Origin of the sequence: Mycobacterium sp. 852002-40037_SCH5390672, from assembly GCF_001665875.1 — a bacterium.
GTDB lineage: Bacteria > Actinomycetota > Actinomycetes > Mycobacteriales > Mycobacteriaceae > Mycobacterium.
In genome coordinates, this window is record NZ_LZTA01000045.1 from 1 (window position 1) to 56,408 (window position 56,408).

The 56,408-nt window shown below is 67.7% G+C and carries 48 protein-coding genes and 3 pseudogenes; 18 read left to right on the plus strand and 33 right to left on the minus strand.

Translation table 11 applies throughout. From position 1 onward, the window contains the following. Window positions 1–66: 66 nt before the first annotated feature. From A5782_RS07960 to pgsA, 4 genes are all read right to left on the minus strand, one after another. Entirely contained in the window at window positions 67–876 is an 810-nt protein-coding gene (locus A5782_RS07960) for a hypothetical protein (protein ID WP_067097579.1), read from the minus strand. A 10-nt stretch (window positions 877–886) separates the two neighbouring features. Continuing rightward, window positions 887–1,714, minus strand: coding sequence for a phage shock protein PspA (pspA, locus tag A5782_RS07965; protein ID WP_067097580.1), 828 nt, complete (start codon window positions 1,712–1,714; stop codon window positions 887–889). 133 nt (window positions 1,715–1,847) lie between these two features. Further along, window positions 1,848–2,174, minus strand: coding sequence for a transcriptional regulator ClgR (gene clgR, locus A5782_RS07970; RefSeq protein WP_067097583.1), 327 nt, complete (start codon window positions 2,172–2,174; stop codon window positions 1,848–1,850). Window positions 2,175–2,290: 116 nt separating this feature from the next. Then, window positions 2,291–2,890, minus strand: a complete 600-nt coding sequence (gene pgsA / locus A5782_RS07975; protein ID WP_067097677.1) for a CDP-diacylglycerol--glycerol-3-phosphate 3-phosphatidyltransferase — start codon at window positions 2,888–2,890, stop codon at window positions 2,291–2,293. A 38-nt stretch (window positions 2,891–2,928) separates the two neighbouring features. Here pgsA and A5782_RS07980 point away from each other — a divergent pair, with 38 nt between their 5' ends. Then, window positions 2,929–3,462, plus strand: coding sequence for an amino-acid N-acetyltransferase (locus tag A5782_RS07980; RefSeq protein WP_067097586.1), 534 nt, complete (start codon window positions 2,929–2,931; stop codon window positions 3,460–3,462). Window positions 3,463–3,492: 30 nt separating this feature from the next. On the opposite strand, the gene A5782_RS07985 is transcribed toward A5782_RS07980, so the two are convergent. Next, window positions 3,493–6,012: a DNA translocase FtsK gene (locus A5782_RS07985; protein ID WP_197694152.1), complete on the minus strand. Its 2,520-nt coding sequence runs from the start codon at window positions 6,010–6,012 to the stop codon at window positions 3,493–3,495. Window positions 6,013–6,182: 170 nt separating this feature from the next. Between A5782_RS07985 and A5782_RS07990 the strand changes: the two genes are divergently transcribed. Genes A5782_RS07990 through A5782_RS08000 form a run of 3 tightly spaced genes read left to right on the plus strand, consistent with a single transcriptional unit; the run spans window position 6,183 to window position 8,205 of the window. Then, on the plus strand, window positions 6,183–6,497 hold the full coding sequence (locus A5782_RS07990) for a putative quinol monooxygenase (protein ID WP_067097589.1): 315 nt from the start codon (window positions 6,183–6,185) through the stop codon (window positions 6,495–6,497). Beyond that, entirely contained in the window at window positions 6,497–7,327 is an 831-nt protein-coding gene (locus A5782_RS07995; protein ID WP_067097591.1) for a mycofactocin-coupled SDR family oxidoreductase, read from the plus strand. Before A5782_RS07990 ends, A5782_RS07995 begins: the two co-directional genes overlap by 1 nt. Before the next feature lie 5 nt (window positions 7,328–7,332). Continuing rightward, on the plus strand, window positions 7,333–8,205 hold the full coding sequence (locus tag A5782_RS08000) for an SAM-dependent methyltransferase (protein ID WP_082942840.1): 873 nt from the start codon (window positions 7,333–7,335) through the stop codon (window positions 8,203–8,205). A gap of 4 nt (window positions 8,206–8,209) precedes the next feature. On the opposite strand, the gene A5782_RS08005 is transcribed toward A5782_RS08000, so the two are convergent. From A5782_RS08005 to A5782_RS08045, 9 genes and pseudogenes are all read right to left on the minus strand, one after another. Further along, window positions 8,210–9,886 (minus strand): ribonuclease J, encoded by a 1,677-nt coding sequence (locus tag A5782_RS08005; RefSeq protein ID WP_067097597.1) that lies wholly within the window; start codon window positions 9,884–9,886, stop codon window positions 8,210–8,212. Window positions 9,887–9,905: 19 nt separating this feature from the next. Further along, window positions 9,906–10,808, minus strand: coding sequence for a 4-hydroxy-tetrahydrodipicolinate synthase (gene dapA, locus A5782_RS08010; RefSeq protein WP_067097682.1), 903 nt, complete (start codon window positions 10,806–10,808; stop codon window positions 9,906–9,908). Between the two features lie 70 nt (window positions 10,809–10,878). Then, window positions 10,879–11,643 (minus strand): FAD-dependent thymidylate synthase, encoded by a 765-nt coding sequence (gene thyX, locus A5782_RS08015; RefSeq protein ID WP_067097684.1) that lies wholly within the window; start codon window positions 11,641–11,643, stop codon window positions 10,879–10,881. A gap of 69 nt (window positions 11,644–11,712) precedes the next feature. Beyond that, a pseudogene (locus A5782_RS08020) lies at window positions 11,713–12,747 on the minus strand (restriction endonuclease subunit S); the annotation flags it as partial. Next, window positions 12,744–14,150 carry a type I restriction-modification system subunit M gene (locus tag A5782_RS08025; protein WP_067097600.1) on the minus strand — a complete coding sequence of 469 codons (1,407 nt, stop codon included), beginning with the start codon at window positions 14,148–14,150 and terminating at the stop codon, window positions 12,744–12,746. The pseudogene A5782_RS08020 and the gene A5782_RS08025, both read right to left, overlap by 4 nt. After that, a complete protein-coding gene (locus A5782_RS08030) occupies window positions 14,150–15,370 on the minus strand; it encodes a winged helix-turn-helix domain-containing protein (protein ID WP_067097603.1) in 1,221 nt (406 codons plus the stop codon). Before A5782_RS08030 ends, A5782_RS08025 begins: the two co-directional genes overlap by 1 nt. 54 nt (window positions 15,371–15,424) lie before the next feature. Continuing rightward, a complete protein-coding gene (locus A5782_RS08035) occupies window positions 15,425–16,171 on the minus strand; it encodes a cell division protein DivIVA (RefSeq protein WP_067097606.1) in 747 nt (248 codons plus the stop codon). Between the two features lie 77 nt (window positions 16,172–16,248). Further along, window positions 16,249–16,773: a dihydrofolate reductase gene (locus A5782_RS08040; RefSeq protein ID WP_067097609.1), complete on the minus strand. Its 525-nt coding sequence runs from the start codon at window positions 16,771–16,773 to the stop codon at window positions 16,249–16,251. 61 nt (window positions 16,774–16,834) lie between these two features. Further along, window positions 16,835–17,635 (minus strand): thymidylate synthase, encoded by an 801-nt coding sequence (locus A5782_RS08045; protein WP_067097611.1) that lies wholly within the window; start codon window positions 17,633–17,635, stop codon window positions 16,835–16,837. Window positions 17,636–17,733: 98 nt separating this feature from the next. Here A5782_RS08045 and A5782_RS08050 point away from each other — a divergent pair, with 98 nt between their 5' ends. Further along, a complete protein-coding gene (locus tag A5782_RS08050) occupies window positions 17,734–18,483 on the plus strand; it encodes a dienelactone hydrolase family protein (RefSeq protein ID WP_067097614.1) in 750 nt (249 codons plus the stop codon). Here A5782_RS08050 and A5782_RS08055 read toward each other — a convergent pair. From A5782_RS08055 to A5782_RS08070, 4 genes and pseudogenes are all read right to left on the minus strand, one after another. Then, complete coding sequence (locus tag A5782_RS08055; RefSeq protein ID WP_067097617.1) at window positions 18,472–19,689, minus strand: glycosyltransferase; 1,218 nt, start codon at window positions 19,687–19,689, stop codon at window positions 18,472–18,474. The two genes, A5782_RS08050 and A5782_RS08055, sit on opposite strands and share 12 nt — an antisense overlap. A 199-nt stretch (window positions 19,690–19,888) precedes the next feature. Beyond that, entirely contained in the window at window positions 19,889–20,992 is a 1,104-nt protein-coding gene (locus A5782_RS08060; protein ID WP_067097620.1) for an acyl-CoA dehydrogenase family protein, read from the minus strand. After that, window positions 20,989–22,179 (minus strand): annotated as a pseudogene (locus A5782_RS08065) (acyl-CoA dehydrogenase family protein). Before A5782_RS08065 ends, A5782_RS08060 begins: the two are co-directional and overlap by 4 nt. Beyond that, complete coding sequence (locus A5782_RS08070; protein WP_067097623.1) at window positions 22,179–22,958, minus strand: SDR family oxidoreductase; 780 nt, start codon at window positions 22,956–22,958, stop codon at window positions 22,179–22,181. The pseudogene A5782_RS08065 and the gene A5782_RS08070 overlap by 1 nt, the downstream one beginning before the upstream one ends. A gap of 132 nt (window positions 22,959–23,090) precedes the next feature. On the opposite strand from A5782_RS08070, the gene A5782_RS08075 reads away from it, so the two are divergent. Next, window positions 23,091–23,420, plus strand: a complete 330-nt coding sequence (locus tag A5782_RS08075) for a hypothetical protein (RefSeq protein WP_007775027.1) — start codon at window positions 23,091–23,093, stop codon at window positions 23,418–23,420. 12 nt (window positions 23,421–23,432) lie between these two features. Here A5782_RS08075 and A5782_RS08080 read toward each other — a convergent pair whose 3' ends face one another. Together A5782_RS08080 and A5782_RS08085 are read right to left on the minus strand one after the other, a co-directional pair. After that, window positions 23,433–26,660 (minus strand): carboxyl transferase domain-containing protein, encoded by a 3,228-nt coding sequence (locus A5782_RS08080; RefSeq protein WP_067097624.1) that lies wholly within the window; start codon window positions 26,658–26,660, stop codon window positions 23,433–23,435. Then, window positions 26,657–28,189, minus strand: a complete 1,533-nt coding sequence (locus A5782_RS08085) for a class I adenylate-forming enzyme family protein (RefSeq protein WP_197694153.1) — start codon at window positions 28,187–28,189, stop codon at window positions 26,657–26,659. The genes A5782_RS08080 and A5782_RS08085 overlap by 4 nt, the downstream gene beginning before the upstream one ends. A 39-nt stretch (window positions 28,190–28,228) precedes the next feature. Here A5782_RS08085 and A5782_RS08090 point away from each other — a divergent pair, with 39 nt between their 5' ends. From A5782_RS08090 to A5782_RS08130, 9 genes and pseudogenes are all read left to right on the plus strand, one after another. Next, on the plus strand, window positions 28,229–29,062 hold the full coding sequence (locus A5782_RS08090) for a thioesterase family protein (protein WP_082942841.1): 834 nt from the start codon (window positions 28,229–28,231) through the stop codon (window positions 29,060–29,062). A 238-nt stretch (window positions 29,063–29,300) separates the two neighbouring features. Then, entirely contained in the window at window positions 29,301–33,605 is a 4,305-nt protein-coding gene (locus A5782_RS08095; protein WP_156623853.1) for an AAA family ATPase, read from the plus strand. A 102-nt stretch (window positions 33,606–33,707) separates the two neighbouring features. Continuing rightward, window positions 33,708–34,505: a hypothetical protein gene (locus A5782_RS08100; protein WP_067097629.1), complete on the plus strand. Its 798-nt coding sequence runs from the start codon at window positions 33,708–33,710 to the stop codon at window positions 34,503–34,505. Further along, window positions 34,502–35,689, plus strand: coding sequence for a polyprenyl synthetase family protein (locus tag A5782_RS08105; RefSeq protein ID WP_197694155.1), 1,188 nt, complete (start codon window positions 34,502–34,504; stop codon window positions 35,687–35,689). The genes A5782_RS08100 and A5782_RS08105 overlap by 4 nt, the downstream gene beginning before the upstream one ends. After that, a complete protein-coding gene (locus tag A5782_RS08110; RefSeq protein WP_067097635.1) occupies window positions 35,686–36,144 on the plus strand; it encodes a hypothetical protein in 459 nt (152 codons plus the stop codon). The genes A5782_RS08105 and A5782_RS08110 overlap by 4 nt, the downstream gene beginning before the upstream one ends. Continuing rightward, complete coding sequence (locus A5782_RS08115; RefSeq protein WP_067097638.1) at window positions 36,141–36,410, plus strand: hypothetical protein; 270 nt, start codon at window positions 36,141–36,143, stop codon at window positions 36,408–36,410. The genes A5782_RS08110 and A5782_RS08115 overlap by 4 nt, the downstream gene beginning before the upstream one ends. Next, complete coding sequence (locus A5782_RS08120) at window positions 36,407–37,429, plus strand: hypothetical protein (RefSeq protein ID WP_067097640.1); 1,023 nt, start codon at window positions 36,407–36,409, stop codon at window positions 37,427–37,429. The genes A5782_RS08115 and A5782_RS08120 overlap by 4 nt, the downstream gene beginning before the upstream one ends. After that, on the plus strand, window positions 37,422–37,838 hold the full coding sequence (locus A5782_RS08125; RefSeq protein WP_067097643.1) for an SCP-2 sterol transfer family protein: 417 nt from the start codon (window positions 37,422–37,424) through the stop codon (window positions 37,836–37,838). Before A5782_RS08120 ends, A5782_RS08125 begins: the two co-directional genes overlap by 8 nt. Next, window positions 37,823–40,626 (plus strand): annotated as a pseudogene (locus tag A5782_RS08130) (FAD-dependent oxidoreductase); the annotation flags it as partial. The gene A5782_RS08125 and the pseudogene A5782_RS08130, both read left to right, overlap by 16 nt. A 274-nt stretch (window positions 40,627–40,900) precedes the next feature. On the opposite strand, the gene A5782_RS08135 reads toward A5782_RS08130, so the two are convergent. From A5782_RS08135 to A5782_RS08150, 4 genes are all read right to left on the minus strand, one after another. Further along, window positions 40,901–41,356: a flavodoxin family protein gene (locus A5782_RS08135; RefSeq protein ID WP_067097644.1), complete on the minus strand. Its 456-nt coding sequence runs from the start codon at window positions 41,354–41,356 to the stop codon at window positions 40,901–40,903. After that, window positions 41,353–41,817, minus strand: a complete 465-nt coding sequence (locus A5782_RS08140) for a hypothetical protein (protein WP_067097646.1) — start codon at window positions 41,815–41,817, stop codon at window positions 41,353–41,355. The genes A5782_RS08135 and A5782_RS08140 overlap by 4 nt, the downstream gene beginning before the upstream one ends. After that, window positions 41,814–42,551 carry a 4-hydroxy-tetrahydrodipicolinate reductase gene (gene dapB, locus A5782_RS08145; RefSeq protein WP_067097693.1) on the minus strand — a complete coding sequence of 246 codons (738 nt, stop codon included), beginning with the start codon at window positions 42,549–42,551 and terminating at the stop codon, window positions 41,814–41,816. Before dapB ends, A5782_RS08140 begins: the two co-directional genes overlap by 4 nt. A gap of 87 nt (window positions 42,552–42,638) precedes the next feature. Further along, a complete protein-coding gene (locus tag A5782_RS08150) occupies window positions 42,639–43,199 on the minus strand; it encodes a hypothetical protein (protein ID WP_067097695.1) in 561 nt (186 codons plus the stop codon). A gap of 358 nt (window positions 43,200–43,557) precedes the next feature. Between A5782_RS08150 and A5782_RS08155 the strand changes: the two genes are divergently transcribed. Then, the gene (locus A5782_RS08155) at window positions 43,558–44,916 is read left to right on the plus strand and encodes an HNH endonuclease signature motif containing protein (protein ID WP_067097649.1); all 1,359 of its coding nucleotides are present in this window, start codon (window positions 43,558–43,560) and stop codon (window positions 44,914–44,916) included. Window positions 44,917–44,921: 5 nt separating this feature from the next. Here A5782_RS08155 and A5782_RS08160 read toward each other — a convergent pair whose 3' ends face one another. Continuing rightward, complete coding sequence (locus A5782_RS08160) at window positions 44,922–46,004, minus strand: dihydrodipicolinate reductase (protein ID WP_067097652.1); 1,083 nt, start codon at window positions 46,002–46,004, stop codon at window positions 44,922–44,924. Continuing rightward, window positions 46,001–47,008: a Rieske 2Fe-2S domain-containing protein gene (locus A5782_RS08165; protein WP_067097655.1), complete on the minus strand. Its 1,008-nt coding sequence runs from the start codon at window positions 47,006–47,008 to the stop codon at window positions 46,001–46,003. Before A5782_RS08165 ends, A5782_RS08160 begins: the two co-directional genes overlap by 4 nt. 198 nt (window positions 47,009–47,206) lie before the next feature. Here A5782_RS08165 and A5782_RS08170 point away from each other — a divergent pair, with 198 nt between their 5' ends. Continuing rightward, window positions 47,207–47,773 (plus strand): TetR/AcrR family transcriptional regulator, encoded by a 567-nt coding sequence (locus A5782_RS08170; protein WP_156623854.1) that lies wholly within the window; start codon window positions 47,207–47,209, stop codon window positions 47,771–47,773. A 17-nt stretch (window positions 47,774–47,790) separates the two neighbouring features. Here the strand turns inward: A5782_RS08170 and A5782_RS08175 are convergent, their stop codons facing one another. The 5 genes from A5782_RS08175 to A5782_RS08195 all read right to left on the minus strand — a co-directional run bounded on the left by A5782_RS08175 (window position 47,791) and on the right by A5782_RS08195 (window position 53,624). Continuing rightward, the gene (locus A5782_RS08175) at window positions 47,791–48,867 is read right to left on the minus strand and encodes a PDR/VanB family oxidoreductase (RefSeq protein ID WP_067097698.1); all 1,077 of its coding nucleotides are present in this window, start codon (window positions 48,865–48,867) and stop codon (window positions 47,791–47,793) included. Between the two features lie 12 nt (window positions 48,868–48,879). Then, window positions 48,880–50,637, minus strand: a complete 1,758-nt coding sequence (locus A5782_RS08180; protein WP_067097660.1) for an SDR family oxidoreductase — start codon at window positions 50,635–50,637, stop codon at window positions 48,880–48,882. A 4-nt stretch (window positions 50,638–50,641) separates the two neighbouring features. Further along, window positions 50,642–51,550 (minus strand): metal-dependent hydrolase, encoded by a 909-nt coding sequence (locus A5782_RS08185; protein WP_067097663.1) that lies wholly within the window; start codon window positions 51,548–51,550, stop codon window positions 50,642–50,644. A gap of 124 nt (window positions 51,551–51,674) precedes the next feature. After that, entirely contained in the window at window positions 51,675–53,138 is a 1,464-nt protein-coding gene (locus A5782_RS08190) for an NAD(P)/FAD-dependent oxidoreductase (protein WP_067097666.1), read from the minus strand. 24 nt (window positions 53,139–53,162) lie between these two features. Beyond that, complete coding sequence (locus tag A5782_RS08195; RefSeq protein ID WP_067097668.1) at window positions 53,163–53,624, minus strand: SRPBCC family protein; 462 nt, start codon at window positions 53,622–53,624, stop codon at window positions 53,163–53,165. Window positions 53,625–53,714: 90 nt separating this feature from the next. Here A5782_RS08195 and ald point away from each other — a divergent pair, with 90 nt between their 5' ends. Further along, window positions 53,715–54,830, plus strand: a complete 1,116-nt coding sequence (gene ald / locus A5782_RS08200; protein WP_067097671.1) for an alanine dehydrogenase — start codon at window positions 53,715–53,717, stop codon at window positions 54,828–54,830. 15 nt (window positions 54,831–54,845) lie between these two features. On the opposite strand, the gene A5782_RS08205 is transcribed toward ald, so the two are convergent. Continuing rightward, the gene (locus A5782_RS08205; RefSeq protein WP_067097674.1) at window positions 54,846–55,871 is read right to left on the minus strand and encodes a nitronate monooxygenase; all 1,026 of its coding nucleotides are present in this window, start codon (window positions 55,869–55,871) and stop codon (window positions 54,846–54,848) included. Between the two features lie 4 nt (window positions 55,872–55,875). Then, window positions 55,876–56,408 (minus strand): pitrilysin family protein (locus A5782_RS08210; protein ID WP_197694154.1); only part of this gene is annotated, 533 nt, incomplete at its 5' end.

Here is a 56,408-nt window from a genome sequence, read left to right on the forward strand (position 1 = left end):
CCACTAAGCCCGGAGGTCCTCCCAAGCACAAGCCCAGACAGTCATTAACGTGCCCGCCCGGTACAGCTAGCCGGTGCCGCGCAATCCGCCGAGTTCGTCGAACGCCTGCGCCCAACCGACCAGCCGATCCGTCGCCCCGGCCAGCTCGGCGCGGTAGTGCTGCGACGCTGCCAGTCCGTCGCCGTTCGCCGAGGACACCAATTGCGCTGCCGCGGTGACCATTTCGTTGTATTGACGAACGCCGGCGCTGAGCTGCGCGGTGAACGCGTTGATGGTGGGCACCAGATACGACCGCGATTGGGCGCTGGCCTGCGCCGCCCGCTCCATCGACACCACCTGCGCGGCGGTGGACGCCATGGCCGCCGAGGTCCTGGTGGCGGCCGCGGTCAAGTCGCGGATCTCGCCGGTCGGCAACATCGCGCCCCGCTCGATCACCGCCACCAGTGAAGAAAACCCGCGCTCCGAGGCGCCCAGCGCGTACATCGCGGGGCGGGCCGCCGAGCCCGGCGGCGGCAGCCGGCGCACATTCGTGATCCGGGGCACCGGCAGCGGCTCGGACCGCAGCCAGCGGTAGCGAAGCAGTAACAACGTCGCCGGGACGGCCATCAAAACCGCGACGCCGCCGGTGATTTCCAGCAGCAACGCGAACCATCCCCACGCCGCGAGCAACATCGTCACCGCGGCCCAGAACACACACCCGGCGCTGAAGATCAGGCCCCAGCGCAGTGCGCGGCGACGGCGACGCAGCTGGCGTGCGCGCGGATCCGCGGCCGCGCTGATCTTGCGGGCCACCAGGTCGGAAACGTCGGCCGCGGTGGCCAGTCCGCGGTGCAGCAACGCGCGCCAAGGACCGGGCTGCGTTGCTTTCACCGCCATGACACTTCGACTACTGACCAAGCGGCTTCTCGGTGACCGAGCCGCCGGCGCTCTCCGCGGGCGCGGGAGTGGCGGGAGTGGTCCCCGCGGCCGGCGTCCCACCGGTCGGCAGGGCCTCACCGCGCATCGAGGCGCGAATCTGCTCCAGCCGGGAATGACCGGCCATCTGCACCCCGGCCTGTTCGACCTCGAGCATCCTGCCCTGCACCGAACCCTGCGCGAGCTCGGCGGCCCCGATCGCGTTGGCGTACCGTCGCTCGATCTTGTCGCGCACCTCGTCGAGGCTGGGGACGTTGCCGGGGGCGGCGAGATCGCTCATCGATCGCAGCGAGGCGCTCACCTGCTCCTGCATCTTGGCCTGCTCGAGCTGGCTGAGCAGCTTGGTGCGCTCGGAGATCTTCTGCTGCAGCATCATGGCGTTCTGTTCGACGGCCTTCTTGGCCTGTGCGGCCGCGTTCAATGCCTGGTCGTGCAGCGTTTTCAGGTCTTCGACGCTTTGCTCGGCGGTCACCAGCTGGGCGGCGAACGCCTCGGCGGCGTTGTTGTACTCGGTCGCCTTGGCGGCGTCACCGGACGCGGTGGCCTGGTCGGCCAGCGTCAGGGCCTGACGCACGTTGACCTGCAGCTTCTCCACGTCGGCCAGCTGACGGTTGAGCCGCATCTCGAGTTGCCGCTGGTTGCCGATGACCTGCGCGGCCTGCTGGGTCAGCGCCTGATGTGTGCGCTGCGCTTCCTCGATGGCCTGCTGGATCTGCACTTTGGGGTCTGCGTGCTCGTCGATCTTGGCGTTGAACAGCGCCGCGAGGTACTTCCACGCCTTGACGAACGGATTGGCCATGAGTTAGCTCCACCTTCGCTTCTTGAGGATCCGGAGGGTCCCCGGATGGCCCGAACGGGCTCTGCGCCTGCCGCTCAATTTAATGGGTCGGCGCCGATCGCCCCACCCCTTACGCGGGATCCATCCCCGGCGCTCAGGCCAGCGCCAGCGACGCCACCGGCGGGATGACGACCTTGATGCTGGTGCCGCCGGCCCCGTCCGCGGGCGCGCCGACGGCCGTCCGCTCCCCGCTGGCCATCCGCTCGCCGGCGTGGATGAGAACCGACGACAACGGGACATCCAGCGCATCGCAGATGGCATTCAGCAGCTCGCTGGACGGCTCCTTACGGCCACGTTCCACCTCGGACAGGTATCCGAGGCTCACCCGCGCCGAATCGGACACCTCGCGCAGCGTCCGGCCCTGTGTCGTGCGGGCCTCGCGCAGCACGTCGCCGATGACCTCGCGCACCAATGGCGGCATCCCGCCCTCCTTCGTCCAGTCAGCCCCGCGCGGCACGTCCTCAGCTTGCCTCCGGCAGGTACTCACTAGGTGAACGCCGATAGCGGTGGTCTGGTTCCCGTTCGGTGCCGGCGGAATCAGCCGGGCGTGCGGCGGACTTCCCGGACGGTCGACACGACGTAGTCGATACCGGTGATCACCGTCAGCACGACCGCGGCGCCCATCACCACCGCCGCGATCACCCGGAACGGCCCCGCCAGGGGCAGCACGAACAAGCCGATGGCCGCCACCTGCACCACGGTCTTGAGTTTGCCGCCCCAGCTGGCCGGAATGACGCCGCGGCGAATGACGGCCAGCCGCAGCACGGTCACCCCGAATTCGCGCACCAGGATCAGTACCGTGACCCACCAGGGCAGTTCCCCGAGCATCGAGAGCCCGATCAGCGCCGAACCCACCAGCGTCTTGTCCGCGATCGGATCGACGAAGGCGCCGAACTCGGTCGCCATGCCGTAGTTGCGGGCCAGCAGGCCGTCCAGGCGATCGGTGATGCAGGCGAGCGCGAAGATGACGAAAGCCACCACCCGGAAGCCGTTTTGGTGGCCGTCTCCGGCGAACAGGGCGAGCAGGAAGATCGGCACCAGCACCAGCCGCAACAGAGTCAACGTGTTGGCGAGGTTGGCGATGTTTGCGCGGCCTGGCGGTCCAGTTAACGGACCCGTCTGCGGCTGCCCCGACACGGCAACAGAATAGCGGTTGACCAGCACAGCCGTCCGAGATGTCGATACTGTTAGCCGTGACCCAAAGTCCGCAGCGCTCTCGGCCGCTGGTTCGGCGCGCGCGAACGTCTGATGTTCCGGCCATCAAACACCTGGTCGACACGTATGCGGGGAAGATTCTGCTGGAGAAGAATCTCGTGACGCTGTACGAGGCCGTGCAGGAGTTTTGGGTGGCCGAGCACGAGGGCCAGGTGGTCGGGTGCGGCGCGCTGCACGTGATGTGGTCCGACCTCGGCGAGATTCGCACCGTCGCGGTGGACCCGGCGATGACCGGCCACGGCATCGGCCACGCGATCGTCGATCGGCTGCTCGAAGTCGCCCGCGAGCTGGCGCTGAAGCGGCTGTTCGTGTTGACGTTCGAAACCGAGTTCTTCGCCAGGCACGGCTTCACCGAAATCGAGGGCACACCGGTCACCGCCGAGGTGTTCGAGGAGATGTGCCGCTCCTACGACATCGGTGTCGCCGAATTCCTGGACCTCAGCTACGTCAAGCCGAATATTCTCGGCAACTCGCGGATGCTGCTGAGGCTCTAGCGGCGACCATCGGTCCAGGCGCGCCTTGCGCTAGTCCCCGCCGTCCTCGCTGCCGCCGGCGTCGCTGCCCCCGCGGATCAACGCCAGCGTTCCGGCCAGTTCGTCGGGCTTGACCAACACCTCGCGCGCCTTGGAGCCTTCCGACGGCCCGACGATGCCGCGGGTCTCCATCAGGTCCATCAGCCGGCCCGCCTTGGCGAAACCGACGCGCAGCTTGCGCTGCAGCATCGAGGTCGAGCCGAACTGGCTGGACACCACCAGCTCGACGGCCTGCAGGAACACGTCCATGTCGTCGCCGATGTCCGGGTCGACGTCGGTGCGTTCGCCGGTCGGCTTGGCGGCGGTGACGCCTTCGGTGTACTCGGGTTCGGCCTGGTCCTTACAGGCGGCGACGACGGCCTGGATCTCCTCGTCGGTGATGAACGCGCCCTGCAGCCGGATCGGCTTGCCGGCGCCCATCGGCAAAAACAGACCGTCGCCCATGCCGATCAGCTTCTCCGCGCCGGCCTGGTCCAGGATGACCCGGCTGTCGGTCAGCGACGACGTGGCGAACGCCAGCCGGGACGGCACGTTGGTCTTGATCAGACCGGTGACCACGTCCACCGACGGGCGCTGGGTGGCCAGCACCAGGTGAATGCCTGCGGCGCGGGCCTTTTGGGTGATCCGCACGATGGCGTCCTCGACGTCGCGCGGTGCGGTCATCATCAGGTCGGCCAGCTCGTCGACGATCGCCACCACATACGGGTAGGGCCGGTATTCGCGCTGGCTGCCCAGCGGCGCGGTGATGGCGCCGGAACGCACCTTCTCGTTGAAGTCGTCGATGTGGCGCACCCGGGACGCCTGCATGTCCTGGTAGCGCTGCTCCATCTCCTCGACCAGCCACGCCAGCGCGGCCGCCGCCTTCTTGGGCTGGGTGATGATCGGGGTGATCAGATGCGGAATGCCTTCGTACGGCGTGAGTTCCACCATCTTCGGGTCGATCAGGATCATCCTGACCTCTTCCGGGGTTGCGCGCGCCAGCAGCGAGACCAGCATCGAGTTGACGAAACTGGACTTACCGGACCCGGTGGAGCCGGCCACCAACAGGTGCGGCATCTTGGCCAGGTTGGCCGAGATGAAGTCGCCCTCGATGTCCTTGCCGAGCCCGATGATCAGCGGGTGGTGGTCGCGGCGGGTGGACGGCGCGGTGAGCACGTCGGCCAGCCGCACCATTTCCCGGTCGGTGTTGGGCACCTCGATGCCCACGGCCGACTTGCCGGGGATCGGGGCCAGCATGCGCACGCTTTCGGTGGCCACCGCATAGGCGATGTTCTTCTGCAGCGCGGTGATCTTCTCGACCTTCACGCCCGGCCCCAGCTCGACCTCGTATCGGGTGACGGTCGGCCCGCGGGTGCAGCCGGTGACCGCGGCGTCCACCTTGAACTGGGTCAGCACCTCGGTGATGGCATCGGCCATGACGTTGTTGGCGGCGCTGCGCTTCTTGGGCGGGTCCCCCGCCACCAGCAGATTCAACGACGGCAGCGTGTAGGGACCCTCGACCACCCGGTCCAGCTGCACGGTGTCGTGCTTGTCCGCCGACCGTCCGCGCTTGCGGCCCCCCGAGGCCTGCATCGCGGGCGCGACGGCGGGTTCGGGCATGGTGGGAATGTCGTCCTGCAGCGCGGCCTGGGCATCATCGTCCGGCGACCACGCCGGCCCCGCCTCGTCCGGGACACAGGACGCGTCGTCGTCGTAGGTGGCGGGCTCCGCCTCGGCGTCGTCGTCGAACTCGTCGGCATAGTCGTAGGGCTCGTCGTCGTAGTCCTCGTCGACGAACCGAGTGTGGAACAGGTTGCGCATCACCACCGGCACTTCCCGGATGGTGGTTCCGGTCAGCAGCAACAGGCCGAACATGAAGCCGATGAACAGCAGCGGCGCGGCGATCCAGGGCGTCAGCCCGTCCGAGAGGGGCCCGCCGATCGCGAAGCCGATGAAACCGGCCGCGCGGCGGCGTGCTTCGGGGTCTCCGGGCGAACCGGACCACAGGTGGCGCAAACCGAGAACCGACAGCGTGATCAAGCTGACGCCCAGGATCAATCTGGGGCGCACATCGGGGTTGGGCTCGGTCCGCATCAGGGTCACCGCCACCGCGGCGGTGACGACCGGCAGCGCCAGCACCCCCGCGCCGATGAAGGTCCGCAGCAGCGTGTCCACCCACGTGCCAACCGGCCCGGCGGCGTGAAACCACGAACTCGCGGCGACCACCACGGAAAAGCCCAGCAACAGCAGCGCGATGCCATCGCGGCGATGTTCGGGGTCGATGTCGTGCGCCCGCCCGATCGACCGGGCCGCGCCGCCGGTCCCCCGGGCGGCCATCAACCAGACGGCGCGCACGGCGCGACCGCAGGTCAGCCCCGCCCCGACCAGCGGAGCGTGGTTACGCCGCCTGGCCGGCTTGCTCACCTTCTTGCGGGGCGCCGCCGGGCGCGCTCCCCGGGGCCCCCGGGCGCGCGAGGGGGCCTTTGACCTGCTCGTTCGGCTTCCGGAGCGGGCGGCGGTCTTACTGGGCATGACGGCAAGGGTAGTCGCAACGACATCTTCTACACCACCCGCCACACTGGTAACGGTCCGGCTTGTCGGGCATGGGGCGAATCGGGCCGCAAATCGCGTGAGTAGGGTGACATTCGGTTGCAAGAAGTCGTGCTCGTCACCCCACCCCCGGACCGCCCAGGAGGCCATCAATGCCCGTTGTCGTCGTCGCCACCTTGACTGTCAAACCTGAGTCGGTCGACACCGTTCGCGACATCCTCACGCGGGCGGTCGAAGAAGTGCACGACGAGCCGGGCTGCCAGGTCTATTCGCTGCACCAATCGGGGGAGACCTTCGTCTTCGTCGAGCAGTGGGCCGACGCCGAGGCGCTCAAGGCGCACAGCACCGCGCCGGCGGTCACCAAGATGTTCACCGCGGCAGGCGAGCACCTGGCTGGGGCCCCCGACATCAAGATGCTGCAGCCGGTCCCGGCGGGCGATCCGGCCAAAGGACAGTTGCGGCCCTGATGGCCCGCTCGTCGGAAGGGCCCCTGAAGGGCAAGGTCGCCTTCATCACCGGTGCCGCGCGCGGGCAGGGCCGCGCGCACGCCGTGCGGCTGGCGGCCGACGGCGCGGACATCATCGCCGTCGATCTGTGCGACCAGATCGCCAGCGTGCCCTACTCGCTGGCCACGCCCGACGACCTGGCGGCCACCGTGAAGCTGGTGGAAGACACCGGCTCTCGCATCGTGGCCGCTCGCGGCGACGTCCGCGACCGCGAATCGCTGTCCGCGGCGCTGCAGGCCGGCCTGGACGAGTTCGGCCGGCTGGACATCGTGGTGGCCAACGCCGGGATCGCCCCCATGCAATCCGGCGACGAGGGCTGGCACGACGTCATCAACGTCAACCTCACCGGCGTCTACCACACCATCAAGGTCGCCATACCCACCATGGTCTCCCAAGGCACCGGCGGGTCGATCGTGCTGATCAGTTCGAGTGCGGGGCTGGCCGGTGTCGGCAGCCCGGACGCCGGTTCCGTCGGCTACGCCGCCGCCAAGCACGGCGTTGTCGGGTTGATGCGGGTCTACGCGAATCTGCTTGCCGGGCAGATGATTCGGGTCAACTCGATCCATCCATCGGGCGTCGAGACCCCGATGATCAACAACGAGTTCACCCGGGAGTGGCTGGCCAAGATGGCCGCCGCGACCGACACGCCGGGAGCCATGGGCAATGCCATGCCGGTGGAGGTGCTGGACGTCGAAGACATCGCCAACGCGGTGGCGTGGCTGGTGTCCGACCAGGCTCGCTACATCACCGGCGTGACCTTGCCCGTCGACGCGGGATTCCTGAACAAGTAGCCGCCATGCCCCGAAACCCGGTTGCGCAGACTGCATTTGGCCCGATGGTGTTGGCCGCCGTCGAGCAGAACGAGCCGCCCGGACGCCGCCTGGTCGACGACGACTTCGCCGAGCTGTTTTTGCCCGCCCCGCTGCGGTGGCTCGTCGGCGCGACCCGGTTCGCGCCCGTTCGCCGGCTGATGATCCGAGGCTCGGAGTTCACCGGCCCGGGTTTGTGGGCGAATCTGGCCTGCCGCAAGCGATTTATCGCCGACAAGCTCAAGGAGTCGCTCGACGACATCAACGCCGTCGTCATCCTCGGGGCGGGCCTGGACACCCGCGCGTATCTGCTGACGCGGCGGGTCCGCATCCCGGTGTTCGAGGTCGATTTGCCGGTGAACGTCGCGAGGAAGTTCAAGACGGTCCGCCGAGTGCTCGGTGAGCTGCCGCTCTCGGTTCGATTGGTGGCGCTGAACCTCGAGCATGACGACCTGCTCACCTCGCTCGCCGAGCACGGTTATCGCACCGACTACCGGGTGTTCTTCATCTGCGAGGGCGTCACCCAGTACCTCACCGAAGCGACCGTCCGGCGCACGCTGGACGGGCTGCGCGCGACCGCTCCCGGGAGCCGTTTGGTGTTCACCTACGTGCGTAGGGATTTCATCGACGGCACCAATCGATATGGCACCCGCACGCTGTACCGGATCGTGCGTCAGCGGCGGCAACTGTGGCATTTCGGCTTGCAGCCCGACGACGTCGCCGCGTTCCTCGATGAGTATGGCTGGCGGCTGGTCGAGCAGGCCGGCCCCGACGACCTTGCGCAGCGTTATGTCGAGCCCACCGGCCGCAAACTGAAGGCCTCGCAACTGGAGTGGTCGGCCTACGCCGAGAAGATCTAGCGGGTCAGACCTCTATGACGGTCGGCACGATCATCGGCTGCCGGCGGTAGGTTTCGCCCACCCACTTGCCGATGGTGCGCCGCACCCCCTGGGCGATGCGGCCCGGATCGGTGATGTTCTCGGCCGCCAGCGCCTCCAGTTCGGCCTCGACCCTGCGCACGGCGGGCTCGAGCGCCTTGGGATCTTCGGAGAATCCGCGCGAATACAGGTGCGGCGGGGCGACCGGACGCCCGGTGCCGCGCGTGACCACCACGGTCACCGCCACGAACCCCGACGACAGGATGAGCCGCTCGCCCAGGGTGATGTCGCCGACGTCGCCGTCGACCAGGCCGTCGACGAACATCTTGCCGACCGGCACCGCGCCGGCGATGGAGGCTTGACCCGCAACCAGGTCGACGCTCACCCCGTTCTCGGCCAGCAGGATCGACTCCTCGGGAACTCCGGTGCGGGCGGCCAGCTTGGAGTTGGCGCGCAGCATGCGCCACGTCCCGTGCACGGGCATGACGTGGCGGGGCCGAATCCCGTTGTACAGGAACAACAGTTCCCCGGCGTAGGCGTGGCCCGAAACATGCACGCGCGCTTGGGCATTGGTGACGACGCGAGCCCCGATCTTGGCGAGCTCGTCGATGACGCCGTAGACGGCTTCCTCATTGCCCGGGATCAGCGACGACGCCAACACCACAAGGTCACCCGCGGTCAGCGTGATGCTGCGATGCTCGCCGCGCGACATCCGCGACAACGCCGACATCGGCTCACCTTGGGTGCCGGTGGTGATCAGCACCACGCGGTCGGCCGGCATCATCTCGGCGGCGCCGATGTCGATCACGTCCGAGTCGGCGACGCGCAGGAATCCGAGTTCGCGGGCAATGCCCATGTTGCGCACCATGGATCGGCCCACGAACGATACCCGCCGGCCCAAAGCGACTGCGGCATCGATGATTTGCTGCACCCGGTCCACGTTGGAGGCGAAACACGCCACGATGACGCGGCCGTCGGCGCCGCGGATCAACCGGTGCAGCGTCGGACCGACTTCGCTTTCCGACGGCCCCACACCGGGCTGCTCGGCATTGGTTGAGTCGCACAGGAACAGGTCCACCCCCGCGTCGCCGAGCCGGGACATGCCCGGCAGGTCGGTCGGGCGGCCGTCCAGGGGAAGCTGATCGAGCTTGATGTCACCGGTGTGCAGCACCGTTCCGGCGCCGGTATGCACGGCGATCGCCAGCGCGTCGGGGATGGAGTGATTGACGGCGAAGTATTGGCATTCGAACACGCCGTGACTGCTCTTCTGGCCCTCGGCCACCTCCACGAACACCGGCTTGAGTCGATGCTCGCGACACTTCGCGGCCACCAGCGCCAGGGTGAACTTCGAACCCACGACCGGGATGTCGGGGCGCAGCTTGAGCAGGAACGGAATGCCGCCGATGTGGTCCTCGTGGGCGTGGGTGAGCACCAGCGCCTCGATGTCGTCGAGGCGGTCGGAGATGTGGCGCAGGTCCGGCAGGATCAGATCGACCCCGGGCTCATCGTGGGTGGGGAACATGACGCCGCAGTCGATGATCAACAACCGGCCCAGGTGCTCGAAAACCGTCATGTTGCGGCCGATTTCGCTGATGCCACCCAGAGCGGTGACCCGCAACCCTCCTGTGGCCAAAGGGCCTGGCGGGGCGAGGTCTACATCCACTTCTCGGAAACTCCTTGGGTCACCGCAGCACCGAGGCCGCGCGCATATCGGCGGTCAACGCGTCGAGTTGTTCTGGCGTTGCGGGCACTTGCGGCAACCGCGGATCGCCGACGTCGATGCCCTGCAAACGCAGCCCGGCCTTGGACATCGTCACCCCGCCCAGGCGGGTCATCGCGTCACACAGCGGGGCGACGGTGGCGTTGATCTTGCGGGCGGTGGCGATATCCCCGGAGCTGAAGGCGGACAACATTTCTCGCAGCTGTCCCGCCGCCACGTGAGAAATCACGCTGATGAAGCCGGTGGCGCCCATGGCCAGCCACGGCAGGTTCAGCGCATCGTCGCCGGAGTAGTAGGCGAGGCCGGTCTCGGCGATGATCTGGCCACCGCTGTGCAGGTCTGCCTTGGCGTCTTTGATTCCGACGATGTTCGGGTGGGCGGCCAGCGCACGGATGGTCTCGGGCTGGATCGGTATCACCGAACGCGGCGGGATGTCGTAGAGCAGCACCGGCAGCTCCGTCGCGTCGGCGACGGTGGTGAAGTGGGCGATCAGCCCGCTCTGGGGTGGCTTCGAGTAGTACGGCGTGACCACCAGCAGCCCGTGTGCGCCCTCGGCGGCGCAGGCCTTGGCCAGCCGGACGCTGTGGGCGGTGTCATAGGTGCCCGCGCCGGCGATGACGCGGGCCCGGTCGCCGACGGCCTCCAGCACGACGCGCAGCAGCTCCCGTTTCTCGTCGTCCGTGGTTGTCGGCGATTCCCCGGTGGTTCCGGAGACCACCAGCCCGTCGCAGCCCGCATCGATCAGGTGATTGGCCAGCTGTGCGGCCGCGACGGTGTCAACGGAGCCGTCGGCGCGAAACGGTGTGACCATCGCGGTCAGCACGGTTCCCAACCGCGCTGGGGCGTCGAATCCGACCGTGCTCACGGTGTTCAGGTTACCTGGCGCCAGCAAGGTATTTAGCATCCACGTAGACGCGCCTTCGCGCGGCGACGCGTCAGGCTTCGGTCGCCAGCGGGCTGGTCGCGACCTCCGTGCCGTCGGCCAGGGTGGAGATCTCGAAGTCGGCGAACACCGCCGGCGCCGCCCCCGCCAGCTGGCGCAGGCATTCGATGGCGAGCCGCCGGATTTCCACGTCGGCGTGTTCGCTGGCGCGCATGGCGATGAAGTGGCGCCACGCCCGGTAGTTGCCGGTCACGACGATGCGGGTTTCGGTCGCGTTGGGCAGCACGGCGCGCGCGGCCTGGCGGGCCTGCTTGCGTCGCAGCATGCCGAGCTTTTCGGCGGGCTCACCCGCCGTGAACTTCGCTTCCAGCTTCGTCAGCAATTCGGCGTAGGTGGCACGGCTGGCGTCGGCGGCCGCGGCCAGGATCTGCTGCAGTTCCGGATCGTCTTCCATGCCCGGCGGCACGACGACGTGCGAGTCCTTCTCGGGGACGTAGCGCTGTGACAGCTGCGAATAGGAGAAGTGCCGATGCCGGATCAGCTCGTGGGTCAAGGAGCGGGAGATGCCGGTGATGTAGAACGAGACGCTGGCGTGTTCGAGCACCGAAAAGTGCCCGACGTCGATGATGTGCCTGATGTAGCCGGCGTTGGTCGCGGTCTTCGGGTTGGGTTTCGACCAGCTTTGGTAGCAGGCCCGGCCGGCGAACTCGACGAGCGCGGGGCCGCCGCCGGCGTCGGTGCTCCACGGCACGTCCGGGGGAGCCAAGAAGTCGGTCTTGGCGATCAGTTGCACGCGCAGCGGCGCGATCTGGGCCACGGCGCTCACCTTAGCCGGGCATTCAACCTCAAGCGTGCCGGGCGGCTCGGTGTCGCAGACCTGCACCTTGCCGGAGACCAGCAACGGCAGCAGCGCATCACGCAATGCCGCCAACCGGGCGCTTTCGGTGCGGCGCGCATGACACAGGGCACCCAGTCCGGTGATCGTGCGCAGCGCGGCGGGGCTCAACCGGCGAACGTCGGGGACCGACACGTCCAGCAGGTCGCGGGGCCCAATCCGCTGATGGCTGCCCGAGGTCCCCGCGGCCTGCCGCTGCAGCCGCAGTGAGACCTCGGGTTGCCGCAGTGCCGACCACAGCGCCGAGGAGTCGATTCCGACCGGCCTGAGCACAACGAATTCCGTGCTGGCCACCGCCATTTCCGACGGCAGGCTCAGCACATTCCAGATCCGCGGGATCCGCGGGTTCAGCTTGGCGAACAAGACGCACCGCTCCGACAGGAACAGCTTGGCGCTGCGCACCGCCGCGGCGCCGACCAGGCGGGGTTTCGCCCCGTCGTCGAACGCCGGAAGGCTGAAGTGGGCGACGCGCTCGTCGAACTCGCGCACGTTGCGGGTCGCCGTCGACCGGGTCGCCAGGTGCGACAGCCGCACGCGATCCGTCGCCGATTGCGCGAGGACAACCATCAGGCGTTCGGCAGTCTCGATCACCCGCTCGTTGGCGGCGATTTTGTCATCGAGGGCGCCGAGCAGCTCGGCGATCCGGCGCCGTTCGCGCGCTGCGACGGTCCACACCGAGATGTTGTTCAGGATTGACTGGTTGAGCAGGGGTTGCCCCGACCCGGATCGGTGGTCGGCCAGCCGGCAGGTCTGCAGGGCGTAATACCAATACCGGGTCTCTCGCGGGTCCTTGGCGCGGCACACCAGCGCGTTCTCGGTGACCCAGACATCGGAGTCGAGGTAGCGCAGGCTGCCGCAGTACGACCCGACGCGGCCCAGCACGATCAAGGGCCCGCTGGCGTTGTGTTCGGCGGCGTAACCGATCGCGCCATTGGCGCCGTAGACGCGAAAGCGCCCGTCGGATGTTCGCGGCGGCGTGCGGTTTCCGGTGCTGAAGTCGAGATGCTCGCCCAGGACGGTCTTCACCGCAGCCACTCCACCTGCTGGCGCACCACGTTGTCCGCGCGCACCGATTCGTCCAGGGCGGCCAGCAGATCGGTGGTCAATCGCGCGATCTTGTCGCCGACGGGCTCGCCGTCGTCCCGCGGGGGCGGCGCATCCACATAGCGTCCGGGTGTCAGCGGGTAGCCCGCGGCCCTGATGTCGTCCAGCGGGACGGACTTGCAAAATCCCGGAACATCGTGGTAGGCAATGCCTTTGGCGAGGGCCGACGCCGCACCCGACCACGCGTGGTAGGTGTCGGCGATCCGGACGATGTCGTCGCGGGTCAGTGCGCGCTCGGCGCGATCCACCAGGTAGCCCAGGCCACGCGCATCGATGAACAACACCTGTCCCGATCGGTGCGCCTTGCCGGAGGCGAAGAACCACAGACACACCGGTATCCCGGTGCTGCGGAACAGCTGCGCGGGCAGGGCGACCATGCACGACACCAGATCCGCATCGACGATGCGGGCCCGGAGGTCGCCCTCGCCCAGCACGTTCGACGACATCGAGCCGTTGGCCATCACCACCCCGGCCTTGCCGTCCGGCGCCAGTTTGGACAGGATGTGTTGAATCCAAGCGTAATTCGCGCTGGTCGCGGGCGGAACGCCGAAACGCCAGCGCGGGTCGTTCTCGTCGCGGGCCCAATCCTTGATGTTGAAGGGCGGATTGGCCATCACAAAGTCCATCTGCACGCCGGCGTGCTGGTCCATGACAAGTGTGTCGGCGCACCGCGTGCCCAGACCCGTGTTGTCGATGCCGTGCACGGCCAGGTTCATTTTCGCCATGCGCCAGGTCTGCTCGACGCTTTCCTGCCCGTAGACGGAGACTGTCGCGGGATCGCCATCGTGTTCGGCGATGAAGTGCTCGGTCTGCACGAACATCCCGCCCGAGCCGCAGCACGGGTCATACACCCGCCCGCTCGTCGGTTCGAGCACCTCGACAAGCAGCCGCACGACACTGGGTGGGGTGAAGAATTCGCCGCCCCGCCGCCCTTCCGCGCGAGCGAAATTGCCCAGGAAGTACTCGTACACCTCGCCCAGCAGGTCCCCGGCCCGGTCGCCCCGATCGCCGAATCGCGCGCCGTCGAGCAGGGTCACCAGCTCACCGAGGCGCCGCCGGTCGAGGTTCTCATACAGCCGGGGCAGCATCCCGGCCAGCGCCGGGTTCGCCGTCATCACGGCGTCCATCGCCTCATCCGCCAGCAGGCCGAGGCGTTCAGAGTCTACGTTGTCCGCCAACGCTTTCCATTGCGGTTCCGAGACATGCCGGAGAAACACCAACCCCAGGATCACGTCCTTGTACTGTCCGGCCGACAGGGAGCCGCGCAGCTTCTCGGCCGCCTTCCACAGCGTGGCTTTGAGCTCCTTGGACGTCGACGCCGGCATCAGCTCACCCGCTTGACCGCCGCGCGCAGCTCGCCGGACAGATCACCGCGGCCGGCGACGGTGAACCCGGCCAGACCCAGCCAGGACGCCATGGACTGAAGTTCACCGGCCAGTGCGGCGGCAACGCGGGCCTTGGGCGCATCGGGCTCGCCGAACGCGCCGAGGACACGCAGCGAGTTGGCGGCCCGGTCGGCCTTGAGGTCGACCCGCGCCACCAGCTGCCCGTCCATCAGCAGCGGCCACACGTAATAGCCGTACTGCCGTTTGGCGGCCGGGGTGTAAATCTCTATGCGGTAATGAAACTCGAACAATCGCTCGACGCGTGGACGGAAGAAGATCAGCGGATCGAACGGGCACAGCAGCGCGGTGCCGCGGTCCGCGCGGGGCACCGTGCGGCCCGCCCGCAGATAGGCCGGTGCCGACCAGCCGTCGACGTCGACGGGTTCGATATCACCGGCGGTGACCAGCGCGGCGATCGCCGGCTTGACCTGGGCGGCCGACAGCCGAAAGTAGTCGCGGATGTCGGCCTCGGTGCCCACGCCCAGCGCGGTGGCGGCCCGCAGCGTGAGTTCGCGGATCGCCTCGTCGTCGTCGACCTCGCGGGCCAGCACGGCGGCCGGCAGTACCCGCTCGACCAGGTCGTAGTGGCGCGCGAAGCCGACCCGGGTTGCGGTGGTGAGCACCCCGGCGGAGAACAGCGCCTCGGCCACCCATTTGGTGTCGCTGCGCGTCCACCAGGTGCCCTTTTTCCGCCGCGGCTCGGCGGCCAGATGCGCTTCGATCTGCCCGGCCGTGCTGGGCCCGAGCTCGGCGACGGCGGCGATGATCTCGTCGGCCAGCCGCGGGTTGGCCTTGACGATGTGGGTGCCCCACCGGCCATGCCGGTACTGACGCATCCGCCAGCGCAGCAGCGGCCAGTCCTCAACTGCCATCAGCGCGGCCTCGTGCGCCCAATACTCCGCCAGCAGCCGCGACGAACGCGGACCCCAGGCGGCGCGGTCCAGCACGTCACGGTCATAGGGGCCGAGCCGGCTGAACACCGGAGCGTAGTGCGCACGCACCGCCACCGAGACCGAATCCAGCTGCAGCACTTGGATCCTGGAGAGCAGCCGCTTCAGGTGCGCTCGGGTGATCTCGCCGCCGGGGCGGGGCTCGCTAAAACCTTGGGCCGCAACGGCTATGCGCCGGGCTTGGGCGGCCGATAACCTGCGGGTCGACACCGCGCCGAGAATACCGGTCCGTTCCGCAACCCTTGGCGGCGAGGCTACCCCGACTTACCCCGCGCGGACCTTGCGGTCCAGCGGTTTCAGGACGCCGTCGCCGGCCGAATCGTCGGCCGAATCGTTCTGCTCCGCGTAGGCCGCCTCGAGGGCTTTCGGAACCTCGTCGAGGTCGCGGTACACGCCCATCAGCTGCTCGAGGATCGTGATTCGCCGCGCCGCCGCCTCGTCCACCGCGCGCTGGGCCTTCTCCCGGTAATGGTCGGCACCCTTTTTCGCGTCGCCGAGCAGCTGCTCGCATTCCCGCTCGGCCTCTTGGCGCGCCTTCTCGATCGCCGATCGGGTTTCGGCGCGCATGGCGGCCAGTTCGGCGTCGAGCTTTTCCTTTGTCTCCTGGTATTCGGTTTCCAGGGCTTTTTGCTGCGCGGCCATGTCGGCGAGCACCTCGTCACGCTTTCGCTCCGCGGCGTCGGCCTCGGCCTCGGCCGCCGCGATCAGCGCGTCCGCTTCGGCCCGCGCCTCGGCCTGCATCTCGGCCACCTCGTCGACCGCGCGGCTCAGCATTTTCGCCATCCGCTGCTGCACCGCGTGCGGCGAGGGCGAGGTGTCCGTGAGCACGGCCACTTCCTTGCGCAGCGCGGCCGTTTGATCGGCGGATTCCTGCAGCCGGGCCCGCAGGCTCTCGACGTCGTCGAGCAGCAGGCGCTGCTTGGTGGTCAGCATCTCGATGTGCGCATCAACCGCGGCCGCGTCGTAGCCCATGAATTTTCGAGAGAACGTCTTCACGGGTTCGGTTATCACTGCCAATTCCCCCTTCTCTCTTCAAACGCCTGGTTGCCGCCCCCGGGCGACCAACCCCCGCGTCCGAGTATGTCAGGTCAGGCCGTGGGCGCGAACGGGTGCGCGACGGGCCGACGGTAGCTGTGGAAGCGATACCGCAGCCCCGAGCGGCTGGCCAGCCACTCGCCCGTCTCACCCGCCCAGGTGTCGTCGAGCGTCGGCGCCAGCGCGTCGTCGTCGTCGCGGCGCAAGTCGATTTCGATCTCGGTGACCTCGCAGCGGGTGGCGTACGGCAACGCCAGCAGATAGACCTGCTCGCCGCCGATCACCCACGTCTGCGGCTCGTCGCCACCGTGGGCGAGGGCCGCATCCAGGGACCCGACCACCTGCGCCCCGTCGGCGACGAAGCCGGTGTCGCGGGACAGGACGACGTTGCGGCGGCCGGGCAGGGGGCGCACCTTCACCGGTAACGAATCCCACGTCCGCCGGCCCATGATCACCGAGCGCCCCATGGTCACCTCTTTGAACCGGGAGAGATCTTCCGGCACGTTCCAGGGGATGTCGCCACCGCGCCCGATGACGCCGGAGGTCGACTGAGCCCACACCAGGCCCACCTCGGTCATACGCGCTACTCCTTGATCCCGGCCAGCGAGCCGCCCGAGCCGGCATCGTCGCCGGCGCGCTTCATACAGCGACTGGGGCTTTGATCGCCGGATGTGGGTCGTAGTTCTTGACGACGACATCGTCGTAGGTGTAATCGAAAATCGAATCCCGTTTGCCCAGAACGAGTTCCGGGTATGGCCGGGGCTCGCGGCTCAGCTGCAGCCGCACCTGTTCGATATGGTTGTCGTAGATGTGGCAGTCCCCACCCGTCCACACGAATTCGCCGAGAGAAAGACCGGACTGGGCGGCCATCATGTGCGTCAGCAGCGCGTAGCTGGCGATGTTGAACGGCACGCCCAAAAACAGGTCCGCGCTGCGCTGGTAGAGCTGGCAGCTCAACCGCCCGTCGGCCACGTAGAACTGAAAGAACGCGTGACACGGCGGCAGCGCCATCTGCGGGATTTCACCGACATTCCAGGCGGACACGATGATGCGGCGCGAGTTGGGGTCGGTGCGCAGCAGATCCAGCGCCGCGCTGATCTGGTCGACGTGTTCACCCGACGGCGTCGGCCAGGATCGCCACTGCACACCGTAGATCGGTCCGAGATCGCCCGTGCTGCTTGCCCATTCGTCCCAGATGGTGACACCGTGCTCGTGCAGCCAGCTGACGTTGGAATCGCCGCGCAGAAACCACAGCAACTCGTAGACCACCGACTTGAGGTGCACCTTTTTGGTGGTGAGCAGCGGGAAGCCGGCCGACAGGTCATAGCGCAACTGCTGACCGAACAGGCTGCGGGTCCCGGTGCCGGTGCGGTCGGATTTGGCCGTTCCCCGATCGAGCACCAGCCGGAGCAAGTCCTCGTAGGGGGTCGGGATCGGCACGCGGCCAGCTTAGCGGCGATCGCTTGCGCGGCGAAGCCGGGCGCGGCGGGTCGACGCCGATGTTTTCCGGTGTCGGCGCGCGGAGTAGAACGGGTGCCATGCCGAACATCATCGACGTCGTCACCACACCCGACGGCACCTGCACGGTGCACCTGTTCACCCCCGACGGCCCCGAATCGCAAGTCCCATGGCCCGGTGTGGTCATGTACCCCGACGCCGGCGGCGTGCGCGACACGTTCGAACAGATGGCCGCCAAGCTGGCCGGGTTCGGTTATGCCGTGCTGCTCCCGGATGTCTATTACCGCACCGCCGACTGGGCGCCGTTCGACATGGCGACCGTCTTCAGCGACCAGAAAGAACGCCGGCGCCTGTTCTCGATGATCGGCAACGTCACCCCGGACCGGATGGCCTCGGATGCGAGCGCGTTCTTCGACTATCTGGCCGCCCGCCCCGAGGTGGCCGGCGAGCGATTCGGGGTGTGCGGCTACTGCATGGGCGGGCGGACGTCGCTCATGGTGGCCGGCCGGGTGCCCGACCGCGTGGCCGCGGCGGCATCCTTCCACGGCGGCGGCCTGGTGACCGACACCGAGGACAGCCCGCACCTGCTGGCCGACCGGATCAGCGCCACGGTGTACGTGGGTGGCGCCCAGAACGACGCGTCGTTCACCGCCGACCACGCCGAACAGCTCGACAAAGCGCTGACCGCGGCCGGCGTCGAGCACACCATCGAGTGGTATTCGGCCGGCCACGGATTCGCGGTTCCGGACAACGCGCCCTACGACGCCGCCGCGGCACAGCGGCATTGGGACGCGATGACGGAGGTGTTCGCTACCGCGCTACCGCGTTAGCGCGTTCACGAGCAGTTTCGCGGCCACCGTCGCCCCGTCGGCGCGGATGGTTGCGGCCACCGCGCCCGCCCGCGCGCGGGTCCGTTCGGTCAGCACCGTCTTGAGCGCGGCCGACAGCGACTCGGTGGTCGGCGCGGGACCGTCGTGGGCGGCGCCGACGCCCAGGTCGCGCACCCGGGACGCCCAGTAGGGCTGATCGGCCCCCTGGGGCACCACCACCTGCGGCGCGCCGGCCCGGGCGGCCGCCGTCGTGGTGCCCGCGCCGCCGTGGTGCACGACGGCCGCGACCCGCCCGAACAGCGCCTGGTGGTTGACCTCGCCGACGGCGAAGCAGTCGTCGAGGTCGTCGATCGGGTCCAGGCCGGCCCAGCCGCGGGAGACCAGGGCGCGATGGCCCTGCGCGCGGACCGCCGCTATGGCCGCCCCGGCCACGTCCCGCGAGAGGCGCATGGGCATGCTGCCGAACCCCACATAGACGGGCGGTGCTCCTGCGTCCAGGAATGCCACCAAGTCGGCCGGCAGCGCGCGTTCGTCGCGCAGCAGCCACGCGCCGGTTTGGACCACCTCGAGGTCGCCGGGCTGCTGCCACGGGTCCAGGACCGGATCCGTCGCCAGCCATGGGGACTCGGTCAGTGCGTAGTCGCGCAGGCTGTCGAGCGGCGGCAGTCCGAGTGCCGCCCGGTGACCGTTGAGCGTCGCGCCGAACACTTCCTGCATGTGCCGGCCATCCAGTTGCCACAGCACCCGGTTGTCGACCATGCCCGGGGGGAACCGCCCGTTCGAGTACCCGGGTGGCGGATGATGCGGCGACGGCAGGATGGTGGGCTGGTAGCTCACGTAGACGTAGTGGATGCCCAGCCTTTCGGTCGCCGAGCGGGCGGCGGCCGCGGCCGGCGGAAAGCCGGCCACCACCAGCGCATCGCACCCGTCGGCCGCCGCGGCCACGTTGTCGAATTGCACGGCGATCAACGCGTCCAGGTGCCGGCGTAGGTCCGCCTCCGACGGCAGCGCCCCGGTCTTCATCGCCCGCAATGAGTCACCGAAAGGCAACAGTGGCACGCCGACACCGGCCAGCAGCTCAACGAATTCCGCATCCGGCGGCGCGCTCACCCGCGCGTCGACGCCCAGGGCCCGCAACTGCACCGCGAGTGCGGCGAGCGGTTCGACGCCTCCGCGCGAGTCGTACGCCGACAGCAACACTCGCATCGCACCGCTCCCACTTCCACACATGTGGTCGGCAAACTCTATCGTCGGCGCGGCGTCGCACCGCGGACCCGAGGTCCGCCCCCGCGGATGTCGCAGCAGAATGCGGGGGTGTTCGCCGACTTTCGCGGGCGCGCAGGTAAAAATCACCGCGAGCGCAAGCGCCGAGCCCGCCCGCGCATCGCGGCGGCGTCGCCGAACGTCAAAACGCCGGCAGGTCCATCAATTCGGCCAGGCGGGCGCGGTGACGGTAGGCGGTGCCGAATGCCAACTGGTCGCTTTTGGCCCGCTTGAGGTACAGGTGCGCGGGATATTCCCAGGTCATACCGATGCCGCCATGCAGCTGTACGCACTCCTCGGCGGCATGCACGGCGATGTCGCTGCAGTAGGCCTGGGCGAGGGCCGCCGCGACGTCCGCGTCTCCCCCGTCCCTGGCGCAGGTGTCGGCGGCATAGCGGGCCGCGGCGGTCGCCGCGCCGACCTCGAACCACAGATCCGCCAACCGGTGCTTGATCGCCTGGTAGGAGCCGATCGTGCGGCCAAACTGCCTGCGTTGCCCGGCGTAGTTCAGCGTGGTTTCGAAGCACCATTGGGCGACCCCGAGTTGCTCGGACGCCAGCAGGGCCGCCCCGGTCCGGATGGCTTCGGTGACCGGCTCGTCGCCTGCCCCGACCCGGGACGACGGCGTGCCCGAGAACGACACGGCGGCAAGGGGTCTGGTCATATCAAACGCGAGCAGCGGGGAAATCTCCACGCCCGCCGCGGCCCGGGCGACGGTGTGCAGCTCGAGCCCGTCTGGCCCGGCGACCGGGACCACCAGCACCTCGGCGGCGTCGGCGCCGGCCACGCTGGTGACCGATCCGCTCAGTCCGTCGCCGCCGCCACTGACGATGGTGACCGGATCGCCTGGCGCGCTCGACAGCGGGACCACCAACGCCGCCGTCAGCTCGCCCTGGGCCAGCGCCGATACGGTTTCGGTGTCACCGGCCCGCAAGAGCGCCATCGTGGCCATTACCGCGCTGGACAGGAACGGCACCGGCGCAACGGCCCTGCCGATCTCCTCCATGACCACGGCGGCCTCGCGGACGCTCGCGCCGGCGCCGCCCAGCGACTCCGGTACCAGCAGGCCGGCCACGCCCAGTTCGGTGGCCAGTGTGCGCCACACACTCGAAAAGTCTTGTGGTTCCGGATCATAGACGTGCACCACCTTTTCGGGTGGGCACCGCTCGGCGAAGAGCTGACGGACGGCCGTTCGCAATGCCTCCTCCGTGTCGGAGTACAGCAGGTCGGCGGCGTGCGTGCTCATCGGGGCAGGTCCTTCCAGGCGACGTCTTTGTCGACGCGATGTTCGCCCGGCAGGCCCAGGATCCGCTCGGAAATGGTGTTGCGCAAAATTTCTGACGTGCCGCCCTCGATCGAGTTGCCGCGGGCCCGCAGGTAGCGGTAGCCGGGCCCGCGTCCGACCAGGTCGACCGTCTCGGGCCTGCGCATGGTCTAGTCGTCGTAGAGCAGCGCTGCTTCGCCGTGCAGCTCGATCTCGAAACCAGAAATCGCCTGTGCCAGCTTGGCGAACGCCACCTTCATGCCGGCGCCCTCGGGTCCGGGCGCTCCGGTGGCCGCCTGTTGCCGCAGTCGTTCACCGGCCAGCCGAAGGATCTCCGCCTCGACCCACAGCCGCATCAGCTGGTCGTGCATTGCGGGGTTGCGCAGCGCCGGCTCGTCGCGCCAGGCTGCGGTGACCTTGCCGATATGGCCACCTTCCCGTGGAGCGCCGGAGCGCGAGCCGATCGCGACGCGTTCGTTGTTGAGGGTGGTGGTGGCGACCCGCCAGCCGCCGCCCTCGGGGCCGAGCCGATTCGCATCGGGCACCCGGACGTCGGTGAGGAATACCTCGTTGAACTCGGCTTCTCCGGTGATCTGGCGCAGCGGCCGGATCTCGACACCGGGTTGCGTCATGTCGCAGAGAAAGTAGGTCAGACCATAGTGTTTGGGCACGGTCGGATCGGTCCGGGCAACCAGGATGGCCATCTGCGCGTGCTGCGCCTGCGACGTCCACACCTTCTGCCCGTTGACAATCCAGTCGTCGCCGTCGCGGACCGCACGGGTGGCCACCCCGGCCAGGTCCGATCCGGCGCCCGGCTCGCTGAACAGCTGACAGTAGACCTGCTCACCGGTGAACAACGGGCGCAGGAACTTTCGCTTCTGCTCGTCGGTGCCGAACGCCGTGATCGTTGGCGCCGCCATGCCCATGCCGATGTAGTTCTTGGGCGTGCCGCCCACCGGCGCACCGGCGGCGGCCAGCCGGGCATCGACGCGCTCCTGGGCGGTGCGTGGCAAATCCAGCCCGCCGAAACCCCGCGGCAGGTGCACCCAGGCCAGGCCCGCATCGTATTGCGCGCCAAGGAAATCCCGCGCTTGGCTGGTCGACGGATCGTGCTCGTCGAGCAGTGCCTGCACCCGCGCGTCCAGGTCGGCCGTATCGACGGCGGTCATTATCCGCCGCCCGGCGCGGACTGGAATCCCTGCGCGGCACCGAGCAGCAGGCCACCGTCGATCACCATGGTCTCGCCGGTGATCCAACTCGCCGCGTCGGACACCAGGAAGGCGACGGCGGCGGCCACGTCGATCGGCTCGCCGATGCGCCCGAGCGCGATCGACGAGGCCAGCGGGTCCTCGTGGTCCTTCCACAGCGCCTCGGCCAGCCGGGTGCGCACCACACCCGGGCAGATCGCGTTGACCCTGACGCGCGGCGAAAGTTCCAGCGCCAGTTGCTTGGTGACATGGATGAGCGCGGCCTTGGTGGCGTTGTACATGCCCATCGCCGGCGATTGATGCATGCCTCCGATGGAGGCGGTGTTGACGATCGTCCCGCCGTGCTCGCCCATCCATGACTTGACGACGAGCGAGGTCCACAACAGCGGAGCCCACAGGTTGACGTCGAAGATCTTGGTGAACCGGGCATGGTCCTGGTCGATCAGCGGACCGTAGGCCGGGTTGGTTCCGGCGTTGTTGATCAGGATGTCGACGCTGCCGAACCGCTCCAGCGTCAGCTCAACGCAGCGCCGCGCGGCGTCCTCGTCGACCGCATGGGCGCCGACGCCGAGGGCCTGCTGTCCCACTTGGGCGGCGGCCTCGTCGGCAGCCTCCTGCTTGCGGGCGGTGAGTACCACATTGGCCCCCGCGGCCGCCAGCTGCTGGGCAATCGAAAGCCCGATTCCCCGCGACGCGCCGGTGATGATCGCGGTGCGGCCGGTCAGATCTTGTGAGGTCATGTGGTCAGGCCTTCCGTCGCGGTGAGAGCCGCCGTGCGCCAGCTAAGACATCGGTTGCACGGAATTTTATTCGCCATGTTTAGACACGTGTTGAGGTGGTATGCCACGCGCATGTTATCGAAATTGACACTCATGAAACCGCTGGTTGTTGCCGGGGCTGTCGCTGCGGCTATCGCCGCCGCTCCCGCGGCCGCTGCTGACGTCTACGTCGCCGGACCAGCCGCCAACTCCCCCGCCCCGACCCACGTCACCTTCAAGGACGACCCGGGCGGCGGCGGCTGCGACGCCAATGGAAACTGCGGCTCGGGCGGCCAGTTCAACGGCCCCGGCGGTGGTCCGGGCGGCCAGGGTTGCGTCCCGGGCGTCGGCTGCGGCTCCGGAGGGCAGAACGCCGGCCCGGGTGGTATCCCGGGAGGCACCGGCTGTCTGCCCGGTGTGGGCTGCGGTTCCGGCCACGCGTAACCCCTCGACCCGTCAGCCTCCCGAGAGCCTGGTGATCCAGGCCCGGGAGGCTGCTGGGTCTATGACGTCGTCCAGTTCGAACGTGGTGGCCGCCCGCAGCGCCTTGCCGTGCTCGTAGGCCGCGGCCACCAGGCGATCGAACAGGTCTTGCCGCTCGGCGGGATCCTCCACGGCGGCCAGCTCCTTGCTGTACCCGAGGCGCACCGCGCCTTCCAGTCCCATGCCACCGATCTCGCCGGTCGGCCAGGCGATCGTGAATTGCGGCGCACCGAACGAACCGCCGGCCATCGCCATCGCACCGAGCCCGTAACCCTTGCGCAGGATGATCATTCCCAGCGGCACCGTCAGCCGGGCGCCCAGGACGAACATCCGGCCGAAGCGGCGGACAGCCGCGTCCTTCTCCGCGTCCGGCCCGACCATGAAGCCCGGGGTGTCGCACAGCGAGATCACCGGCAGACCAAACGCTTGACACAAGGCGAGGAAGTCGCCGGTCTTGTCGGCCGCCTCGGCATCGATCGCGCCGCCCAGGTGGTGAGTGCTGTTAGCGATCAGCCCGTACGGCACTCCTTCGACGCGAACCAGCGCGGTGACGATTCCCACGCCGTAGTCCGTCCGCAGCTCCAGCACCGAGCCGACGTCGACGATCGCCTCGATCGCCCGGTGCACGTCGTAGGCGCGTAACCGGTTCTGCGGCACTACATGCCGGGCCAGCCGCGGGTCGGGTGCCGTCCAGTGGCTCAGGGTGCCCTGAAAGTACGACAGGTATTGCTTGGCCAGTGCGACCGCATGCGCCTCATCCCGGGCGACCAGGCCGACCACCCCGTTGCGGCGTTGCACGCCGATGGGCCCGATCGCCTCCGGCGGATACACGCCCAGCCCGCCGCCCTCGATCATCGCCGGCCCGCCCATCCCGATGTTGGCGTCCGGCGTTGCGATGATCACGTCGCACACCCCGGCCAGCGCCGCGTTGCCGGCGAAGCAACGGCCCGAGACGATCGACACCAGCGGCACCTCCCCACTTAATCCCGCGAGCATCCGGAAGGTCGGCACGTCCAGCCCGGCGGCACCACCGACGTCGGTATCCCCCGGCCGGCCCCCGCCACCCTCGGCGAAGAGCACGACCGGCAACCGCCGTCGCGCGGCGAGCTCGAACACGCGGTCGGTCTTGGCGTGGTTGCGCATGCCCTGCGTACCGGCCAGCACGGTGTAGTCGTAGGACACCACCACCGCCTGCGCCGCGGTCGGGCCGAACCGGTCCGCGCCGATGGTGGCCAGCCCGGCGACCAGCCCGTCGGCCGGGGTGTTGACGATCAAGTCCTCTTCCGAGCGACGGCTGCGCTGCGCCGCAATGGCCAGCGCACCGTATTCGACGAAGCTGTCGGGATCGACGAGGTCGGCGATGTTCTCCCGCGCGGTACGGCGGCCCCGGTTGTGCCGCTTGGCAACGGCGGCCTGGCGACCCTCGTCGAGGGTCAGGGCGTGACGGTGCACGACTTCGTCGAGATCGGCACGCGGACGATCGGGATCCATTGCCGCCGTGAAGGACTCGTCGTCCGCAGCCGACGCCGTGCGGGTGAAGACCAGCAGCGGATCACCGGTCCCGACCACCTGCCCGGGCGTGACCAGAATCCGGACGGTCCGCAGCGCGTCCGGCGCGACGAGCACGTGCTGCATCTTCATCGCTTCCAGGACAACCAGCTGGCCGCCCGCGGCGTATTCGGCTCCCTCGGGCGCCACCTCGACCACGGTGCCGGCCAACTGCGCGCGCAGCGCGTCCTCGCCGGGATAGAGCTCTACCGCCGCCATCCGCGGTTCTTGCTGGTGAGCCAGCGCGGCTTGGACCAACTCGGGAAGCTTATCATCGAGGAAATCGATGCTCACCCAACCGGATTCGATACGATCGTCGGTCAGCAACTCGCGCAGGAATTCGATGTTTGTGTGGACGCCCTCGATGCTGAACTCGGCCAGGGCGCTGCGGGCCTTGCGCACGGCCGCCGGCCACGATGATCCGTGCACTTTGACGATGAGTTTGGCCAACAGCGAGTCGTACTGGGGGCTTATCGCCAATCCCGCCCGGCCGTGCGTGTCGACGCGCACGCCGGGGCCGCTGGGTGGGGAAAACCCGGTGAGCGTGCCCGCCGAGGGGACGACGGAGAAGTCGGGCCCGAAGGTCTCCGTGTTGACCCGGAGCTGAACGGCGATGCCGCGGCGGGCGGCCGGCTCACCGATGACTTCCAGTCCGTCGGAGGCGATTCCGGAGGCCAGGCCCAGCTGGTAGAAGGATGCGCCACCGGCGATGGCCAGCTGGACCGCGACCAGGTCGAGCCCGGTGGTTTCCTCGGTGACGGTGTGTTCGACCTGGATGCGTGGGTTGACCTCGAGGAAGACGAATTCCTCGCCGGTGACCAGGAATTCGACGGTGGCCAGCCCGCGCAGGCCCACGCGGGCGCACAACCGCACCGCCGCCTGGTGCAAGGCGCGGCGCAGGTCATCCGAAAGTCCTTGGGCGGGGCCGACTTCGACCAGCTTCTGGTAGCGCCGCTGGATGCTGCAGTCGCGGTCGCCGACCGCGTGTGCGTGTGTTTGGTGCCCGGCCGGCGCCGACACGACCTGCACCTCGATGTGGCGGGCGTCGGTGAGCAGCGCCTCGGCGAACAGTGCGCGATCACCGAAGCCCAGCTGGGCTTCGGCGGCGCAACGCTGGTAGGCAGCGTCGATCTGATCGGCGCTGCGCACCTTGCGCATTCCGCGCCCTCCACCGCCGGCGAGGGCCTTGATCATGATGCCGCCTCCGTGGGCGGCGAAGAATGCCTTGATGTCCTCGACGCTGCTTGGGCCGTCGGTCGCGGGCAGCACTGGCACCCCGGCGGCAATCGCCGCGCCGCGGGCCGAGGTTTTGTTGCCGAGCAGCTCCAGCACCCGTGCGTCGGGACCGACAAATGTGTATCCGCCGGCCGCGCAGGCGTTGGCGAATTGGGCGTTCTCGCTGAGGAAGCCGTAACCGGGGTGAATCAGTTCCGCACCGGAGCTTTTCGCCGCCGCCAGCACGGCGGCCTGGTCCAGATAGGCTCGCGGGCCGGTGCCCGGCAGGCCGATCGCCTCGTCAGCCGCGTGCACATGTGGGGTCTCCGCATCGTCTTCGGCATAGACCGCGATGGTTCGTATGCCCAATTCGGTTGCCGTGCGGATGATTCGAAGTGCGATCTCGCCGCGGTTGGCGACCAGCAGACTCGCGTTCATCGCAGCGGCTCGCCCCACTGGACCTGCTCGCGGAGTCTGGCCTTGAGCAGTTTGCCGCCGGCATTGCGCGGCAGCGCGTGAGCGACCACTGTGACGTATTGCGGCACTTTGAAGTCGGCCAGCCGGCCGCGGCAGTGGTCGAGCACCGTCGGCACGTCGATCTCGTCGTCACCGCCGAACAGCACCGCTCCCACCTTCTCCCCCATGACCTCGTCGGAAACGCCCAGCACGCAGGCGTCGGCCACATGAGGCGCCGCCAGCAGCACTGCCTCCACCTCGACGCTGGAGACGTTCTCACCACCGCGGTTGATGATGTCCTTGAGCCGGTCGACGATGTGCACGCGGCCGGCGTCGTCGACCCGCACCACGTCGCCGGTGTGCAGCCAGCCGTCCGCGAACGTCGTGGCGGTGGCCTCCGGCCGGTTCCAGTAGCCGGTGGTCACATTGGCGCCCCGCGCGACCAGCTCACCCTCGCCGGGGTCGTCGCCGAACGGGATCACCCCGAGGTCCACCGACGGGACCGCATACCCGACGGAGTCCGCATGCTCGACGGCCTCGCCGTCGGGCAGCACCGTCATCAGTGACGCCGTCTCGGTCATGCCATAGCCGTTGAACACCGTGGCGTGGCCGAACGCGTTCTTCACCGACCGCACCAACGACGGGGCGATCGGCGCCCCGCCATAGCCCACCCACCGCACGCCGGAAGTATCCAGCGCGACAAAACCGCTGTGCCGCAACAACAACGAGTAGATCGCCGGGACGGTGACCATCACCGAAATGCGCTCGGCGGTCAGCGCCGTGAGCAACGCGTCCAGGTTCAGCGCGGGCATGATCACCGACGCTCCCCCGAGCCGGGCAGCGGCCAGCAGCTGGGTGTTGCAACCGGTCACGTGGAACAGCGGCACCGAGATCAGCGTGCGCATCGCCTCGCCGAGGTCTCGGGGCTGTTGCAGACAGCGGATCGCGTTCTCGGTGTTGGTCAGGAACGCCTCGTGCGTGGTCGGCACGCCCTTGGGGTGTCCGGTGGTGCCCGAGGTGTAGAACAGGGCGGCGGTGTCGGTGCGGCCGAGTTGCCCGGTGACGTACGGCTGCCCGTCGGGCAGCGCAGAGCCCGGCGCCAGATCGACCCGCGCACCGGAATCGGACAGCACGAACTCGACCTCGGGTTGCGCCGATCGTGTATTGACCGCCACCGCAACGCCACCCGCCATCACGGTGCCCCAAAACGCCAGCGCCCAGTCGATCCCGGCGGGGTAACGCAGCGCGACGCGGTCGCCGCGTCGCAGGCCGCCCGCGCGCAGCCCACCGGCCACCCGCGCCGCACGGTCCCAGAGCTGCCGGTAGGTCAGCCGGCCGGCGCCCAGCTCGACCAGGGCCTCGCTGTCCGGACGGGCGTCGACCTGGCCGGCGAGCATGTCCAGCAGGGTGCCGGGCAGCTCGTCGTAGCGCGGTATGCCGTCGCGGTCGCGGGACACGCCGGTCATCGGGAACGGGTTGTGGCCGCGCGGAACTTCGATCACTGGAGGCATGCCCGGTCCTTACTATCGGTGTGTCCTATCGTGATAGCGGTGACGATCGAGGATTCCGCCATCATGCCCGAGGCGTTTTTCACCGTCGACGGCGACACCTATGTTCCGGGCACGATGACGCAGGGGCCGTGGGGCGCGACGATGGGCGGCCAGATCGTCGGGGGCCTGTTGGGTTGGGGCATAGAGCAATCCGGCGTCGATCCGGACCTGCAGCCCGCCCGTTTCACGGTTGACCTGTTGCGCCCGGCCCTGATGGAGCCGGTGCGGATCCAGACCTCGGTGCAACGGGAGGGCCGGCGCATCAAGCTGGTCGACGCCAGCCTGGTCCAGAACGGCACGGTCGTCGCCCGGGCCAGCGCGCTGTTCCTGCGCCGCGGTGAGCATCCCGAAGGCCAGGTGTGGTCGGCCCCCGCGCAGATGCCGCCGCTTCCGACGTCCTTCGACGGCTTTCCGGCCGAGATGCCATTTCTGATCTGGGGGTATGGGGCCACGTTGCAAGGCAGTCCCGGAATTGCCGCCGGCGAATGGGAGCAGACCCATTCCCAGAAGTTCGCCTGGGCCCGGCTGTTTCGTCCGATGGTGCACGGCCACCCGCTCACACCGTTCGCCCGCCTGGCCTTCGTCGGTGACATCACCAGTTCCCTCACCCATTGGGGCACCGGCGGATTGCGTTACATCAACGCCGACTACACCGTCACCGCGAGCCGGCTGCCCGACGGTGAATTCCTCGGGCTGGCCGCCCAAAGCCACTACGGCACAGCGGGGGTCGCCACCGGCGCCGCGACCCTGTTCGACCGGCACGGACCGATCGGCACCAGCTCGGCGCTGGCCCTGGCCCAACCGGCCGACGCCTTCAAGCCGACCTACGCCTAAACCATCAGCATCGCGGGCGTGCGTGCGCCGGGCTGTGAACCTCGGATCGCGCCCGGTATTGGGCTATGCTGCTGTGCACTACCCGCCGAACGGAACTGCACAGTCCCGCAGCGGGGACCGTCACCGCGGTGGGTGGACATTTCCCTTGGAGGGGAACCGCCATGCACGTGCGCTCCGACTCGCGATCCCCCTGCAGCGCCATCCGGCGGACGGCGCCCACCACTGAGTGCCCTGCGCCGTGACCACTCCGGTACTGGACCTCGGCGGCCGTGTGGCCAACCGACGCCAGGAGCTCACCGAACTGCGGACCGCGGTGGCAACGGCCGAACGGGTCAGCGGGGGATGCGTCCTGCTCAGCGGTGCCCCCGGGGTCGGCAAGTCGACGCTCATGCAGGCCTTCGGCGTCGAGATCTCCCGCCGCAACTGCGTTTTCGCCTACGGGAGGTGTAGGGACGGCGCGCCGGCTCCTTACTCGGCGTTGGCTGACGCGCTCAGCTCGGTTGTCCGCACCATGGAGGCCACCGGCCCGCCCGAACGCGATCGTTGGCGTGCCGATCTCGTCAGCGAGATGTCGGGTTTTGCGGGCGTCCTCACCGAACTCGTGCCCGTACTGGCGCTCGTGGTGGGCGAATCCTCGGATGATGCCGATCTCGATGCGGCGGATGCTCGCCGTCGCCTGCACCGTGCCGCCATCCGGCTGGTGTCGGCTACGGCGGCCTACCGCCCGGTGGTGCTGGCGATCGATGACCTGCAGTGGGCCGACCGAGACACGCTGCTGCTGTTGGCCGAGCTGTTGACGGTGTCGCTTCGCAACGTCCTGGTCGTCGGCGGGCACCGCGCGGGTGAGTTCGACGCGGGCGCGGGGGGCATCAAATCGGACAGCCTCCACACCATCGAGCTCGAACCGCTGGCCCTCGAAGACGTCGAGGAGCTGCTCGCCGACGTGTGCGGCCACAGCGTGGAGCTGGGCGACGTGGCCGCCGAGTTCCACCATCGGACCGGCGGCAACCCGCTGCAGGTCCGTCAGCTGCTGTACCGCGCGCAACGCGAAGGCGCGCTCGTCCCGGTCGGCCCCGGGGGCCAGCCGAGCTGGGATCTGCGTGTGCTCACATCGATCGAGGTCTCCGCCACGGCCGCCGAGTTCCTCGGCCGCTATCTCGACCAACTTCGCGCAGGCGACCGGGAGGTGTTGAGTTCGCTGTCGTGCATCGGTGGCGAGTTCGACCTCGACGACGCCACGGCAGCGGCCGCGCGGTCGCCCGACGTCGTGGCGCACGCGCTCTGGGCGTGCCTCGAGCTTCGCTTGCTCGAGGCCCTCGACGGCGGCGGTCAGCGGATCACCAACGCGATCAGCCGCGATGCCCGCTACCGGTTCAGCCACGACCGGGTGGCCGAGGCAGCGCGCGCGCAACTGTCCGCCGACGACATGCGCGCCATTCACCTGCGCGTGGGCCGACGGCTCGTCGCGTTGGGCGACGATCGGTTGTTCGAAGCCGCCCGCCACGTGGGTATCGGCGGCATGGGGCTGGCCGACGACGCAGAACGCACCACGTTCGTCGAGGTGGTACGGCGGGCGGCGCGAAAGGCTCGAGCGCAGGCCTCGTTCCCGCTGGCCCTCGGGTACTGCCGGAACGCCTTGGATCTGCTCGGTGACCGACGTTGGGCCGCACATTTTGCGCTGACCCGGGAGCTCCAGCTCGACGCCGCCGACGCCGCATTGCTGGTCGGCGACGTGCCGGCGCTCAATGCACTACTCGACGAGGCCGAGGAGTTCCTGCCTGAGCCCCCGGACCGCGCACAACTCGCTTACCTGCGGCTCAAAGGGCGGGTCGCAGAGAACCGTCTGCAGGAGGCGCTCGAGATCGGGCTGCAAGCGCTCGCCGAGCTCGGCGAAAGGGTGCCCTCCGATGCAGGCAAGCCACGCATGGGCAACGCGATCGTCCGGATGCGGCTGACGATGCGCCGCTGGAGCACCGAGCGGCTGCTGGCATTGCCGCAGTGCGATGACCAGAAGGTCATCGCACTGCACCGGATTCTTGTCGAACTGTGCAGCATGGCGGTCCTCGTCCGGCCCAACCTCTTGCCCCTGCTGGTGCGCAAGCAACTTGATCTCACGTTGGCCTACGGGCACACGCCGTCCTCGCCGCTGGTCGTTGCCGCCTACGGAATTGTCCTCGTGCTGGCCGGTGACCACGCGGGCGGGCAGCGCTTCGGCGAGGTAGGCATGCTGCTTGCGGAGCGTCCGGAATACCGGGAGACGCGGCCGCAAACGGTCTTCATGCACCTGGGCTACATCCACCACTGGCGACACCCCCTGCGCGACGGCTTGGGCGAGCTTCGCGACAGCGCGGTAGAGGCACTCGACCAGGGCGACCAGGAATACGCCGGATACCTGGTCGCGGTCCTGCTCTCCCAGTCATTCTGGGCCGGCCGGCCGCTCGCGGAGATCGACGCCCTGGCCAGCTCGCTGATCCCGCACATTCGTTCCCAGTCCGTGCCCAGCGCTCTGTGCCAGGCCACACACCAGTTCTGCCTCAACCTGATGGGCCGGAGCGCCGATCCCTTTCTCCTCGCCGGCGAGAGCGGCTACGACGAGCGAGACGTCCTGGAGGCGGCGCGCCGTGAGGGCGACGAGGTGGCGCTGAGCGCGGCCGCGGCCCGGCAGCAGGGCCTGCACTTCTGGTGCGGCGACTACGCCGGCGCGCTCGCCGCCACGCCGGAGGCGATGGAGCATCTCGGCGGTCTCGCGGGCACCGCGATCTCACAACTCATCTACCTGATCGGCGCCCTGAGCATGATCCAGCAGGCGCCCCGGGATCGCTCGACGGCCCACTTGGTACACCAGGCGTTGGCGCTGCATCGCAAGTGGGCCGCCGGCGCACCGGAAAATTACGCGGCACCGCACGAACTGATCCAGGGAGCGTGGGCACGAGCGCGCGGACACCACGTCAAGGCCGAGCGCTACCTGCACCAGGCGATCGAGCTCGCCGAGGAAAGTCAGCTTCCGATGATCAGTGCATACGCCCACGAGGAAGCCGCCGCACTCTACGCCGACCTCGGACGAACGAGGCTGCGCGAACACATGCTGCGGTCGGCCTTCCAGCGTTGGCTGAATTTGGGTTTCGCGGTGCGTACGGACCGGCTCGCGCGGGAGCATCCCTGGCTACTCAGGCGCGACCTCACGACGGGTTCGACCGGGATCGACCCGGTCGGAGCGCATCAGCTCCTGCGCGCGCTGTCGGGGGCGCCGAATCAGGAAGGCTTGGCCAACATCATCCTGGGGTCGGTGGCGGACACCACGGGAGCGGGCCGCGTACTGCTCCTCACCGGCGAAGCCGAGAATCTGTCGGTCCGGGCCATCCAGGATCACGGGCGCATTTCGATTGTCGAGGGGCCGTGGACCGAAGTTGCCTACGACAGGGACATTGTGCGCCGCGTGCTGGACGGTGGATCGCCGGTCATCGTCGCCGCCGAGCATCAGGCGCCGTCCATACTCGCCGCTCCGATCAGGGTGCACAACAGGACAATTGGCGTCATTTACGCCGAGCAGGACGAGTCCGGCAGACACTTCGGGGCCGATCACGAGCAGGCGCTTGCCTTCCTGTGCGCCCAGGCCGCCGCGCCCCTGTGGAACTTCCAACTCGAGGCACGACTACGCGCCGCCGACGAATACCGACAGTCCCTCATCGACGTGCAATCGAGATTTGTGCCCAACGAACTGCTGCGCATCCTCGACATCGATGACCTTCGCCGCGTTCGCAGCGGCTACCGGGTCGAACGCGAGATGACGGTACTCATCAGCGACATCCGCGGTTACACAACGATGATCGAGGACATGGACGTCGCCGAGGCGGGCAACTTGGCGATGGGCTTTCTACGTGCCGTCGAGCTCCCGATCATCAGCTACAACGGCATGATTCAAGACGTACGCGGGGACGAAATCGTCGCCGTGTTCGAGTCCGAGCCCGACGCCGTTCGGGCGGGACTGGCCATGCTGCGCTCCTTGCATGAGCACAACCAGGAGCGCAAGGCACTGGGCTCCGAGGAGCTGCGGGCGGGCATCGGCATCAATACCGGCGCCGTGGCAGTTGGGCTCGTCGGCGGTGTGAACCGCATGGTGCTCACCATCATCGGGGACGCGGTGAACCTGGCTGCGCGCATCGAGAGCACCAATAAGCGCTACGGCTCCGCCCTGCTCATCTCCGATAACACGCATAAGCGCATCGCTGCGTCGGAGCAGTTCAACGTCCGTCGCATGGAGCGCGTCATGGTGGTCAATCGACGTCGGCCGGTGACGATTTACGAAGTGTACGACGAGGATTCGGCTCCACTTCGCGCCGCGAAGCATGCGGCGCAGCCCGCGTTCGATGAGGCCTTTGCACTTTTCGACGCGGGCGACGTCGATGGGGCGCGCGCTGCCTTCGAACGATGCCGCGAGCTGCTGCCCGACGACCCCGTCGCACCGCTGCATCTGGCGCACTGCGACGCGGTGGCGCGCGGTGAGATGACCCCTGGTCAAGACGTAGCACTCCTGAACAAGTAATCCACTACTCCACTTTTGAAAGTTTGGTGAACTGATTGCGCGCGTGTGGTATTTGTCACATGATTTGTACCGACAGCCGGGGGCGGTCAAGGAGCGACAGCCATGTACCTGAGTGCAGAGCGGTTGGCCCTTGCCAACCAAGCAGTCAAAGACACGTTCGAGCAGTGCAGCGTTGCCTGGCAAGTCATCCCGCACTGGGATACCCGCAACCCCAGCCAGACGATGGTGCCCAACGACAACGTGAAGAATCCTCAGATCCTGTCGCTCACACCACCGGTCACCGTCCCCTTCACCGCGACTCTCGCCGAAGCGATAGCGCCGACGCCCGACGTGCTGCTCGCGAGCGTGATCGCTAACACCGTGACACTTGCCGCGGACGTCGATGACGCGGTGTTCACGACGCTTCGTAAAGGCGGGCCCAATACGGAGCAGATTGCCGGCGCGGCAACCACCCAGGAAATCCTCGACGCGCTCATCGCGGCCCGGGCGGACGTCGAAACTGGTGGGTACCGCGCGCCGTCGTGTCTCATCACGAACACTGGCGGGCTCCAGGAACTCACCAAGATCACGGCCAGTGGGTATCCCGGCACCGATGTGCTGCTGCCTCCGGCGAATATCAACTCGCTACAGCGCGTCGCGGTGCTTGAGAAGCCTGTACCCGCCAAGAAACCCGCCTTGGCATATCTGCTCGGCCGTCGCCAGCGGATCGCGCCCACAGGCGCGGCGGACGCGCAACCGGGTGAGGAAGCGTTGGACCTCGCCGTCAACATCCCGCCCAGCTTGGAGGTCGTCGGGGAAGCACTCCCGGGATCCCCCAACTCAATCCAACTCATCGTCCGCATCGGGTACGCGTTACGGGTCAAGGATTTGAGCGGATACGTCGTCATCCTTAATCCATAATGACGTCGACCTTGCCTCACGCGCGCCCGCTCCCGGTGCAGTCGGCCACTCTCGAGGAGTATCTCGAGCTGTGCAAGGAGGCCTGTGACGGCGAGATCGACCGGCTGTACGGCCCCGGGGAGCGCGGGTCCAACGCTCTCTACGACCTGATCCTCGACTACCCGCTGCGCGGCGGGAAGGCGCTGCGGCCGGCGCTGAGCATCGCTACCTGCCTCGGCCTCGGCGGCCACCTCGAGGCAATACTCCCTACCGCCGCGACCCTCGAGCTCTACCACAACGCATTCCTCATCCACGACGACATCGAGGACGAATCCTGGTGGCGGCGCGGCAAACCCACGCTGCACATCGACCACGGCGTGCCGATCGCCGTCAATGTCGGCGACGCCATGCTGTCGCTGTCGCTGCAACCGCTGCTGGACAACGTCGAGCGGGTGGGGCTCGGACCCGCCCTGCGCATCCTGCGAGCCATCGCCAAGATGACGCGGATGACCGTCGACGGCCAGGGGCTGGAACTCGAGTGGGTCCGATCCAACACCTGGCAGCTCAACGACGCCGACTACCTGAGGATGGTGGAGCTCAAGACCAGCTGGTACACGTTCATCACCCCGCTGCAGGCAGGCGCGATCGCGGCCGGCGCCGGACCCGAGCGGATGGCCCCCTTGGAGTCCCTCGGCCGGCACCTCGGCGCGGCCTTTCAGATCACCGACGACCTACTGAACTTGCGGGCGGATCCGCAGGAGTACGGCAAGGAGATCGGCGGCGACATCTGGGAGGGCAAGCGGACCCTGATGCTGTTGCACACCTTGCGATGCGCCGAGCCGAACGACCAGGAACGCGCCGTGGCGATCCTGGCCAAGCGGCGACCGGGACCCGACGGAGAGTTAGAGCTGACCCAGTTGCTGGATCGACTTACCCTTTGCGGGCAACTGTCTCAGTCGGGCCGGGCCCAAATCCAGGATCGGCTGCAGGGACATCACCCTTCGGAGTCCAAGAACCTCAACGACATTCGATGGATCTACGATCTGATGCATCGAGCCGGTTCGCTTAAGCACGCCCGCAATGTTGCCGCCGAGCATGCCCGGAAGGCGGCCGCCGCGCTCGCCGGTCTCGACTGGTTCCCCCGCAGTCGCCATCGAGACGTGCTGGCCGACCTGGTGGACTACGTGCACGGGCGGGCCCGATGAACCCCGAATCCTTGATCGGCATGCTGGCGGAGCTGGAGCGGATTCGCGAGCTCACTCTTGACCTCATCGACCGGGAGACCCCGCAGCTGCGCCCGACGCCGCCGGAAGAAGCCAGCGGGACGGAGCGAACCGCTTTCGAGTTGCTTGTCGGCGCGCGGCGCGCGGTGCTGGGCAACCCCGCGGCCGCTCGCCGGCTGCACGACCTACTTGTTGCCGAAGGCCGCCGCTACGCAGCCACCCCACGCGGGGCGCGGCTGCGCGACACATTGGTCGCTTCCGAAGCCGTCGAGAACCTGCGGCGTGTCTGGGAGATGGTGAGCCTCAACGTTCTTGACGGCCCCGCACCGCCCAACGCCGTCCCCGATGCCTGGGCGGATCTGCTGGCCGACGTTGTCATGGGGCGTGGCCTCGACGATTCCATCCTGGTTCGCCTGCGTCCCGAGGGGTTCGCATGACGCTCACAGATCCTCGCGAAGCTCTCGCCGACCAGAGCAATTTCATCGGCTACCTGGTCGGCCTCGCCGGCGTGGCCCAACTGGTTCACACCCTGGCCGGCGGCGACCGCCGATCCGACACGAGCCGCGGCCCAGATGACTTCGTGCACGTCCTGCTCGGGCTCGCGAGCCTCGGTGCGGCGATCGAGCGACTCGCCAATCCGACTACGGCACAGTGGAATCCGACTGACCCGGCAGTCGTACCGACCACGCGGTGGCTAAGATGAGTGCGCTGCTCGCACGCAACGACTTCCTCCGCGCGCCGGTGCTGGCCACTGCCCGCCCCACGGGTTTCAAGGAGTGGCACCACTTCGTGGTCCACGGACGCGACCGGCGGCTCTTGATCAACTTCAGCCTCAACAATGAAGAGTTCCGCGCGAATGAAATCCGGCTTGCGCCACGCGTCATCGTGATCGCTCACGACGAGAACTGGACCGGCGCCATCGAGCGGTTCGACGAGCGCGCCCTGAACGTCTCGGCCGACCTGGGTGAACTGACGATCGGCGGCAGCCGGATGACCGTACTACCCGACGGCTACCGCGTCGCAATCGACCTGCCCGACAAGGACATTCGGGGTGAACTGCACTTCACCTCGGCGAGCCGCCCGTTCGTGGTCCGTAACCAGCCGCTGGGGGACGGCCGGATCAGCTGGCTTTTCGTGCCGAGGCTGCGCGCCGAAGGATGGCTACGTATCGGCGGTCGAGAACACCGTGTGGAAGACGACCTTGCCTATCACGACCACAACTGGGGACGGTTCCGGTGGGGTGACGACTTCGGCTGGACGTGGGGCACCATCTTGCCCACCGAAGCCGGAAACCCCTGGTCGATGGTCTTCCTGCAGACCACCGACCGGAGCCGGCTGCGTTGCCTGTCCCAAGCGCTCTACGTGTGGCACCACGATGAGCCCGCCGCGATATTCCGGCACGCGGCGGTGCGGACGCGCTCGGACGGCCGCCTCGCCCGCGCGGCCGATTGCACCTTGCCGCCCCCGATGCGGCTGCTGCTGGACGGCGAGGTGCCGGGCGTTCCGGCCCGGATGGATATCACCGCGACACGGGCAGGCGACGCGGTGCATGCCGAGTTCCGCTCGCTTTCTTATGCCCGCCTGGCGCAGCCGAGCGAGGCGTTCCTGGACCGATCGACTGTGCTGTGTGAAACAGGCGGTACCACCCGGGCGAGCGGCACGATCAACGGTGAACCCTTCGACTTTATCGGCACCGGTGTATTCGAGTTTCTTTATGGATGAAAGGGTTTCGTCGATATTGCGGCGCTCACTCGAGCACCTGGAGGACGAGGTGCCCGATAGTTACCGATCGCTGGTCGCAGCCCTGGGCCCGATGGTGGTCGAACTCGACGTCGACGGCGAGCTGTTTTCGTTGTGTGGTGGTACTCGACTTCGGGTGTCGGACGGTGCGGCGCGGCTGGCCGGTGCCCGGATCGCCACCTCGCGAGTCACCATCCTCGACCTGCTCGATGCCAGGGTGGGGCTTGGCGAGGCCGTGGAGATCGGCAAGGTGCGCGTACGAGGGACACTCGATGACGTCCAGCGTGCGCACGACGCGCTGCTGGCGTACGTGCACGCCGCGGTCCGGGCCTCGTCGCAGCCCACCCTCCTGTCCGAACTTCGTGCGGGGGCCCCATGTCCGAGCGCATAACGACGCCGGCGTCACAGCAACGGCGTCCCACAGTGGCGGTCCTCGGCGCCGGCATCGCCGGCCTCACCGCCGCTCACGAACTCGCGGAGCGCGGTTTCGTCGTCACGGTGTACGAGTCACGACAGGATGAACGCAACGGGTTGGGATCCGAACCGGCAGGAACCTACCCGCCGGTCAAACTCGGCGGCCTCGCCGCCTCTCAATATTCGACGGTGGGCACGCGCGACGGGAGCCAAGCCGAGCTGCGTCCCTTCCCGGGTCGGCGGGGCCAGCCGCGCAACCCGCGGCGAGCGGTTGCGGGCGAACATGGCTTTCGCTTCTTCCCGGCGTTCTACCTGCACATCTGGGACCTGTTCCAGCGCATCCCGGTCTATCAGCTCACGCAGGCGGCCGGCGGCCCGGCCAGCTGGACACCGACTTCACGCACTGTGTACGACAACGTTCGGCGGGTCATCACCAAGGGCACCACGGTGCATGGCCGGCCGTCCCTCGTGTTTCCGAGCGAACTCCCGCGCAGCCCCGCCGAGTTTTTCGGAATCCTCAGCGAACTCGCGACATTGGGCTTCACTCCCAGCGACGTCGGGACCTACCTGAGCAGGCTGCTGCACTACCTGTCCACCAGTCCGTTGCGTCGCGGGCGGGAACTGCAGAACGTGTCCGCCTACGATTTCCTGGTCGGACACGACCGCACGACCGGCATCAACAAGTTCTCCTATTCGCCGAGTTGCGACCAGCTGTTGCGTCAAATGCCAAGGATCCTGGTCGCTCTCGATTCGATCTGGGGCGACGCGCGCACCAACATGAGCACCTATCTGCAGCTGTACCTGAATATGGACCGCCGCGATAACAAGGCCGACGGGGTGCTCAACGGTCCCACCACCGAGTCGTGGCTAGACCACTGGCACCGCCACCTCGTCGCACTCGGCGTCGGCTTCGTCCACAAAACGGCGACTCGCCTCGACCCTCCGGCCCTCGACCCGGCTCAACCAGCCCATCGGCGGCCCCGCGTGCAGATCACGTTTGCCGACGGTACCCGGGCGGCTCCCGATTACACGGTCGTCGCCGTCGACGCCCCGGCAGCCGAATACATCACCACCGCCCTGCGCGCGGCGGGCACCGGCGGAACCGTGGGCAGGCTGGACGGTTTCACCACCATCCCTCCCCCACCCGACGGTCCACTGCAGCCCCAGACCACGAGGCCGCAGCACCGACGGAATCCCTACTCGATGGACGAGATGGGACGGGTGCCATGGGATCGGTTCCAAACGCTGTGCGGCATCCAGTACTACTTCGACACCGAATTTCAGTTGCTCCGCGGGCACATCTTGTTCACCGGCACCGAGTGGGCGCTGTCGTCGATCAACCAGTCTGGATTGTGGGAGAAGCGACCGATTCTGGACCGCGACGGCTGCATCTCGGTGCTCTCGGTCGATATCGGGGATTTCAACAGCCCCTCTTCTCACCTGGTCGACGCTTTCGGGCAGGGTAAGACGGCCCGCGACTGCACAGCCGACGAAATCGCCGCAGAGGTGTGGCGACAGATCATTTCCGCGCTCACGAGCTCCGCGGGATCCACCGGGGAAGAGGTCATGCCGTGGCCTGCGTGGTATGCGCTCGATCGCGGACTGGTCATGGCCACCGGACCCGGTCAGGGCCACGGCCCCGTGGTCCGCAACGAGTCGCCGTATCTCGTTCCGATCGTCGGAGACTGGAACAATCGGCCCGGCAGCGACCCGTGGAATCCGCACGGAACGTCGTGGACGACTACCCCGGACGAGGACGGGTGGCTCGAAGATCTCCAGCAGCGCAACGTCTGGCAGGCCCGCCATGGTGGCTACCAGGTGCACAACAATTCAGTGGTCTTCGCGGGCACGTGGAACAAGACATTCACCCGGGTGACATCGATGGAATCCGCGTGCGAGTCGGGACGACATGCGGTCAATGCCATTCTGGACCACTACATCTGGGTCGAATCGGGTGGTCTCGATCGCCGGGAGAAGACCCCGGCGCTCTACTGGGAGTTCCCGTACGGCTTCCTCGATCAAGGCCTGTCGAGTCCGATTCGGATGCCGACACCGGCCGGTGACTACTGCTACGTGTTCGACATCGAGAACCGCGAGCCGGCTGACACCCGCGCGCTCCGCACGCTCGACTCGAAACTCTGCGAGCGGTCGCTGCCGCATCCGTTGGACACACCGGCCGCGTTGTCGTTCGGCGCCCCTCCGTCCCCTATCCCGCACTAGCTGGAGGTCAACAAATGTCTATGCCTACAACGGATTACAACCAGCAGTTGCTCTGGTATCTCCAGAATTGGCGACGGCTTCTGGAGCAGTGGGCGGCCATGGCGGCCGGGTCACCATTCCCGACCGCGCCGCCCATGCTGCCCACCGCGCCCGCGGGAGGGCAGTTCATGCCGCCGTTCATGCCGTTCATGCCGTTCATGCCACCGATGCCGCCCATGCCGATGGGGCCGATAGGGCCGCCCACCGCCGCGGGGACGCCGGTGCCGCCCGCGCCGGCTGACTACACCCAGCAACTGTTCAGCTACCTCCAGGCGTGGCGCCAGTACCTCGAGCAGGCGACGGGGGCGAGTCCGGCCTGGCCGCAGGCATGGACCCCGCCTCCACCGACCGCGGTTCCTGCCACCGATGGCGGTAAAACCGGTCCGAACCGCCCGCCAAATGGGCCGATTCCGCCCGAAAACCCAAGCTGGAACACGGGCTTCCCCCAGAGCGACGACACTAAGAAATCCGACCCGATACCGCCGAAGCTGATAAACCGGCCGCCCTTCAGATCTGACCAGACTCAACTCACCGAGATCAATTTCGACCCGATAGCAACGCCGTTCGACCGTCCCGGCGAGCGATTCCACATGGCGGACCCGGCCGTCTTGACGGCTCGTCCCATAACCTCGCACCCCATGTCGGAAGCGACCGCCCACCCCGAAATGGGTTCGGCATTTCTCAGGACAATGCACAGCGTCGGGCCCGCTGCCTCGGCGCAGGTCGAGCCGGGCTTTCGGGAACACGGTGAAACGCCCTCGCCCTGAGCGGTTTTGGGCATCAATCCATCAGTTGGGCGGCGACGGTCGCCCCGAGCTCCCAGCACGCTTGGAGGTCTTCCTTGCTGGGTTTGCCCGAAACGATCACGGTCGCAGCGGCTTTGGACCAGCCCAGCCCGGTGGTGATGGTGTCGACGGCCCGCTCGGCGCCCTCGGTGCCCTCGTTGCCGTGCAGGTACAGCCCGAACGGTCGCCCACGAGTGGAGTCGAGCAGCTGGTAGTAGGCGCAGTCGAACGCGTGCTTGAGGGCGCCCGAGATGTAGCCGAGGTTGGCCGGGGTGCCCAGCAGGTAACCGTCGGCGGCCAGCATCTCGGCCGGCGAGACCGTCAACGCCGGGCGCCGCAGCAGTTCCACGCCCTCGATGTCGGGGTCGGTGGCACCCGAGACCACCGCCTCGAACATCTCGTGGGTGTGCGGCGACGGCGTGTGGTGCACGAGCAGCAGCGTCTTGCTCATTGGCGGCTCTGCAGGCTGAGTGCTGTCTTCATGGCCTCGCGGGCGCGGCGGCGATCCCCCGCATAGTCATAGGCTCGGGCGAGCCGATACCAGCGCCGCCAATCGTCGGGCTGGTCCTCCACTTCGGTGCGCACCGTGGCGAACAGTTCGTCGGCCGCCTCGCGCTGGATGCGGCCCGACGGCCGGCGCGGCAGCGCGCTGGTGTCCAGTTCCATTCCGTCGGCCGCGATCAGCCGGGCCAACTTCTGGTGAGCGAATCCGGCGCGCAACGTGGCGATCATCGCCCACAGCCCGACCACGGGCAGGATCAACACCGCCAGTCCCAGGCCGACGGCGGCGGGCCGGCCGGAGCCGATCATCGCGACGGCCACGCGCCCCAACAGCACGAAGTACACCAACAGCGCAACGCACATGAAGGCGACGAGCAATTGGATGCGCACGGCGCGGCCCGCGTCGCTCATTGCAGATCGAGCAGGGCCTCGAGACCCACGGTCAGGCCGGGGTGTTCCTTGATCCGACGCACCGCCAGCAGCACACCGGGCACGAACGAGGTCCGGTCCAGGCTGTCGTGGCGGATGGTCAGCGTCTCGCCCTCGGTGCCGAACAAGATCTCCTGATGAGCGACCAGCCCGGCCAGCCGCACCGAGTGCACCGGAATGCCGTCGACATCGGCGCCGCGCGCGCCCGGCAGACCGGTGCTGGTGGCATCGGGGTTGGGTGGCAAGCCTTTTCGCGACTCGGCGATCAGTTTCGCCGTGCGGGTCGCGGTGCCCGACGGGGCGTCGGCCTTGTGTGGGTGATGGAGCTCGATCACCTCGGCCGAGTCGAAGAAGGGCGCGGCCTGCTTGGCGAAGTGCATCGACAGCACCGCCCCGATCGCGAAGTTCGGCGCGATCAGCACCGACGTGCCGCGGCCGTCGGCGAGCCAGGTCTGTACCTGCTGCAGCCGCTCGGCGGTGAAGCCGGTGGTTCCCACGACGGCGTGAATTCCGTTGTCGATGACGAACTTCAGATTGTCCATCACCACGTCGGGGTGGGTGAAGTCGATGACGACTTCGGTGTTTCCCTCGGTCAGCAGGCTCATCGAATCGCCGGCATCCACTTCGGCCGACAAGCTCAGATCTTCGGCGGCCTGCACGCCGGCCACCATCGCCGATCCGACCTTGCCCTTGGCTCCCAGCACTCCTACCCGCATGGTCTTCACCCTAGACCGGGGCCTTTCTGCGTCGCGGCGTGCGTCGAGTTGCTTCATGACAACTCCAACATGGGTTTCTCGCCCCGATCAGGTGTGGACGAATAAGCCCGCTTCGGTGTAGGGAGCGCGTTGCTCGGGGTCGTTGATCGTGATGTACAGGTCGCCTGCCGTCGGCATAACGAAGCCGACGAATCCATGTGCGGTCTGCCCATCGTGAAGGCCGCCCGATTGCAGCGGGGGCATCTTCTGGAGCCTCTGGAAGTCGACCGCTAACGTTGCTGGCTGGGGCGCATCGCCGGGATGGGTCCACGGCTGATTGCCGCCGCCGTATCCGGCAAATACATGGGAGTGGTCGACCTGGAAGAACCGGTGGGACGTCGCGGTGATAGTCAGTTCCACCACGTTGCATGCGGAGCCAGGCGTCGGACTCGCAAAATGAGAGGCGCACCCCGGCGGTAACCACGTTGCGCTGTTGACAGTGATGTCGGCTGTCGCGCCGCTGGCCGCCCGCGCTTGGACGGGCACGCCCATCTGACCGATCGGGAACGGGGGACTCTCCGGCGTCGGGTCGGCCCAACCGGTGGGACACGAGCATGCGGCGATGGTCACGGCGACCGCGGCTGCCGCAATTACAAATCCCGCGCGCACCACGGGTGGTTACCCGCCGCGCTGCCACAAAAAACGCGGGACTATCTGACGTCCGCGTCAAGCCGATCCTGGCTTGGCCCGTTTGCTCAAGTGGCAGGAGCACGCTCACCAGCAGGCCTGCCGCCGCCGAGTGGTGCCCGGTTGCACGAACAGCGAATCCCGTTGCGGCTGAACTCGAATCGCACCAAAGACTATCGCCGTCCGTGTGGCCTCACTCCGACCGACCCCGTACTTCGGTGGCCGAGAAACCTACAGAGGGATGAGGGAGAGACCGGGCGCGTTGTCCACAGTTCGGGATTCATCCACAGCTGCACCGCGGTCCGTTTCCCGCGTCGTGCCGCGGACATAAAATTCGAACATGCATTCGATCGCAGTTCCGGCGGACGTGGCCGCCGCCCTGGACGCGCAGGACGCCGCCGACGCGGCGATCCGCAACCTGAACTTCGATGTGCTGAGCCCCGCCGTCCGGTTACGCGTGCTCGAACGGATGGAAGCCTCGCGCCGGCGACAGATTGCGCTGAGCCACGACGTGATTGCGGGCTTGGCGAAGGAAGATCCCGCCGGCATAGGCGGCCCGGTGCACAAAGTCGTCGCCGACTGGCTGCGGATCAGCTATGCCGAAGCGTGCCGCCGGCTTCGCGAGGCCAACGAGTTGTCTCCCCGCTTGACCCTGACCGGCCAGGAGCTACCGCCGCAGTTGCCGGCGACGGCCGTGGCGTGGCGAGACGGGCTGCTCGACGGTCAGCACCTACGTGTCATCCAAACGTTTGTCCAGGAGCTCCCGGAGTCGATACCCCCTGCCACGGTGGAGAACGCCGAGCGATTCCTGGCCGGACAAGCCCGGCAGCTGCGCCCCGATCAGCTGCAGAAGATCGCACACCAGTGCGCCCTGCGGATCAACCCCGACGGAAAGTTCTCCGACGTCGACCGCGCCCGCCGGCGTGGCTTCACCTGGTGCGGCCAGCGGCCCGACGGGATGAGCATCGCGAAGCTGGTTGCGTCTCCGGAGCTGCGCGCCAACCTCGATGCCTGGCTGTCCCGGTTCGCGGCCCCCGGCATGTGCAATCCGGACGATCAAACACCCTGCGTCGCAGGTGCACCCGATGACGAGAGCGCCAGGCGAGATCTGCGCACCCCCACGCAGCGCCAGCACGACGCACTCAACGCCCTGGTGCGCGGTCAGTTGGGTGATCCGAAACTCGGTCAGCACAACGGATTGCCGGTGACCGTCATCGTCTCGACCACGCTGCAGGACCTGACGTCGGGCGCCGGTAGGGCGGTCACCGGCGGCGGGACGCTGCTACCCATGCGCGATGTGATCCGGATGGCCCGCCACGCCTACCACTACCTCGCCGTGTTCGACGAGCATTCAAGCCGCCCACTGTATCTCGGCCGGTCGCGGCGCATTGCCACGCCGGACCAGCGCATCGTCTTGTACGCGCAGGACCGCGGTTGCACCCACCCGGGCTGCGACGCACCGGGCTATTGGTGCGAAGTGCACCATCTCGACGAGTGGGCCGCCGGCGGCACTACCGACGCGAACAACCTGACCTTCGCCTGCGTGCCACACCACAAGCTGGCCGAAAAGGGCTGGCGGACAAGGAGAACTTCCCAAGGCGGCACCGAGTGGATACCGCCGGCGCAGCTAGACCGCGGTGTGCACACCAACGACTTTCACCACCCAGAGCGTCTGTTCAGCGGCGGCGCGTCGCCGTGACCGCCCTACCTCTTGAACCGCCCGGCGAAACCGCGCAGCGGCAGGTCGGCGCTGGTGATCAGTCCCGGCGGCGCCGCAACCACCGACTTGATCGAAGCCAGTGCCGGCATGCCGGTGACGGTCATGCCGATGGAGGCGAAGTTGTCCGGGTTGGACAGGTCCACGCCGGGCTTCGGGAAGATCATGTGCTTGTTGTAGATGCACGGATCGCCCTGGATCTGAGTGATGTAGCAGCCCTTGATATTCCAGCTGGGATCGGTGTGCGGGGTCATCTGCCATTCCAGGTGCGTCTCGACCCGCGGCACGCCGTCGACCATGCCCTGGTACTTGATGTAGTTACCGCCCAGCGAACCCTTGGGCAGCGTGTACCAACCCAGGTCGACGTCCTTGGTGCATGCGCCCAGCTCGTAGCTGAACTTGACCTCGTCGAGCCGCAGGTCAAAACAGTCGGCCATCATGTACACGCTGTCGGCGAACACGCGAGTGTACTTTTCGAGCTTCGAGGGGATTTCGGGATCGTCAACCGGCTGGCCGTACCCCACCTCGATCCAGGTGTCCTTGGAATGGTGGCACGACACGTCGACCGATTCGATGGTGGTGACGTTCTCGATGTCGGCGACGTCGGCCGAGCACACCACGCCCAGGATCTGGTTCAGCCCCGGGTTCATTCCGGTGCCGTAAAACGTCGCGCCGCCCTTCTCGCAGGCCTCCGCCAGGAGCCGGCTCACCGGCTTGCCCGAGGGGTGCGGGTGGTTCTTGTCGCGGTGCCAGCCGGTGATCCAGTCGGCGGTGGTGACGACGTTGATGCCCGCCTCGAGCACTCTGACGTAGAGATCCTCGTCGGGGAACACCCCGTGGAACGTCAGCACGTCCGGCTTGGCGGCGATGATCTCCTCGACCGTCCCGGTGAACGCCACCCCGTTGCGCGCCAGGCCGGCGAACTCGCCGGTGTCCTTGCCGACCTTCTCCGGCGAATAGCAGTGCACGCCAACGAGTTCGATGTCCGGCTGGGTGGCGATCCGCTTGATCATCTCCGAGCCGACGTTTCCGCTTCCGACCTGAAAGACGCGAACGGGTGTTGTACTCATTGCCTTATTCCTTCCTGCGATGCGAACGCCCCGGGATAGAACTGCTTGGCCCACTGGCGAATTGCCGTGAAGCCCTCCTGCTCGTCGGGGGCAAGCGCCGGTGGATCGGAATACCGCTGGTGCCGCCAGATTTCGATGTCCTGCTCGAACTGCCGGATTACTTCTCGTCCGAATTCGGCCGCCTTGCGCTCGGCTCGGACGGGATCCATGCCTGGCGTCCGGCCGATGTAGACCATGAAGCGGACATCGGAGGTGGACTCGTCGACCGGGGTAACCGCCGATATGGTGCGGTTGTCGATCATGCCCCAGCTCTTGGTCACCGCGATTCCCAGACCGCCGTTGATGGCTTGGACGCCGCTGTTCACGTCCTCGATCTTTTGGCCGTCATCGCCCTCGAAGGTGATGGTGAAGTCGACGTAGGACACCGGCTCGGCGAAGTCGTGGCGGGTGAACACCGGCACGATCGGGGTGTTGTGCACATACTTGAAATGTGCGAAGTCCACGCCGTTTTCCAGCACGTATTGCGGGTGCAGTTCCAGGGTCTCCCGGTACAGCCGCTGCTGCGGATAGTAATCGTCCGCGCTGCTGCCGTCGTCGAATGCGGCGAACACGTCCGGCGCGTCGAAGTAGGGTTCGCGGCGTTCGAGGTCGTGCCAGATGTACACCGACGCGTTGCGCTCCACCACCGGGTAGGTGCGAATGCGCCGGCCGCGGTTGGGCCGATCCTGATACGGGATGCAGACGTTGCGGCCCTCCTGGCTCCATTGCCAGCCGTGGAACGGGCACTGCAGCGCCTCGCCGACGACCTTGCCGCCATAGGCCAGGTGTGCGCCCAGGTGTTCGCAGTAGGCGTTCATCACCGTGAGCACACCGGATTCGGCGCGCCAGGCGACCATCTCCTGGTCGAAGTACTTCATTTTGTGCACGTCCCCGACGCCGATCTCATCGGACCAGGCGACCTGGAACCAGCCGGTCGGTTTCATCGACAACGGTGGCTTAGCCATCGAGCCCTCCCCAGTGAGCTGCCTTCCCTCGGGTCCGAATGATAGGCCGCGCCATGGACAAAATCAAAGTACCCTCTATGAAACTCTTCGTCGGACCCCGGCGCCAGTGGATAAGATCGACAAATGGCAACTCAGAGCAGTGCGGCCGGAATCGCGGGCCGACGCCCCAACCGGCGTGGCCATGCGACTCGCGAAAGCATGCTCGAGGCCGCGCTGCGCTCGCTGTCCTCCGGCGAGCCGGGCTCGGTATCGGCCAACCGCATCGCCAAGGACATCGGCGCGACCTGGGGTGCGGTGCAGTATCAGTTCGGCGACACCGACGGTTTCTGGGCCGCGGTACTGCACCGGACCGCCGAGCGGCGCGCCGCGACGTTGTCGGCACCGATCTCGCCGGAGGCGCCACTGCGTGAGCGTGTCGGCGCCATCATCGACACCCTCTACCGGGGCCTGGCATCGCCGGATTCACGTGCGATCGAGAATCTGCGGGCCGCGCTGCCGCGCGATCCCGACGAGCTCGAGCGGCTTTATCCGCGCACGGCCGCCGAGCTGTTTTCCTGGGGCAAAAGCTGGCTGGAGACCTGCCAGCACGCATTCGCCGGTCTGGACGTCGACCCGGATCGGGTCCGCGAGGTGGCTGCCCTGATCCCCGGCGCGATGCGCGGTCTGGTGTCGGAGCGTCAACTGGGCTCCTACGCCGACCTCGACATGGCGCGCCGCGGGCTGACGAATGCCCTGGCCGCCTACCTCGAGCGGTCCCGGCCGTAAGGCCTGGCACTGTCGCCTCAAGCGTCGATGACGACTCGCCGGCCGACGGCCCGCGAGACACACACCAGCATGCCGTCATCGCCCGCCGCGGTGCGGCCCCGGTGATCCACTTGTCCGGCAAGCACTTTGACCCTGCATGTCCCGCAGAATCCTTGCCGGCACGAGTAGGGCGTCGTCGGATCTCGATCGAGCATGACGTCGAGTGCCGTCCGATTCGCCGGTACCGCGAGCACCTGCCGGGATCGCGCGAGCTCCAACTCGAACGCAAGCCCGTCGACGATGGGCGCCGGGCTGAACCTCTCGTAATGCAGTGGCGCACTCCCATATTCGTTGCGGGCAATCCGGACAGCTTCGAGCATGCCGCTTGGCCCGCACACGTAGACCGCGGTCGCCGGCCCCGCTCCGGCCAACAGCTCCGCCACGGTGGCGAAGCGGCCGTGCTCGTCGTCGGCCCACACCGTCACCCGGTCCGGTCCCATCGACACCACCTCGTCGAGCAGCGGCATGTACTCGCGGCTGCGACCGGTATAGATTGCGCGCCAATTGATACCGCCCTGCGCGGCCACCTGGATCATCGGCAGAATGGGTGTCACCCCGATACCGCCGATGACGAACAACACCTCTTGCTCGGCGGTGCCGAGATAGAACGCATTGCGCGGGCCTTCGAACCGGAGCGTGTCGCCCACGTCGAAAGCCTCATGCATCTCGATGGATCCGCCTCCGCCGCCGGCGATGCGGCGCACGGCGATGCGGTAGTCGGTGCGCCGCCCCGCAGCACCGCACAGCGAGTACTGCCGGCGCCGGCACGAGGGCAACAGCACGTCGATGTGCCCGCCGGGCGTCCAGGACGGAAGCAAGCCGCCGTCGGGCTCAGCCAGGGTCAAGGCGACGACGTCCGGCGCGACGAGTTCGCGCTTGGTCACCACCGCGGTCAGCTTGCGCTGCACCGGCGTAATCCGCGACGGCGACCAGCGTGACACCGAGGCGAAGCCCTCGAATACCGCCCGCACACCCCACAACAACGACCCGAAACGGTCATGGTCGCGCCGCCCATACAGGTCGGCGGGTCTGCTGGCCCAAATGCTCTCCGGCACCGAAACCACTCTCTACTTTTGCCGAATGTCCAAGCGCGCGAACAGCCGGATCATTCCCGGGCTGATTCGCCGCATCGCGTAGCCGATCCGCGACTCCGCGGCGACCGGCAACACCGCCGGACCGGTCTTGACCGCCTTGACGATCGCCTTGGCGGTCGCTTCGGGGGTGAAGTTGCGACGCCGGTAGGCGGCGTCGGCCTTCCCCCGCGCCAGCTCCTGCTGGTCCGCGCTCATCCCGGCGTAAATCGTGTTCTTGGCGATGTTGGTGTTGACGAATCCCGGGCACACCGCCGTGACGCTGATCCCCTCGTCGGCGAAGTCGGCCCGCAATGATTCGCTGAGCGCCAGCACGGCCGCCTTGGTTGTGCTGTAGGCGACCATCGATTTCGACGGTAGGTAGGCCGCCGCCGAAGCGATGTTGATGATCGTTCCGCCCTCGCCGCGCTCGACCATCTGCTCCCCAAAAGCCCTGCTGCCCAGGATGACACCACCGACATTGACGCCCATGATGTCTTCCCAGTTCGCCGAGCTTGTCTCCAGGAACCGGCCCGCCATCCCGATGCCGGCGTTGTTCACCAGGATATCGACCACTCCGTGTTCGTTGCGCACTTGCACCGCAAGGTCATTCATGGCGGCCTCGTCGCTGACGTCGACCTGGTAGACCGCGGCCTCGGCGCACGCGGCGCGCACGGCGTCGGCGGTTTCGTTGGCGGCCGCCACATCACGATCGGCGAGCACGACCTTGCGGGCGCCGTGACGGGCCAGTTCCACCGCCGTGGCCCGGCCGATCCCGGCACCAGATCCCGTGACCAGGGCGAGTTTGCCGCGCACCTCGCGCCGCTCGCCGCGCACCTCGGCCGGCCCGTTGACGGCCGCGCCGCCGACGCTCCGGTCGACCCATTCCACGGTGAGCCGGGCGATGACATCCGGACGCGACGTCACCACCCAGTGCCCACCCTCGATCTCAATCACCCTGCTGCCGTGGGGAATTGCCCCGGTGAACCGTTGCAGCGCGGGCGTGACGAAGATGTCCCGACGCGGAACCAACGTCTGGACCGCGACCGTGGTCATGGGGAGCTGACGTGCCGGCGCCAGCATCGGAGCCGGCATGTTCTGCCGGTACAGGTTGAGCCCGTGGACATAATCGGTGACCGAACGCATGGTGTCGCGGCGTTGACTGCGCGTGCTCGATCGGCCGATGCGCTCAAGGGCCTCAACGACTTTGATTCCGACCCTCGAGCGAAACGACAGTTCCGGCACGCCCGGGCACAAGAAGAAACCGATATAGCCTGACGAGATCAGTTGTCTGATGACTTGAGCCACGGCCCGCGGGGTGCGAGCCGAGCGCAGAAATGCGCCGGCATAGTTCAGGTGCGGGCCTGAGATCGAGGTGAAGGAAGCGACTTTGCCCGCCACGGATTCGTCGGTGACCGCCGCCCACGCCTGAATCGATCCCCAGTCATGGGCCAGCAGATGCACGCGCCCGACGCCGAGGCTGTCGATCACCGCACCGATGTCGGAGATCAGTTGAGCGAAGAGGTATCCGGATCTCTTTGCCGGACGGGTCGATTCACCGGCCCCGCGCACGTCATAGGCCACGACGTTGTAGGGCCTGCCGGACAACTCCTGGGCCACGCCGTCCCAGACATGGTGGTTATCGGGAAAGCCGTGGATTGCCAGGATGGTTGGGCGTGCCGGGTCGATGTCGGTGTAGCGGTGCACGGCCAGCGTGACGCCGTCGCTGGCGGTGATGCTCGTGGTGAGGGTCATCGGATCAGTGCGAGGCGCGCGCGGCGGGTGAGACGGCCAGGTAGTCGACGGCCAGCCCGAGCCCGCCCAGCTGCGAGGGGTGAAAGCCCGGCCGGTAGTAGTTGACGATTGCCCGGATGAAGCGCAGCGGGCCCGGCACCAAACCGCGGCGAGCCGCAAAGAAGTAGTCCCGCCAGCGCGGCTTGGTGTGCTTCGGGAGCTGGGGATCCAGCGAGTACATGAACCGCACGCCGCGAACCCACAACAGCAGCATGGCGGGCGTCACGACGAGCTGGGCACGCACCCGGCGCCAATAGCCGGCCTGCAGATGCTTCATGGTGTCGAAGGCCACAGCCTTGTGTTCGACCTCTTCGGCGCCGTGCCAGCGCAGCATGTCCAGCATCACCGGATCGGTGCCGATCCTGTCGTGGGCCGGCGAGTCGAGAATCCACTCCCCCAGAATGGCGGTGTAGTGCTCGATGGCGGAGACGAGGGAAACCTGCTCGAGCAGCCAGCTCTGCCGGCGGCGCCGGCGCCAGTCGGGCCGGGGTCCCAGCAGCTTGTCGAACAGCCACTTGATCTGGCCGGTGTATGGGGTCAGGTCGATGTCGCGCGCGGCGAAGTGGGCGAGCACGTTCGCGTGGGCCTGCGAATGCACGGCCTCCTGGCCGATGAACCCCTGGACATCCAGCCGCAGCTGGTCGTCTTTGATCAGGGGCAACGTCTGCTTGAACACCTCGACGAAGAACTCTTCGCCGGCGGGCAGCAGCAGGTGCAGCACGTTGAGGACGTGGGTGGCGAACGGCTCACCGGGCACGTAGTGGAACGGCAGCTGTGACCAGTCGAAGTCCACATCGCGCGCCTCGAGCACCAGTCGCTCGTGGTCCAGCCAGGCGTCGTGTGGACCCGCCGCCTGGTCGTTGACGGTCAGCATCGTGCCCCCTACCTCGGCGTTTAGCCCTGAATCACAGTGTTGCGGCGGACGTCGCGCGTCCCAAGTATAGGTACGCGGCCAAGATATGCGAAACCGCCGGTACTGGGTTCTTCCGTGAGTGTCCTCAGCGGGCCGCGACGTGCCGACGCAGGTGGTACTGGCCGGGGTCGGGGTTCGCCAGCATCCGGCGGTGTTCGGCCGGAGTGAGGGGCCACACCTCAGGCACGCCGTCCTTGTTGAGGTACCAGCTGTGACAGCCGGTGGTCCACACGGTGTCCGGCATCGCGGCGCGCAGCTTCGCATTGAAACGCTCGCTCGCCGCGGCCGTCGGCTCGACCGTGTCGAATTCGCGGCGGCGCCAGCGCTCGACCCAGCCAACGATGTGGTCGGCCTGCGATTCGGCCACGGTCGTCAGCGCAAGGTTGCCCACCGGACTGTGTGGACCCAGCATCATGAAGAAGTTGGGAAAGCCGGACAGCGCCACGGTTTGGTAGGCCCGGGGCCCGTCGCGCCAGACGTCGTTGGCGCAGATGCCGTCCCGACCGATCAGCTCCATCGGCCGAAAGAACGCATGCGTGTCGAATCCGGTGGCGAGCACGATGACGTCCACGTCATGCAGGACGCCGTCGCCGGTGACGATGCCGCGCCGTTCCACGTGATCGATGCTCGCCGTCACGAGTTCGACGTCGTCGCGCTGCATCGCCCGGTAGAAACCGTTCGACATCACCAGTCGTTTGCAGGCCGGTGTGTAGTGGGGGGTCAGAGACCTCCGCAACTCGGGATCACGGATTTCCCAGAGGCTGGCGCGGCACAGCGCCGCCATGATCTTTCGGCGCAGACCCGGCTTGGTCAGTCCCACCGAGAAGTAGTCGTATCCCAGACTGTAAATGCGGTACGCCAACCCATCGAGCCACGGCATTTTTCTTCGGGTGATCCCGGTGAAGCCGCTGTAGCGGGGATTGGCCAGCCGTAGCACCCATTGCGCGGTGCGCTGGAACAGCGCGACGTGGCCGGCCACCCCGGCCAGACCGCACACCAGCTGTACGCCCGTCGACCCGTTGCCGACGATCGCGACCCGGCGCCCCCGCACGTCGACGCTGTGATCCCAGCGTGCCGAGTGAAAAACGTTGCCGCCGAAGTCATCCAATCCAGCGATCGATGGCATTCGCGGGTGATGCAGCACGCCGGTGGCCGAGATCAAAAAGTCGACCCTCTTTTCCTCTCCGGCGTCGGTACGCAGCACCCAGCTGCCGTCGTCGAAACGCGCATGGACGATCTCGGTGCCGAATCGGATCCGTTCCCGCAAGGCGTAACGGTCGGCGACCTCTCGGAAATAGGCCTGGATTTCGCCCCCGGGCGAGAAGAGGTGGGACCAGTCGGGGTTTCTGGCGAAGCTGTACTGGTAGATGCGCGAGGGGATGTCGCAGACCAGGCCCGGATACGTGTTGTCCCGCCAGGTGCCGCCCACCTCGTCGGCCTTCTCATAGATGGTCACATCGGTGATACCGTTGCGCAGCAAGGCGATTGCGACACACAGCCCGGACATGCCGGCTCCGATGACGGCTACGGCGGGATCGCGTCGCGTCATTGCAAACTCCGGGGCGTTCTTCGGCTAGTCGGTTTCGGCGCGCTGCTTGAGGCGCTGCAAGGTGAGTCGGATGTGCTCGGTGTTGGCGGTCACCCGGTCGCTGACGCCGGTGGCCTTACCGGCGACCTTGCGGAACCATCCGGGCCTGCGGTCCCAGGTGCTTTCGGTGACCTCGCATCCGCCGCCGGTCGCGACGATGTCGTATTGCCAGCGGGCGACCGGAAAAATGGTGTGGCTCACGTCGAACGCGAAGCGACGACCCGGTTCTGCGTCGATGACCGTGCACTTGGTGCTCCAGCGTCGGCCACCGCTCTCGTTGTGACCGGTGAACACGGCGCCCGGGCGCACCGCGTCGCCTTTGCGCCACTCCATCGCCACCGCCTCCTCGGCCAGCTCAGCCAGCGTGGGCAGGTCGGTGATGAGCCGGTACACCACGTCGGGCCGGGCGTCGATCTGCACGCTGGCCTTAACGCACGGGTCGGTCATTCGCCGATCATAGCCAGCAAACACCCAGCCTTTGCGGCCTGCGCAAACTTTCTTCACACTTGACTATGAACCGGCAACCGAGGGGCGATCATGCGAGTCGGCGTACCGACCGAGACCAAGACCAATGAGTTTCGGGTGGCCATCACCCCCGCCGGCGTCGCCGAGCTGACTCGCCGCGGCCACGAGGTGCTGGTGCAGGCCGGCGCCGGGGACGGGTCGGCGATCTCCGATTCCGAGTTCAAGGCGGCGGGCGCCCAACTGGCCGATACGGCCGAACAGGTCTGGGCCGAGGCCGACCTACTGCTGAAGGTCAAAGAACCGGTCCCGGCCGAGTATGACCTGTTGCGGCGCAACCAGATCCTGTTCACCTATCTGCATCTGGCCGCGTCGCGTGCGTGCACCGAAGCGCTGTTGACGTCCGGAACGACGTCCATCGCCTACGAAACGGTCCAAACCGCCGACGGCGCACTGCCGTTGCTGGCACCGATGAGTGAGGTTGCCGGCCGGCTGTCCGCTCAGGTGGGGGCCTATCACCTGATGCGCACCCACGGTGGGCGCGGCGTGCTGATGGGCGGTGTGCCGGGCGTCAAACCCGCCGACGTCGTGGTGGTCGGTGCGGGGACGGCCGGCTACAACGCGGCCCGGGTCGCCGGCGGCATGGGGGCGGCGGTCTCGGTTCTCGACGTCAACATCAACAAGCTGCGGCTGCTCGACGCGGAGTTCGCCGGTCAGGTCCGCACCCGCTACTCGTCGGCTTATGACCTGGAGGGCACGGTCAAACGCGCCGACCTGGTCATCGGCGCCGTGCTGCTACCCGGCGCGAAGGCGCCCAATTTGATCTCGAATTCCCTTGTCTCGCAGATGAAACCGGGTGCGGTGCTGGTGGACATCTCGATCGACCAGGGCGGTTGTTTCGAGGACTCCCGGCCGACCACGCATGATGACCCCACCTTCGCGGTGCACGACACGGTGTTCTACTGCGTGGCGAACATGCCCAGCGCGGTGCCCAAGACGTCGACGGTGGCGCTGACGAACGCGACCATGCCGTACGTGCTGGCGCTCGCCGCCCGCGGCTGGCAGGCGGCGTGCCGGTCGGATCATGCCCTGGCCAAAGGACTTTCGACGCATGATGGTGGGCTGCTGTCCGAACAGGTGGCCGCCGACCTCGGCCTGCCGTTCACCGACCCGGCCGGCGTTCTGGGCTGACCGGTGTGCGCGGGACTAACCGGTGGCGGCAAGATTGGCGATGATGTCGGCCGCCGGGCCCGCGCAGGCATTCTTGAACGACGTCCCGGCCCACAGCGGCATCCCGTTCGGATCTTCGATGGCCGCGGCCGCTTCGCGGATCGGTGAGGTCATCTGGTTCACCTCGGGGTAACCCAGCGGCGCCACATGATCGAGCGTGCGGGTGAAGTCGTTCTCCAGACCGCGCGCGTAGCGGCCCGAGAACGCCCGCGTGACAACGGTGGTGGCGAACAGCGGGTTCTTCAGTGCGACGCGGTGCGCCGAGTTGGTGCCGGCCTCGTCGGCCAGCAGTAGCGCGGTGCCGACCTGGGCCGCCACCGCTCCCCTGCGCAGCGCCGCCCCGACTTCGTCGGCGGTGCCCAGCCCGCCCGCCGCGATGATCGGGACGTCATGGGCATTGCGGATGCGATCGATGAGCTGATGCAGCGACTCGTTGGCGGGTTCCATGTCGGGCGCGAACGTGCCGCGATGCCCACCGGCCGCGGGGCCCTGCACCACCAGGCTGTCCGCGCCGGCCGCGACGGCCACTCCCGCCTCGTAGGCCGATGTCACGGTGACCATCACCAGCAGTCCCAGCGCGCCCAGCCGCCGGATCACGTCGGGCGGCGGCACGCCGAAGGTGAAAGACACCAGCTCGGGCCGGACGTCGGCCACCACGTCGAGCTTGCGCTCCCAGTCGTCGTCGTCGCCGTGCTCCGGGTGACCGACCTCGACCTGGTAGTGCTCGGCGATTTCTTCGAGTTCTGCCGCGTAATAGTGCAGGGCCACCCAGTCGGCGACGCTGGGCTGGGGCACAAACAAGTTCACTCCGAGCGGGCCGGTGGTGGCCTTGCGCGCCGCGGCGATGTCGGCGGCGAACTGCTCGGCGCTGCGATGCCCGCCGGGGACGAAACCGAGCCCACCCGCATTGGACACCGCCGCCGCCAATGCGGGAGTCCCCGGCCCGCCGGCCATGGGCGCGCCCACGATGGGCACCATGATGTCCCAAAAGCCCAGTACCATTGGGTTAATTTACCATCGCCCGAAGTTGTTGGGGCAGTGACCGTTTGGCCGCGTAGGGGCCCAGAACCGCGGCGCCGTAGCGCTGGCCGAGCAGCCGGTGGGCCACCGCGTTGACGTCCTCGACGGTCACCCGATCGATTTGCCGCAGGGTGTGCTCGATGCTGCGGTGTTTACCATAGTTGAGCTCGCTGCGGCCCAGCCGGCTCATCCGCGAGCTGGAATCCTCCAGGCCCAGCACCAGACCGCCGCGCAACGATCCCTTGGCGATGCGGCATTCCGACTCGGTGATGCCGTCGCGCGCCACCGAGTCGAGCACGTCGCTGGTCACCGCCATGACGTCGGCGAAGCGCTCGGGCTGGCAGGCGGCATACACCGACAGCGCGCCGCTGTCTGCGAAGACGTCCACCGTCGAGTAGACCGAGTACGCCAGCCCGCGAAGCTCTCGAACCTGCTGGAACAACCGGGAACTCAGGCCGCCGCCCAGCGCGGGTGGGAGCCTGTCTCTTATACACATCTGACGCTGCCGACGATCGCATA

What these genes read in the sequence shown, in the direction of transcription:
- A5782_RS07995 (WP_067097591.1), top strand. Translation starts at nt 6,497, where the DNA reads ATGGCCCGCTCGTCGGAAGGGCCCCTGAAGGGCAAGGTCGCCTTCATC.
- A5782_RS08080 (WP_067097624.1), bottom strand. Translation starts at nt 26,660, where the DNA reads ATGAACGCGAGTCTGCTGGTCGCCAACCGCGGCGAGATCGCACTTCGA.
- A5782_RS08135 (WP_067097644.1), bottom strand. Translation starts at nt 41,356, where the DNA reads ATGAGCAAGACGCTGCTGCTCGTGCACCACACGCCGTCGCCGCACACC.
- A5782_RS08165 (WP_067097655.1), bottom strand. Translation starts at nt 47,008, where the DNA reads ATGGCTAAGCCACCGTTGTCGATGAAACCGACCGGCTGGTTCCAGGTC.
- A5782_RS08110 (WP_067097635.1), top strand. Translation starts at nt 35,686, where the DNA reads ATGAACCCCGAATCCTTGATCGGCATGCTGGCGGAGCTGGAGCGGATT.
- A5782_RS08075 (WP_007775027.1), top strand. Translation starts at nt 23,091, where the DNA reads ATGAAACCGCTGGTTGTTGCCGGGGCTGTCGCTGCGGCTATCGCCGCC.
- A5782_RS08085 (WP_197694153.1), bottom strand. Translation starts at nt 28,189, where the DNA reads ATGCCTCCAGTGATCGAAGTTCCGCGCGGCCACAACCCGTTCCCGATG.
- A5782_RS08000 (WP_082942840.1), top strand. Translation starts at nt 7,333, where the DNA reads ATGCCCCGAAACCCGGTTGCGCAGACTGCATTTGGCCCGATGGTGTTG.
- clgR (WP_067097583.1), bottom strand. Translation starts at nt 2,174, where the DNA reads ATGCCGCCATTGGTGCGCGAGGTCATCGGCGACGTGCTGCGCGAGGCC.
- A5782_RS08060 (WP_067097620.1), bottom strand. Translation starts at nt 20,992, where the DNA reads ATGAGCACGCACGCCGCCGACCTGCTGTACTCCGACACGGAGGAGGCA.
- A5782_RS08195 (WP_067097668.1), bottom strand. Translation starts at nt 53,624, where the DNA reads ATGACCGACCCGTGCGTTAAGGCCAGCGTGCAGATCGACGCCCGGCCC.
- A5782_RS08140 (WP_067097646.1), bottom strand. Translation starts at nt 41,817, where the DNA reads ATGAGCGACGCGGGCCGCGCCGTGCGCATCCAATTGCTCGTCGCCTTC.
- A5782_RS08190 (WP_067097666.1), bottom strand. Translation starts at nt 53,138, where the DNA reads ATGACGCGACGCGATCCCGCCGTAGCCGTCATCGGAGCCGGCATGTCC.
- A5782_RS08040 (WP_067097609.1), bottom strand. Translation starts at nt 16,773, where the DNA reads ATGACCGAGGTGGGCCTGGTGTGGGCTCAGTCGACCTCCGGCGTCATC.
- A5782_RS08125 (WP_067097643.1), top strand. Translation starts at nt 37,422, where the DNA reads ATGGATGAAAGGGTTTCGTCGATATTGCGGCGCTCACTCGAGCACCTG.
- A5782_RS08185 (WP_067097663.1), bottom strand. Translation starts at nt 51,550, where the DNA reads ATGCTGACCGTCAACGACCAGGCGGCGGGTCCACACGACGCCTGGCTG.
- ald (WP_067097671.1), top strand. Translation starts at nt 53,715, where the DNA reads ATGCGAGTCGGCGTACCGACCGAGACCAAGACCAATGAGTTTCGGGTG.
- A5782_RS08155 (WP_067097649.1), top strand. Translation starts at nt 43,558, where the DNA reads ATGCATTCGATCGCAGTTCCGGCGGACGTGGCCGCCGCCCTGGACGCG.
- A5782_RS07960 (WP_067097579.1), bottom strand. Translation starts at nt 876, where the DNA reads ATGGCGGTGAAAGCAACGCAGCCCGGTCCTTGGCGCGCGTTGCTGCAC.
- A5782_RS07990 (WP_067097589.1), top strand. Translation starts at nt 6,183, where the DNA reads ATGCCCGTTGTCGTCGTCGCCACCTTGACTGTCAAACCTGAGTCGGTC.
- dapB (WP_067097693.1), bottom strand. Translation starts at nt 42,551, where the DNA reads ATGCGGGTAGGAGTGCTGGGAGCCAAGGGCAAGGTCGGATCGGCGATG.
- A5782_RS07985 (WP_197694152.1), bottom strand. Translation starts at nt 6,012, where the DNA reads ATGCCCAGTAAGACCGCCGCCCGCTCCGGAAGCCGAACGAGCAGGTCA.
- A5782_RS08205 (WP_067097674.1), bottom strand. Translation starts at nt 55,871, where the DNA reads ATGGTACTGGGCTTTTGGGACATCATGGTGCCCATCGTGGGCGCGCCC.
- A5782_RS08050 (WP_067097614.1), top strand. Translation starts at nt 17,734, where the DNA reads ATGCCGAACATCATCGACGTCGTCACCACACCCGACGGCACCTGCACG.
- A5782_RS08070 (WP_067097623.1), bottom strand. Translation starts at nt 22,958, where the DNA reads ATGACCTCACAAGATCTGACCGGCCGCACCGCGATCATCACCGGCGCG.
- A5782_RS07980 (WP_067097586.1), top strand. Translation starts at nt 2,929, where the DNA reads ATGTCGATACTGTTAGCCGTGACCCAAAGTCCGCAGCGCTCTCGGCCG.
- A5782_RS08115 (WP_067097638.1), top strand. Translation starts at nt 36,141, where the DNA reads ATGACGCTCACAGATCCTCGCGAAGCTCTCGCCGACCAGAGCAATTTC.
- A5782_RS08170 (WP_156623854.1), top strand. Translation starts at nt 47,207, where the DNA reads ATGCTCGAGGCCGCGCTGCGCTCGCTGTCCTCCGGCGAGCCGGGCTCG.
- A5782_RS08160 (WP_067097652.1), bottom strand. Translation starts at nt 46,004, where the DNA reads ATGAGTACAACACCCGTTCGCGTCTTTCAGGTCGGAAGCGGAAACGTC.
- A5782_RS08055 (WP_067097617.1), bottom strand. Translation starts at nt 19,689, where the DNA reads ATGCGAGTGTTGCTGTCGGCGTACGACTCGCGCGGAGGCGTCGAACCG.
- pspA (WP_067097580.1), bottom strand. Translation starts at nt 1,714, where the DNA reads ATGGCCAATCCGTTCGTCAAGGCGTGGAAGTACCTCGCGGCGCTGTTC.
- A5782_RS08120 (WP_067097640.1), top strand. Translation starts at nt 36,407, where the DNA reads ATGAGTGCGCTGCTCGCACGCAACGACTTCCTCCGCGCGCCGGTGCTG.
- A5782_RS08100 (WP_067097629.1), top strand. Translation starts at nt 33,708, where the DNA reads ATGTACCTGAGTGCAGAGCGGTTGGCCCTTGCCAACCAAGCAGTCAAA.
- A5782_RS08180 (WP_067097660.1), bottom strand. Translation starts at nt 50,637, where the DNA reads ATGACCCTCACCACGAGCATCACCGCCAGCGACGGCGTCACGCTGGCC.
- A5782_RS08025 (WP_067097600.1), bottom strand. Translation starts at nt 14,150, where the DNA reads ATGCCGGCGTCGACGTCCAAGGAGCTCAAAGCCACGCTGTGGAAGGCG.